Genomic DNA, 57,671 nt, shown 5'->3' on the forward strand with positions numbered 1-57,671 from the left:
CTCGCCCCAGTACTGTTCGGGATCGAACGCGGGCTGTTTCTCCAGACGACCGTGATACAGCCCACAGCGGCGCGCGCTGTCGATTTTGCTCAGCGGCGCATACTCCGCCAGCATCTGCTCGGCGCTGCGTACGCCGCTGCGGTTCTCGCCAACCACGAAAATATCAACACCGGTCGGCAGCAGCGAAAGCAGGTTCATCAGCTGAAACTGCGCTTCCGGTTTATTCTTTGGCCAGTAGTAGATCAGCGTATCGCAATCGGCGACATCGCCAGCCTCTGCGACCAGGCTATAGCGGGCATTTTCGCCCATCTGGCGGCTCAGTACCTGCCAGTGGTGGAACTGCTGGGTATGGGCGCGGCTGGCAGCCGTGTCCAGACGTGCGGGCAGGTCATCCTGCAGGTCACCGGCAAACAGAACGCGGGCGGACTCGAAATCATCACTGTGGCGCAGCAAGACTTCACTTGCCGGGGTAAAAGCGGACATGAAACACTCCTTCATTGAGACTGGCGCCGATTATACACGTTATCTTTCAGGCTGCCTCTTTGTTGGCGGTGGGACGCGCTTCGAGCGCCGCGTAGTTTGTTGGCGCAGATACGACGGATTTGCTATATTGCGCGCTTGATTAACAGGAGTGTTTCGCTATGACATCCCGACGAGACTGGCAATTACAGCAGCTGGGTATTACCCAGTGGTCGCTGCGTCGTCCTGGGGCGTTACAGGGTGAAATCGCTATCTCGCTTCCTGGACACATTCGCCTGGTGATGGTAGCGGAAGAACCGCCATCGCTGAGCGAACCGCTTATCAGCGATATTCTGCGCGCGCTGGCCCTGACGCCGGGGCAGGTGATGCAGCTGACGCCTGAGCGCGTTGCGATGCTGCCTCAGGACGCACGCTGTAATAGCTGGCGGCTGGGCACCGACGCGGCGCTACCGCTGGCGGGCGCACAGATCGCCACGCCTGCTTTCGATGAACTTCAGACCAGCACGCCTGCTCGCATGGCGCTCTGGCAACAGATTTGCGCACATGAACACGATTTCTACCCTCAACCCGGCTGATTTGCCCCGCGCCTGGCAAATTGAAACGCGCGCCCACGCTTTTCCGTGGAGCGAACAGACGTTTGCCAGTAATCAGGGCGAGCGCTATCTGAATCTTCAACTGTCCGTGGACGGCGTGATGGCGGCTTTTGCCATTACGCAAATCATCCTCGACGAGGCGACGCTGTTCAATATTGCCGTCGACCCTGCCTTTCAGCGTCGTGGTCTGGGCAGGGAACTGCTGGAACAGGTGATTGATGAGGTCGAAAAACGCGGCGTCGTCACGCTGTGGCTGGAGGTGCGCGCGTCTAACGTCGCCGCCATCGCGCTCTATGAAAGCTTAGGCTTTAACGAGGCGACGATTCGCCGCAACTATTACCCCACGGTCGACGGACGTGAGGACGCAATCATTATGGCACTGCCAATCAGTATGTAAGACAAGGTGATACGATGAAGTGGGACTGGATTTTCTTTGATGCCGATGAAACGTTATTTACGTTTGACTCATTTAGCGGCCTACAGCGGATGTTTCTCGACTATAGCGTGACGTTCTCCGCAGAGGATTTTCAGGACTACCAGGCCGTGAATAAGCCGCTGTGGGTGGATTATCAAAACGGCGCCATTACTTCGCTTCAGCTGCAGCATCAGCGCTTTGACGGTTGGGCGGAGCGCCTGAACGTCCCTCCCGGCGAGCTGAACGCCGCATTTATGAACGCGATGGCGGAGATCTGTTCGCCGCTGCCGGGGGCCGTATCGCTGCTCGATTCGCTGCAGGGGAAGGTGAAAATGGGCATTATCACCAACGGTTTTACCTCGCTACAGCAGACGCGTCTTGAACGTACAGGTTTACGCGATCACTTTGATTTGTTGATTATCTCCGAAGAGGTTGGGGTGGCTAAGCCGGATGCGCGTATTTTTGACTATGCGCTGGCGCAGGCGGGCAACCCCGATCGTTCGCGGGTGCTGATGGTTGGCGATACCGCTGAGTCTGATATTCGCGGTGGCGTAAATGCCGGCCTGGCGACCTGCTGGTTCAACCCCCATCAGCGCGAGCTGCCCGCGGACCTCCGCCCGGACTGGACGGTCACCTCTTTAAGCGAACTGGAGCAACTCCTGTGTAAACACTGATTGCCTCCCCCCCATTGATGGGTAAAATAGCCGCAATTTTTTCGTATTCAACATGCGCGGCGCGTTGCCGCGTTTACTAAGAAGATTGAATTATGACGTTGTCTCCTTATTTGCAGGAGGTGGCTAAGCGCCGCACTTTTGCCATTATTTCTCACCCGGATGCCGGTAAAACGACCATTACTGAAAAGGTTCTGTTATTCGGACAGGCTATTCAGACTGCCGGTACGGTAAAAGGTCGCGGCTCCAGCCAGCATGCGAAATCTGACTGGATGGAGATGGAAAAGCAGCGCGGTATCTCCATCACCACGTCCGTGATGCAGTTCCCCTATCACGACTGCCTGGTTAACCTGTTGGATACCCCGGGGCACGAAGACTTCTCCGAAGATACCTACCGTACCCTGACGGCGGTTGACTGCTGCCTGATGGTTATCGATGCCGCGAAAGGCGTCGAGGATCGTACCCGTAAGCTGATGGAAGTCACCCGTCTGCGCGATACGCCGATCCTGACCTTTATGAACAAACTTGACCGCGACATCCGTGACCCGATGGAGCTGCTGGATGAAGTGGAAAACGAGCTGAAAATCGGCTGCGCGCCGATCACCTGGCCGATTGGCTGCGGCAAACTGTTCAAGGGCGTTTACCATCTTTATAAAGATGAAACCTACCTGTATCAGACCGGTAAAGGCCACACCATCCAGGAAGTACGCATCGTGAAAGGGTTGGATAACCCGGAGCTTGATGCCGCGGTGGGTGAAGATCTGGCGCAGCAGCTGCGCGATGAGCTGGAGCTGGTGCAGGGCGCGTCTAACGAATTCGATAAAGAGCTGTTCCTGGCGGGCGAAATTACGCCGGTATTCTTCGGTACCGCGCTGGGCAACTTTGGCGTTGACCATATGCTGGACGGTTTAGTGGAGTGGGCGCCTGCGCCGATGCCGCGTAAAACCGACACCCGCACGGTGGAAGCCTCGGAAGATAAGTTCACCGGCTTCGTGTTTAAAATTCAGGCCAACATGGACCCGAAACACCGCGACCGCGTGGCTTTTATGCGCGTGGTTTCCGGTAAATACGAGAAAGGCATGAAGATGCGCCAGGTGCGTATCGGCAAGGACGTGGTGATCTCCGACGCGCTGACCTTTATGGCCGGCGACCGTTCGCACGTGGAAGAAGCGTATCCGGGCGATATCCTGGGTCTGCATAACCACGGCACCATTCAGATTGGCGATACCTTCACCCAGGGTGAAATGATGAAGTTCACCGGTATCCCGAACTTCGCCCCGGAACTGTTCCGCCGCATTCGCCTGAAAGATCCGCTCAAGCAGAAACAGCTGCTGAAAGGGCTGGTTCAGCTCTCTGAAGAGGGGGCGGTGCAGGTGTTCCGTCCGATCGCCAATAACGATCTGATCGTTGGCGCGGTGGGTGTGCTGCAGTTTGATGTGGTTGTTGCTCGCCTGAAGAGCGAATACAACGTTGAGGCGATTTACGAGTCCGTCAACGTCGCGACCGCACGCTGGGTGGAATGTAGCGACGCGAAGAAATTCGAAGAGTTTAAGCGTAAGAACGAAATTCAGCTGGCGCTGGATGGTGGCGATAACCTGACTTATATCGCCCCGACCATGGTTAACCTGAACCTGACGCAGGAACGGTACCCTGACGTCCAGTTCCGTAAAACCCGCGAGCACTAATCCTCTCCGGAGCGCGGTTTTCGCCGCGCTCCACGTCATTTTCCCCTCGGTTTGCCCTTTCTGGAAAGTTCTTAATTCTTACCGTTTTGCGCGCTTTTTTACCCGATCATGCCGCACTCTTCTGCGTATCTACTACATTTAATAAGTAATTTTTGGAATCCTGGCTTAATAGTCTACTTATTTTGCTTTACCTGCTTAGATATAACGAGGAACAACGATGACAAGACTTAAGAGCGGCAAGACACTCCTGGCCCTCTTCCTGGGCTCAGCAATAATCAGCGCTTCGGCGTATGCGGAAAACTCGACCGTAGACAGCGCGAAATCCGCAGCAAGCAATGCCGGGCAAGCCGTTGATAATTCGATGAACAAAGTCGGGAATTTTATGGACGACAGCACCATCACCGCCAGGGTGAAAGCGGCGCTGATCGATCATAAAGATATTCGCAGCACCGATATCTCTGTGAAAACTGAAAATAAAGTCGTCACCTTAAGCGGTACGGTTGACAGTTCAGAGCAGCATAAGCAGGCGCTTAGCGTTGCGAAAGCGGTTGAAGGCGTGACCTCCGTTAACGACAAGCTTAGCGTACAGAACGAAAAATCTGCTTCGCTGAAGGGCTATGCCGGCGACACGGCGGTGACCAGCGAGATCAAAGCGAAATTGCTGGCTGACGATATCGTTCCGTCGCGTAACGTGAAGGTTGAGACCACCGATGGCGTTGTACATTTATCCGGTACGGTCGAGTCCAGTAAGCAGTCGGAGCGGGCGGAAGGTATTGCGAAAGCCGTTTCCGGCGTCAAAAGCGTGAAGAATGACCTTAGCGTCAAATAAATCTATTCACTAAAAAATTTATTCTGCGGTCTTTCCGCAGGATGTGTAGCACCACAGGGTTGTGTATGCGCGGCCTGAGTGCGCAGAAAATCGACCGTCATTAACTATGGTAAGGAGAGACGTATGTTTAGATGGGGCATTATTTTTCTGGTGATCGCGTTAATTGCCGCCGCTCTGGGCTTTGGTGGCCTGGCGGGTACCGCTGCCTGGGCTGCGAAAATTGTCTTCGTTGTCGGTATTATCCTGTTCCTGGTCAGCCTGTTTACCGGCCGTCGGCGTCCCTAGACGTTAACGCGTGAAATACCGTCTTACATAAAGCCAGTCAATGTGACTGGCTTTCTCAGTTTCAGGGCGTTAAAAATTGCGTTACCTTTGTTTTTATAATAAGCCAGACAGGAAAGCAGGGTGGGGCAGCGAATTCCCGTTACGTTGGGCAACATTACGCCGTTATCTGTTAAACCCTTCCAGCCGGGCAGGCTCGCACTGGTGTGCGAAGGCGGGGGGCAGAGAGGGATTTTTACCGCCGGGGTGCTGGACGAATTTATGCGCGCGGGATTCAACCCGTTCGACATGATGTTCGGTACCTCTGCCGGGGCGCAAAATCTCTCGGCCTATCTGTGCAACCAGCCCGGCTATGCCCGCAAAGTGATCACCCGCTACACCACCGCCCGCGAGTTTTTCGACCCGATGCGTTTTGTGCGCGGCGGAAATCTTATCGATCTTGACTGGCTGGTCGACACCACCTCGAAAAAGATGCCGCTGGCGATGGCCTATGCTGAAGATTGTTTTGCCCAAGGCAAAGAGTTCTGGATGTGCGCCTGTCGCGGCGATGATTACACGCCAAACTACTTTTCCCCCACTCAGCAGACCTGGCTTGACCTGATTCGCGCCTCCAGCGCCATTCCCGGTTTTTACCGCAGCGGCGTGCTGCTGGATGGCGTGAGCTATCTTGACGGCGGCGTCAGCGATGCGATCCCCGTCCAGGAGGCAGCCCGTCGAGGGGCGCAAACCATCGTGGTGATCCGTACCGTTCCGTCCCAGATGTACTACACCCCGCAGTGGTTTAAACGGATGGAGCGCTGGCTTGGCGAAAGTAGTCTGCAGCCGTTTGTGAATCTGGTGCAGCATCACGAAACTACCTATCGCTCCACGCAAGAGTTCATTGAAAAACCGCCGGGTAAGCTGAGAATTCTGGAAATTTATCCGCAGAAGCCGTTGAAGAGTATGGCGTTAGGCAGCCGTCTTCCGGCGTTGCTGGAGGACTACAAGACCGGGCGCCAGTGCGGGCGCTACTTTCTCGCTACCGTCGGTAAACTGCTGGCCGACAGACCGCCGCTGCTGCGCCACGCGCCGCGTATTGCGGTACCGAAAACGGTCGTTATTCCGCCAGCGCCGGTGGCCAATGAGATCCCTCAGGCGCCGGTCATCGCGGCGGTGCAGGCCAATGATGCCAGCTTTGAAAATGAGGACCTGGCGTGACCCTACGATTTATTGATACTCACTGCCATTTCGATTTTCCCCCTTTCACCGGCGACGAAAGCGCCAGCATTGCCCGGGCGGCGGAGGCTGGCGTGACGCAGATCGTGGTACCTGCGACAGAAGCGGATAACTTTGCCCGCGTGTTAGCGCTGGCGGGGAAATATGATGAGCTCTACGCCGCCTTAGGCCTCCACCCGATAGCGATTGAACGGCATAGCGCAGAGAGTCTTGAACGGCTTGAAGCCTGCCTGGCGAAACGCGATGCTAAGCTGGTCGCGGTTGGGGAAATCGGTCTCGATCTCTATCGCGAAGATCCGCAGTTTGAGCGTCAGGTTTCTGTATTTGAGGCGCAGATGCGGCTGGCGAAACGCTACGATTTGCCGGCGATCCTCCACTCCAGACGCACTCACGACAAGCTGGCGATGCTGCTGAAAAAGCACGCTTTACCGCGAACCGGCGTAGTGCACGGTTTTGCCGGTAGCCTTCAGCAGGCGGAGCGGTTTGTGCAACTGGGCTACAAGATTGGCGTTGGTGGCACAATTACCTATCCGCGCGCCAGTAAGACCCGCGCTGTGATGGCGCAGCTGCCGCTTTCGGCGCTGCTGCTGGAGACCGATGCGCCGGATATGCCATTGAACGGTTTTCAGGGGCAGCCGAACAGGCCAGAACGGGCGGCTCGCGTCTTCTCCACCTTATGTGAGCTACGCCCGGAGCCCGCGGAAGAGATAGCTAATACCCTGATTGATAATACAAATGCGATTTTTGCGCTCCCATAACGCTTTGTTGAGTGACCTGTGTCTCATTCCTGCCTTTTTATCTCATTGTTTTGCTTAAAATGTGTGAGCTGAAATGAGCATGATGGTTTCATGCCGTTATAATCGCGGGGTTTTAGGCTGAACTCTCAATACACAGGGACTCTGTATGCAAATTATCATGGGACTTATCGGCATGGTGGTGTTGTTAGCCATCGCTGTGCTCCTCTCCAGTAATCGAAAAGCCATCAACCTGCGTACCGTCCTCGGCGCCTGGATTATCCAGGTGGGGATCGGCGCGTTAATTCTCTACGTGCCGGCCGGGCGCACGGCGCTGCTGGCCATGTCGAATGGCGTTGCTAACGTGATTGCTTACGGCAATGAAGGGATCGGCTTTATCTTTGGTGGGCTAGTTTCCGACAAGATGTTTGAAGTCTTCGGCGGTGGCGGGTTTGTTTTTGCCCTGCGCGTCCTGCCAGTCATTGTCTTCTTCTCGTCGCTGATCGCCGTGCTTTATTACCTCGGCATCATGCAATTTGTTATCCGCATTCTCGGCGGGGCGCTGCGGGCGGTACTGAAAACCTCGCGCACGGAATCGCTCTCTGCCACGGCGAACATCTTTGTTGGCCAGACCGAAGCGCCGCTGGTGGTGCGTCCATATATCGCCACCATGACCCGTTCCGAGCTCTTTGCGGTGATGTGCGGGGGCCTGGCCTCGGTTGCGGGCTCCGTTCTGGCCGGTTACGCGCAGATGGGCGTACCGCTGGAATACCTGATTGCCGCTTCGTTTATGGCGGCCCCGGGCGGCCTGCTGTTTGCGAAGATTATCGTGCCGGAAACCGAGCAGCCCCGGGACAACCCGGCGATGGATAAAAATGACGCCGATCCGCAGGCACCGGCGAACGTGTTGGATGCCGCTGCATCTGGCGCGGCTTCCGGGATGCAGCTGGCGCTGAACGTCGGGGCGATGCTGCTGGCGTTTATCGCGCTGATTGCCCTGGTTAACGGTATTCTCTCCGGCGTGGGCGGCTGGTTTAACCATCCGGACCTGTCGCTGCAAATGATCCTCGGCTGGGTCTTCTCGCCGCTGGCGTGGGTGATTGGCGTGCCGTGGAATGAAGCCACCGTTGCCGGCTCGTTTATCGGCCAGAAGCTGATCATCAACGAGTTTGTGGCCTATATGAATTTCGGTGAATACCTGAAAGCCGACGCCGAGGTCGCTGCCGCCGGTTTGCAGGTGATTTCAACTCACACCAAGGCCATCATCTCGTTTGCCCTGTGCGGTTTTGCCAATCTGTCATCCATTGCGATCCTGATTGGCGGACTGGGCGGCATGGCGCCTAATCGCCGTCAGGAAATTGCCCAGCTGGGTATGCGGGCCGTGGCGGCGGGGACGCTGTCTAACCTGATGAGCGCCACGATAGCGGGCGTATTCCTCGCGCTGTAACGCCCTCTTGCACGCTAAGAACCCCGCGGCATTGCCGTCGTGGGGTTCTCACTTCAGAATGTTAAAATCCTATCATTATATAATTCTTTATTTATCAAAATGTAATGATCTTTATGGCCTTTTTTCGCACAAAATGCCCGTGTCGGTATCGTGGCTTGTTGCCTGATGGTGTTATAATAATAACATTGATTCGGAGTGGCGATTCCTGATTATGCTTAAAGAGAGTCTGGCATTGGAAGAGCACGGATTAGGCTTTGTTATGTGATTTGTATCACTATACAGTAATGCAAATTAGTAATTAGTTTTCATTAACTGTGATGTGTATCGAAGTGTAGCGGCGAGGGAATGTTACAATAGTAACAGACTCGCAAGGTGAACAAACTTTAAAACGGCACTACGCCGTCGGAGTATGAAATGACTGATTTAACGGCAAGCAGCCTGCGCGCGTTGAAACTGATGGACCTGACCACCCTGAATGATGACGACACCAATGAAAAAGTGATCGCGCTGTGTCACCAGGCCAAAACACCGGTAGGGAATACTGCTGCAGTATGCATCTACCCGCGCTTTATCCCGATCGCGCGTAAAACGCTGAACGAGCAAGGTACCCCGGATATTCGTATCGCGACGGTGACCAACTTCCCGCACGGTAACGATGATATTGATATCGCGCTGGCGGAAACCCGCGCGGCGATCGCTTACGGCGCTGACGAAGTTGACGTCGTGTTCCCTTACCGTGCGCTAATTGCGGGCAATGAACAGGTCGGTTTTGACCTGGTGAAAGCCTGTAAAGAAGCCTGCGTGGCAGCAAACGTGCTGCTGAAAGTGATTATCGAAACCGGCGAATTGAAAGAAGAAGCGCTGATTCGTAAAGCGTCTGAAATCGCCATCAAAGCCGGCGCCGACTTCATCAAAACCTCTACCGGTAAAGTTCCGGTGAACGCGACCCCGGAAAGCGCGCGCATCATGCTGGAGGTCATCCGCGATATGGGCGTTCAGCAGAGCGTCGGCTTCAAGCCAGCAGGCGGCGTGCGTAGCGCAGAAGACGCGCAAAAATTCCTCGCGATTGCTGATGAGCTGTTCGGTGCCGACTGGGCCGACTCTCGCCACTACCGTTTTGGCGCCTCCAGCCTGCTGGCAAGCCTGCTGAAAGCGCTGGGTCACGGCGATGGTAAGAGCGCCAGCAGCTACTAAAACGTAATTTGCCGACCTCAAGGCCGGATGCTGTCCGGCCTGCGGTTGGTCTTTGACTCTTTCCCCGGGAGGTTATCTTGTTTCTCGCACAAGAAATTATTCGTAAAAAACGTGATGGTCATGCGCTGAGCGATGAAGAAATTCGCTTTTTCATCAACGGTATCCGCGATAACAGCGTCTCAGAAGGGCAGATCGCCGCGCTGGCGATGACCATTTTTTTCCACGATATGTCTATGCCGGAACGCGTTTCGCTGACCATGGCGATGCGGGATTCAGGAACCGTTCTGAACTGGAAGCATCTTAACCTTAATGGCCCCATCGTCGATAAACACTCCACCGGCGGCGTAGGCGATGTGACCTCGCTGATGCTGGGGCCGATGGTTGCGGCCTGCGGCGGCTATGTGCCGATGATCTCCGGGCGCGGCCTCGGGCACACCGGCGGTACGCTCGATAAGCTGGAGGCGATTCCGGGGTTCGATATTTTCCCGGACGATAGCCGCTTCCGCGAAATCATTAAAGATGTCGGCGTCGCGATTATCGGGCAGACCAGCTCTCTGGCGCCGGCTGACAAACGTTTTTACGCCACGCGCGATATCACCGCGACGGTGGACTCTATCCCGCTGATTACCGCCTCGATTCTCGCCAAGAAGCTGGCGGAAGGCCTGGACGCCCTAGTGATGGATGTCAAAGTCGGCAGCGGCGCCTTTATGCCTACTTATGAACTTTCCGCCGCGCTGGCTGAAGCTATCGTCGGGGTATCCAACGGCGCCGGCGTGCGAACGACCGCGCTGTTAACCGATATGAATCAGGTGCTGGCTTCCAGCGCCGGTAATGCGGTGGAAGTGCGTGAAGCCGTGCAGTTCCTCACCGGCGAGTACCGCAATCCGAGGCTGCTTGAAGTGACGATGGCGCTATGCGTCGAGATGCTGATTTCCGGCAAGCTGGCGGAGAACGACGCCGACGCGCGGGCGAAGCTACAGGCGGTGCTGGATAACGGTAAAGCCGCAGAAGTCTTCGGCCGGATGGTGGCGGCGCAAAAAGGGCCGAACGACTTCGTGGAAAACTACGATAAGTATCTGCCGTCCGCGATGCTGAGCAAAGCGGTCTATGCCGAAGGCGAAGGGTTTGTCGCCGAAATGGACACCCGCGCGCTGGGCATGGCGGTGGTGTCAATGGGCGGCGGTCGCCGTCAGGCATCGGATCTGATTGATTACAGCGTCGGTTTCACCGATATGGTTCGCCTCGGCGCGCGTATCGACGCACAGCAGCCGCTGGCGGTTATCCATGCTAAAGACGAAAACAGCTGGCAGGAAGCGGCCAAAGCCGTGAAAGCGGCCATTAAACTTGACGATAAAGCGCCTGAAATGACGCCGACGGTCTATCGTCGTATCACCGAATAGTTATATACTGATCTGATCGCTTTTTTGCAGCGCAAAAGGTACGGAGAATAATATGAAACGTGCATTTATTATGGTGCTGGACTCATTCGGCATCGGTGCGACTGAAGACGCCGATCGCTTTGGCGACGTCGGTTCAGACACCATGGGCCATATTGCAGAAGCCTGCGCCAAAGGCGAGGCTGACAACGGCCGCAAAGGCCCGCTCAATCTACCGAATCTGACCCGTCTGGGGCTGGTTAAAGCCCATGAGGGTTCTACCGGTAAAATTGCCGCCGGTATGGACGGCAACGCGGACGTTATCGGCGCTTACGCATGGGCGCATGAGCTCTCTTCAGGTAAAGACACCCCGTCAGGCCACTGGGAAATCGCCGGCGTACCGGTTCTCTTTGACTGGGGCTATTTCCCCGAGCATGAAAACAGCTTCCCGCAGGAGCTTCTGGATAAACTGGTTAAGCGCGCCAACCTGCCGGGCTACCTCGGCAACTGTCACTCTTCCGGTACCGTTATCCTCGACCAGCTGGGCGAAGAGCATATGAAAACCGGCAAGCCGATTTTCTATACCTCCGCTGACTCGGTATTCCAGATTGCCTGCCATGAAGAGACCTATGGTCTCGATAAGCTGTACGAGCTGTGTGAAATCGCGCGTGAAGAGCTGACCGAAGGCGGCTACAACATTGGTCGCGTGATCGCGCGTCCGTTTATCGGAGACAAAGCCGGCAACTTCCAGCGCACCGGTAACCGCCACGATTTGGCCGTTGAGCCGCCGGCGCCGACGGTACTGCAGAAGCTGGTCGACGAGAAAAAGGGCCAGGTCGTATCGGTGGGTAAAATCGCCGATATCTACGCCAACTGCGGTATCACTAAAAAAGTGAAAGCGACGGGCCTGGATGCGCTGTTTGACGCCACCATCAAAGAGATGAAAGAAGCGGGGGACGAAACCATCGTCTTCACCAACTTCGTAGACTTCGACTCTTCCTGGGGCCACCGCCGCGACGTTGCAGGCTATGCCGCAGGGCTGGAGCTGTTCGATCGCCGTCTGCCGGAGCTGATGGCGCTGGTCGGGGAAGATGACATTCTGATCCTGACCGCCGACCACGGCTGCGACCCGACCTGGACCGGTACCGACCATACTCGTGAACACATTCCGGTGCTGATCTATGGCCCGAAAGTGAAGCCGGGCTCGCTGGGGCACCGTGAAACCTTCGCTGATATTGGCCAGACCCTGGCGACGTACTTCGGTACCTCTGCGATGGACTACGGCAAAAACATGCTGTGATTATTTTCCCGGTGAGCGACGCTCCCCGGGCCTTTTTTGTAGGCCTGATAAGGCGCTGCCGCCAGCAGGCAACAACATTCAGAAGGATTTAACGATGGCTACTCCACACATTAATGCAGAAATGGGCGATTTCGCTGACGTTGTGCTGATGCCGGGCGACCCGCTGCGCGCGAAGCACATTGCAGAAACGTTCCTTGAAGATGTTCGTGAAGTGAACAACGTGCGCGGTATGCTGGGCTTCACCGGTACCTATAAAGGCCGCAAAATTTCCGTTATGGGTCACGGTATGGGGATCCCGTCCTGCTCCATTTACGCAAAAGAGCTGATCACCGACTTCGGCGTAAAAAAAATCATTCGCGTAGGCTCCTGCGGCGCGGTGCGTATGGACGTTAAGCTGCGCGACGTGGTTATCGGCATGGGTGCCTGCACCGACTCTAAAGTTAACCGTATGCGTTTTAAGGACCACGACTTTGCGGCGATTGCCGACTTTGGCATGGTGCGTAACGCGGTTGACGCGGCAAAAGCGCTGGGCGTTGACGCTCGCGTGGGCAACATTTTTTCCGCTGACCTGTTCTATGCGCCGGACGGCGGTGAAATGTTCGACGTGATGGAAAAATACGGCATCCTGGGCGTGGAAATGGAAGCGGCCGGGATCTACGGCGTCGCGGCGGAATTTGGCGCTAAAGCGCTGACCATCTGCACGGTCTCCGACCACATCCGTACCCACGAGCAGACCAGCTCCGCTGAACGTCAGACGACCTTCAACGACATGATTAAAATCGCGCTGGAATCCGTTCTGCTGGGCGATAAAGAGTAATCATCTCTTCCTCCCTCTCCCTATGGGAGAGGGCCGGGATGAGAGGCTTTGACCGCGCTAGCGCACCGCGCCGGCAATCCATGCCGACAGCTCCCGCAGCGCTTTCTCCTGCTCCGGGAAATCCGCCAATAACGCCTCGCACTCCTGTTGCAGTATATCCGCGCGGTAGAGGCAGCCCTGCAATCTGGTAGCCAGCGCCTCCAGCGGCGCCGGGTTGAGGCTGTCGGTAAAAATCTGCGTGCGCGTGATATGGCCTTTTTCAACATCGAAATGGAGCTCTACGCCGCCCCAGGTAAAACGTTCATCCAGCAGATGGCTAAAGGCGGGCGCCTGGCCAAAGTTCCACTCCCAACTGCTCTGTCGTGCAAAGGTTGCGGGAAAATTCGGCAGGTCCGGCATTTTCTCCGGAGAGATAACTTCGGCCTCTACGCGCTCGCCGTAATGGGCGAAGAACGCCTCCTGAATCGCCTCGCAAACCTGCTGATGGGTAATGCCCGGCAGCAGCTCGACCAGATTGGCTACCCGTCCGCGCACGGAGGTAATGCCTTTGGCCTGCAGCTTCTTCTTATCGGGATTGAGGTAGTTGGCCAGGCGGCTTAAATCGGCGTTCAGCAGCAGCGTACCGTGGTGAAAGCCGCGATCCATCGTTTCGCGATAGGCGGAACCGGAGACCTTGCGCTCGCCGTCGGCGGTTTTGACCACCAGATCGTTACGGCCCGAGGCTTCCGCCGTGACGCCCAGCGCATTCAGCGCCGACAGGACGATATTCGTGGAAACGGTTTTATCGTACTCCGGTTTGCCAGCCATAAAGGTAAAGCAGGTATTGCCCAGATCGTGGAATACCGCGCCGCCGCCGCTGCTGCGACGCGCCAGGCGCACGTTATCTTCTTCCATGCGTCGGGTATTGCACTCTTTCCACGGGTTTTGCGCCCGGCCAATGACCACCGTATCGGCATTGCGCCACAGGAACAGCACCCGCTGAGTGGCGGGCATCTGGCGAAAAATAGACTCCTCAACCGCCAGGTTGAACCAGGGGTCGTAAGAGTCAGAGAGCAGCAGGCGCAGCGTAGACATAGTGATTTCCTTATTCTGATTCATCTTTATCTTCATCCTGCACCGGCTTATTGGCGGTGAGCAGGAAAGGCGATTGCTGCCAGCGGGTACGTTTCCCCTGCAGCAGGGTGCGCGTCAGGACGACGCCGATGGCCAACGATAGCAGCAGCATCAGACGCAGGATATTGGTGGTATTATCGACCTGCTGCGCTTCGGTGGCTAAGGTATGGGTATCCAGCGTCAGGCGCAGGTAGCCGAGCGGGCCGTTTTTACCCTGGATAGGCTCGACGATTTGCTGGTTGAAGTAACCGCCCGCTTTTTTACCGTCCAGCGCCAGCCGATCGCGTACCTCGACGCTTTCGCCGGAACGCGCCACCAGGTCGCCCTGTTCGTCATAAACGCCGGCGTCGAGGATGCGACTTTTGTGGGTAAGCTGTTCCAGCAGCTGGCTAATCCGCTTTTCATCAGGCGTTTCGCTACGCAACAGCGGCGCCAGGTTTAGCGTGACCTGCTGGGCGAGCGTGCGTGCCAGTTCTTCCAGCTGCGGATTGCGCTGCTTCTGACTGTTCTGGCTGAACCAGGAGGCCCCCTGCATCAGGGCGACGAGGAGTGCGAGACAGATCAGAACAATTACCGCGCGATGCAGTCGGAATTTAAGTTTTGCGCGTACCATATTCCACCTTTGAAAATTTGCAGCTTAATGTTGCCAGAAGCGCTGGTTACAAGGTAGCCTCATGCGTTATTTTCCTCGCCTGAATGAAGTTATGTGGAGCCGTGATGCCAAACAGTTTGACCTGGTGCGACCTGCCTGAAGATGTTTCCCTGTGGCCTGGATTGCCGCTTTCCCTGAGCGGTGATGAGGTCATGCCGTTGGACTATCATGCCGGACGCAGCGGTTGGCTGCTGTATGGTCGCGGCATTAACAAGCATCGTCTGACCGAGTGGCAGCGCGAGCTGGGCGCGGCGCTGGTTATCGTCGCCTCCTGGGCGGTTGACGACTACCAGGTGATGCGGCTGGCGGGCTCCCTTACGCTTCGTGCCACCCGTCTGGCCCATGAGGCCGGGTTTGACGTGGCGCCGCTGGGCAAAATCCCGCATTTACGTACGCCGGGCTTACTGGTCATGGATATGGACTCGACGGCGATTCAAATTGAGTGTATCGATGAAATCGCCAAACTGGCCGGGACCGGCGAGCTGGTCTCGGAAGTGACCGAGCGCGCGATGCGCGGCGAACTTGATTTCACCGCCAGCCTGCGCCAGCGCGTGGCGACCCTGAAAGATGCCGATGCCAGCATTCTGCTGCAGGTGCGCGAAACGCTACCGCTGATGCCGGGGTTGACCCAGTTGGTGCTGAAGTTGGAAACGCTTGGCTGGAAGGTGGCGATCGCCTCCGGCGGCTTCACCTTCTTTGCCGAATATCTGCGCGACAAGCTGCATCTCGACGCGGTGTTCGCCAACGAACTGGAGATCATGGACGGTAAGCTGACCGGCAACGTCATCGGCGATATTGTCGATGCGAAATATAAAGCCAATACGCTGCGTAAACTGGCGGAAAAGTATGAGATCCCGCCGGCGCAAACCGTCGCCATTGGCGATGGCGCAAACGATCTGCCGATGATTAAAGCGGCAGGGCTCGGCATTGCCTATCATGCTAAGCCAAAAGTTAATGAACTGGCGGAAGTGACAATCCGCCACGCTGACCTGATGGGGGTATTCTGTATTCTCTCCGGCAGCATGAATCAAAAGTAAGAGGTTAACGTGGCGAAAGCTCCAAAACGCGCATTTGTCTGTAATGAATGCGGTGCGGATTATCCGCGCTGGCAGGGGCAGTGCAGCGCCTGTCATGCCTGGAATACCATAACCGAGATGCGCATTGCCGCTTCGCCGCAGGTGGCAAGAAACGAACGCTTGTCAGGGTATGCCGGTAATGCCGGCGTGTCGAAAGTGCAGAAGCTCTCCGATATCAGCCTGGAAGCACTGCCGCGTTTTTCTACCGGATTTAAAGAGTTTGACCGCGTGCTCGGCGGCGGCGTGGTGCCGGGGAGCGCGATTCTGATCGGCGGCAATCCCGGCGCGGGTAAGTCGACGCTGCTGCTGCAAACCCTGTGTAAGCTCGCCGAAGGCATGAAAACGCTCTACGTCACCGGGGAAGAGTCGCTTCAGCAGGTGGCGATGCGCGCTCACCGTTTAGGCCTGCCGACGGCCAATCTGAATATGCTGTCAGAAACCAGCATTGAGCAGATTTGCCAGATTGCCGATGAAGAAAAGCCGCAGCTGATGGTTATCGACTCCATCCAGGTAATGCATATGGCCGACGTGCAGTCGTCGCCGGGCAGTGTGGCCCAGGTGCGCGAAACGGCGGCCTATTTAACGCGCTTTGCCAAGACGCGCGGCGTGGCTATCGTCATGGTCGGCCACGTTACCAAAGACGGCTCGCTGGCCGGGCCGAAAGTGCTGGAGCATTGTATCGACTGCTCCGTGCTGCTCGACGGCGACGCCGACTCTCGTTTCCGCACCCTGCGCAGCCATAAAAACCGCTTCGGCGCGGTCAACGAGCTGGGCGTATTCGCCATGACCGAGCAGGGTCTACGTGAAGTGAGCAACCCCTCGGCCATCTTTTTGAGCCGCGGGGACGAAGTGACTTCCGGTAGTTCGGTGATGGTGGTCTGGGAAGGCACGCGACCGCTGCTGGTGGAGATCCAGGCGCTGGTCGATCACTCGATGATGTCCAACCCGCGCCGCGTGGCGGTGGGGCTTGAGCAGAACCGTCTGGCGATCCTGCTGGCGGTTCTGCATCGTCACGGCGGTCTGCAGATGGCCGACCAGGACGTCTTCGTCAACGTGGTTGGTGGGGTGAAGGTCACCGAAACCAGCGCCGATCTGGCGCTGCTGCTGGCGATGGTTTCCAGCCTGCGCGACCGTCCGCTGCCCCAGGACCTGGTGGTTTTTGGCGAAGTGGGTCTCGCAGGCGAAATTCGCCCGGTGCCGAGCGGCCAGGAGCGTATCTCTGAAGCGGCTAAGCATGGCTTTCGTCGGGCGATTGTTCCGGCAGCGAATGTGCCGAAAAAAGCGCCGGAAGGGATGCAAATCTTTGGCGTGAAAAAGCTTGCGGACGCACTTAGCGTCTTTGACGACTTATAATAAGTGAAAAGGAGACTCGCTATGTCGTCATTTGACTATTTAAAAAGCGCCATTAAGCAGAAGGGTTGTACGCTACAGCAGGTAGCTGACGCCAGCGGGATGACAAAAGGCTATCTGAGCCAGCTGCTGAACGCGAAAATTAAAAGCCCCAGCGCGCAGAAGCTGGAAGCGCTGCACCGGTTTCTCGGGCTGGAGTTTCCGCGTCGGCAAAAAAGCGTTGGCGTGGTATTTGGTAAGTTTTACCCGCTGCATACCGGGCACATCTACTTGATTCAGCGCGCCTGTAGCCAAGTCGATGAGCTGCATATCATTATGGGCTACGACGATCCCCGTGACCGTGAGCTGTTTGAAAAGAGCGCGATGTCGCAGCAGCCGACCGTACCTGACCGCCTGCGCTGGCTGCTGCAAACCTTCAAATACCAGAAGAACATCCGCATCCACGCCTTCAATGAAGAGGGAATGGAACCCTATCCGCACGGCTGGGACGTCTGGAGCCGCGGGATCCGCGCCTTTATGAGCGAGAAGGGCATCGAGCCTAACTGGATCTACACCTCGGAAGAGGGCGATGCGCCGCAGTATCTGGAGCATCTGGGTATTGAAACCGTTCTGATCGATCCTAAACGCACCTTTATGAACATCAGCGGCGGACAGATTCGTGAAAACCCGTTCCGCTACTGGGAATATATTCCTACCGAAGTGAAGCCGTTTTTCGTGCGCACGGTGGCGATTCTCGGCGGTGAGTCGAGCGGTAAGTCGACGCTGGTGAATAAGCTATCCAATATCTTTAATACTACCAGCGCCTGGGAATATGGCCGCGACTACGTCTTTTCGCACCTCGGCGGCGATGAGATGGCGCTGCAATACTCCGACTATGACAAAATTGCCCTCGGTCACGCGCAATATATTGATTTCGCGGTGAAATATGCCAACAAGGTGGCGTTCATCGACACGGACTTTGTCAGCACCCAGGCGTTCTGTCTCAAGTACGAGGGGCGGGAACATCCCTTTGTTCAGGCGCTGATCGACGAATATCGTTTTGACCTGGTCATCCTGCTGGAAAACAACACGCCGTGGGTGGCCGACGGTTTACGTAGTCTTGGCAGCTCGGTAGACCGCAAGGAGTTTCAGACGATGCTGGTGTCGTTGCTCAAAGAGAATGAGATAGATTTTGTGCATGTGAAAGAGGCCGATTACGATGCCCGCTTCCTGCGCTGCGTTGAGCTGGTAAAAGAGATGATGGGCGAGCAGGGATAGCTAAGCTCCTCTGCGTCACCCACAGGGTGAGGAGCAACCACCAAAAAGGGCAACCTGCGTTGCCCTTTTGCTTTTATTTCGCGATACGTTTGTACTTGATACGCTTCGGCTCCAGCGCATCGGCGCCGAGGGTGCGTTTCTTATACTCTTCGTATTCGGTAAAGTTACCTTCGAAGAACTCCACCTTACCTTCATCTTGGTAGTCCAGAATATGGGTCGCGATACGGTCGAGGAACCAACGGTCGTGCGAGATGACCATCGCGCAGCCCGGGAACTCCAGCAGGGCGTTTTCCAGCGCGCGCAGGGTTTCGATATCCAGGTCGTTGGTCGGTTCATCGAGCAGCAGGACGTTACCGCCCACCTGCAGCAGCTTCGCCAGATGCAGACGGCCGCGCTCACCGCCGGACAGCTCGCCAACGCGCTTGCCCTGGTCAACGCCTTTGAAGTTAAAGCGGCCCACGTAGGCGCGGCTTGGCATCTCGGTGTTGCCAATTTTCATGATATCCAGCCCGCCGGAAACTTCTTCCCATACGGTTTTGCTGTTGTCCATGGCGTCGCGGAACTGATCGACGGAGGCCAGCTTGACGGTTTCACCCAGGGTGATTGAACCGGCATCAGGCTGTTCCTGACCGGACATCATGCGGAACAGGGTCGATTTACCCGCGCCGTTAGGACCGATGATGCCGACGATAGCGCCTTTCGGTACCGAGAAGCTCAGGTCGTCAATCAGCAGGCGGTCGCCATAGGACTTACGCAGGTTGCTAACTTCAACCACTTTATCTCCCAGACGTGCGCCTGGTGGAATAAACAGTTCGTTGGTCTCGTTACGCTTCTGGTACTCGACGTTGTTAAGCTCTTCAAAGCGCGCCAGACGGGCTTTGCCCTTAGACTGACGGCCTTTCGCGCCCTGACGGACCCACTCCAGCTCTTTCTCGATTGACTTACGGCGCGCCGCTTCCTGAGATGCTTCCTGCGCCAGACGCTGATCTTTCTGCTCCAGCCAGGAGGAGTAGTTACCTTCCCACGGAATACCTTCGCCGCGGTCCAGCTCAAGGATCCAGCCGGCGACGTTATCGAGGAAGTAACGGTCGTGGGTGATCGCCACCACGGTGCCTTCGAAGTCGTGCAGGAAGCGTTCCAGCCAGGCCACGGACTCTGCGTCCAGGTGGTTGGTTGGTTCGTCGAGCAGCAGCATGTCTGGCTTTTCCAGCAGCAGGCGGCACAGCGCGACGCGGCGGCGCTCACCACCGGACAGATTGGCGATTTTCGCGTCCCAGTCCGGCAGACGCAGGGCATCCGCCGCGCGCTCAAGCTGGACGTTCAGGTTATGGCCATCGTGCGCCTGGATAATCTCTTCGAACTTGCCCTGCTGAGCGGCGAGCTTATCAAAGTCGGCATCCGGCTCCGCGTATTTGGCGTACACCTCGTCCAGGCCTTTCAGCGCATTGACCACTTCGGCCACTGCTTCTTCAACCGACTCACGTACGGTCTGCTCCGGATTGAGCTGCGGCTCCTGTGGCAGATAGCCGATTTTCAGACCTGGCTGCGGACGCGCTTCGCCTTCGATATCGGTATCGATGCCGGCCATAATACGCAGCAGGGTCGACTTACCAGCGCCGTTCAGGCCGAGAACGCCGATTTTTGCGCCCGGGAAAAAGCTCAGGGAGATATTTTTCAGAATATGACGTTTCGGCGGAACCACTTTGCCGACACGATGCATGGTATAAACGAATTGAGCCACGTTGGACTTCGCCTCTTTTATATACTCTTCATCCCTCAGGCTAGCTTGATGCAGCCAGAATGATTTTGAGTAGGGTAGTGAATAGTTTTCAAAGGCGAAGTGTAGCCTTTTTCGCGCTTTAATCCCAGTGAGGCGATGGGATTCACAAAAGCGTAAAAAAATGTCCGGGACGTGGCGCGATTCGCGTTGTCTGATTAGCATATCTACGTAATACCTGAAATTTTTGCCCGCGGCATGATGCTGTTGTGGTGTATCTGAATAGAGGAAGAGCTTGTGGAAAAAGCCAAAACTGTGACGTGGCGTCTTCTGGCCGCCGGCGTAAGTCTGCTGACGTTAAGCCAACTGGCGCATGCGGATTCACTGGATGAACAGCGCAGCCGCTATGCTCAAGTTAAACAGGCGTGGGACAGTCGACAAATGGATGTCGTCAATCAGCTGATGCCCACGCTAACGACCTATCCGCTCTATCCTTATCTCCAGTACCGGCAGATTACCGATGATCTGATGAACCAACCGGCGCTGGTGGTGACCAATTTTATCGCCGCCAACCCTACGCTGCCTCCCGCGCGTTCACTGAAATCACGGTTCGTCAACGAACTGGCGCGCCGCAGCGACTGGCGCGGCCTGCTGGCCTTCAGCCCGGATAAGCCGACCGGCACCGAGGCGCAGTGCAATTACTACTATGCGAAGTGGAACGTCGGCCAGGCTCAGGAGGCCTGGGACGGGGCGAAAGCGCTGTGGCTGAGCGGCAAAAGCCAGCCAAACGCCTGTGACCAGCTATTTGGCGCCTGGCGCGCCTCCGGCCAGCAGGATCCGCTGGCCTACCTTGAACGCATTCGCCTGGCGATGAAAGCGGGAAATACCAGTCTGGTACGGGTCCTGGCCCAGCAGATGCCTGCCGATTATCAAACCATTTCGACGGCGGTCATCGCGTTGGCTAACGATCCCAATAGCGTGATGACCTTCGCCCGCACAACCGGTGCGACGGATTTCACCCGCCAGATGGCGGCAGTCGCGTTTGCCAGCGTTGCCCGGCAGGATGTGGAAAACGCGCGCCTGATGATCCCCTCATTAGCGCAGGCGCAGCAGCTCAATGAAGATCAGATTCAGGAGCTGCGGGATATCGTCGCCTGGCGCCTGATGGGCAGCGACGTGACCGAAGAGCAGGCCATCTGGCGCGACGACGCCATTATGCGTTCGCAATCCACCTCGCTGGTGGAGCGCCGGGTACGTATGGCGCTGGGGCTTGGGGATCGGCGTGGCCTGAACACCTGGCTGGCGCGTTTGCCGATGGAGGCGAAAGAGAAGGACGAATGGCGCTATTGGCAGGCCGATCTGCTGCTGGAGCGCGGACGCGATGACGAAGCGAAAGATATTCTCCGTTCGTTGATGCAGCAGCGCGGCTTCTATCCGATGGTCGCTGCCCAGCGCCTGGGCGAGGAGTACACTTTCCGCATCGACAAAGCGCCGGCGAACCTCGATCCGGCGTTGACCTCGGGGCCGGAAATGGCGCGGGTCCGCGAGCTGATGTACTGGAATATGGATAATACCGCCCGCAGCGAGTGGGCAAATCTGGTGACCAGCAAATCCAAAGATCAGCAGGCGCAGCTGGCTCGTTACGCGTTTAATCAGGACTGGTGGGATCTGAGCGTCCAGGCCACCATCGCCGGAAAACTGTGGGATCAGCTGGAAGAGCGTTTCCCGCTGGCCTATAACGACCTCTTTACCCGCTACATCAGCGGTAAAGATATTCCGCAGAGCTACGCGATGGCCATCGCGCGCCAGGAGAGCGCCTGGAACCCGAAAGCCGGTTCACCGGTTGGCGCCCGCGGTCTGATGCAGATTATGCCGGGTACGGCAACGCATACGGTGAGCATGTTCAGTATTCCCGGCTATAACGGTCCATCGCAGCTGCTGGATCCGGAAATGAACATCAACATTGGTACCAGCTATCTGCAATATGTTTATCAGCAGTTTGGCAATAACCGAATCTTCGCCTCTGCGGCCTATAACGCTGGTCCTGGGCGAGTGCGCACCTGGCGGGGCAACAGCGGCGGACGCATTGACGCGGTGGCGTTTATCGAGAGCATTCCGTTCTCTGAAACGCGCGGCTATGTGAAAAACGTTCTGTCCTATGATGCCTACTATCGCTATTTTATGGGCCAAAAAGACACGCTGCTGAGCGATGCGGAATGGAAGCTGCGTTATTAATACAGCCTCCTTCGGGCAACATCGTATTTCGCGATGTTGCCCGAAACCCGTAGAGTCCGGACAGAAGTATGTTATGCTTTGTACTCGTTAGTGAGTACATTTGACAGGTGGCGTAACATGACCCAACAATCCCCCTATTCAGCGGCCGTGGCCGAACAGCGTCATCAGGAGTGGCTGCGTTTTGTCGCCCTCCTGCAGCAAGCGTACGCCGACGACCTCCATCTGCCGCTTTTACAGCTCATGCTGACGCCCGACGAGCGCGAGGCGCTCGGCACGCGGGTGCGCATCATTGAAGAGTTGCTGCGCGGCGAGATGAGCCAGCGCGAGCTGAAAAACGAACTCGGCGCCGGGATCGCCACCATTACCCGCGGTTCGAACAGCCTCAAATCGGCCCCGGCGGAGCTGCGTCTGTGGCTGGAACAGGCGTTGATTAACGCTAGCGGTAAATAGCGTTATGGAACGGGCTTAGCGCCAGCACGACGGCCTGATGATAAACGCTGCTGCGCGTCAGTTTTCCGGCCGTGAATACGCCGATAGCGCCCTCTTTGCGGCCAATTTCATCGATGCCGGTATGCTGAGACATCACCGGCCCCAGGGCTTCTCCTGCCTGGACTTTTTCAAGAATGACCCGCGGTAGCGGCAGGGTCGCCGAGCGCGCTTCGCCGCGCAGGTTGCCGTCGTCGATCGTCACCCAGCTAAAGGTGCTGCCTTCGTCGATTCCGGCTTCAATGGCGACCCAGAAGTCCGCGTTTGGCCGTGCGCGACGCGCGTTAGCCACGCGATTTCGTGCGCCAGCGCGCGTTTCGTCGCTGCCAAAAGGCTGTTCCGGCACGCCGCTCTCGACGGAGATGGACTCAATGTGGCAGGATCCTTCGCCGAAGATCTCGTTAAAAGCCTGCAGAATTGCCTGAATTTTGGCGGGATTAGTGGTAGCTGAGACAACATGGTGCATAATCAAAACAACTCAGAATTACTAAACATCATCGCAGTATACTCCAAATCATTCTTGCTGCAGGCGGCTATGCTTGTAGCTCGAGGGTTAAGAGCTCAGAACGGATAATAAAGCATGTTACAGGTATACCTTGTTCGCCACGGTGAAACGCAGTGGAACGCCGAGCGACGTATTCAGGGCCAGTCCGACAGCCCGCTTACCGCCCACGGTGAGCGTCAGGCCTGGCAGGTGGGCGAGCGCGCCAGAACGTTGGGGATTACGCATATTATCGCCAGCGATTTAGGCCGGACGCGCCGTACCGCAGAAATCATCGCTGAAGCCTGCGGATGCAGCGTCGTGGCCGATTCGCGCTTGCGTGAGCTGGATATGGGCGTGCTTGAAAAGCGCCATATCGACTCGCTGAGCGAAGAAGAGGAGGGTTGGCGTCGACAGCTGGTTAACGGCACGCCCGACGGGCGTATCCCGCAGGGGGAGTCAATGCAGGAGCTGAGCGAGCGTATGCACGCGGCGCTGACGTCTTGTCTGGAATTGCCCGCGGGTAGCCGACCGCTGCTAGTGAGCCATGGGATGGCGCTGGGATGTCTGGTGAGTACGATTCTTGGTCTGCCCGCTTACGCGGAGCGTCGCCTGCGTCTACGCAACTGCTCTATTTCCCGCGTTGACTACCAGCAAAGTCCCTGGCTGGCGTCGGGATGGGTGGTGGAAACTGCGGGGGATGTGTCGCATCTCGATGCCCCCGCGATGGATGAGCTACAGCGTTAACGACGAATCGGGATCAGGTATTCGCAGCGCAGCTGAATAGGCGGTTCCTGATTCCGGCTTTCATCTTCCGGGAAGAAACGTTCGATATCCAGGCCCTTACGACGGGTGAGGTTAAGCATCGGCATGCAGGTGCCGTAAACCGTCAGAATAAACTCCTGCAACCCGGTGCCCAATCCTTCGTAGGTAAACATCACGTATTCGCCGCCTTCCAGTATCACCGGATGGGCGTTATGCAGGTGGCCGTTTGCCAGCTCCGGCGTCAGCGCGGTGGTGTAAAACACCTCCTGCTCATCGTCTTTATCGAGGCTAGGACGCGGCTCATGCAGACCGTATAGCGTCGGGGGAATCGATGGCGTATTGGCGAGGAATTCACGCCAGAACTGGACGCGCATCTGATTACGGAAATCGGAGATCTCCTCGAGCTTACAGGTGTAGCTCTGGGTGACGCCGACCAGCTGAGTGGTATTCAGCGTGACGAATTCATAGTGCGGCATGGTGAACTCGCCCAGACGCAGCGGAGGGCGCATACCGTAGGAGCTCCAGTCTGGAGAGCGTCGGTAGAGGGCTGGCGTCAACGAAAACTGCTTTTTAAAGGCGCGAGTAAAAGTCTGCTGCGAGTCAAAGCGATACTGTAGCGCAATATCAAGAATCGGACGCGCGGTCAGGCGTAGGGCAACCGCCGACTTAGATAAGCGACGGGCGCGAATATAGGCACCGATAGCATGGCCGGTCACGTCCTTGAACATTCTTTGCAGATGCCACTTGGAATAGCCCGCCTTCGCTGCCACATTGTCCAGTGAGAGAGGCTGATCCAGGTGACCTTCCAGCCAGCTAAGGAGATCGCGAATAATCCCTGCTTGATCCATAAAATATCCCCATCCTTAAACTCAGGTGCCTGATACTAAAGGTAGCGGATAATAGCATTTTTTGATGTTTTAGCATTCAGTGTTTTTTTTGCTTTTAAATGCGATTATTCCAGAAGTTCTGGTGGTAATTTTGTAAAGCTGTGATCTATAAAACTTTTCTTCTTAATATGTGATAATCACTCAGCTAAATTTTTAAGAATGGTAACAATATGAAATACAAGAAGTTAGTGGCAGGAATGCTTTTGCTGGCGGGCTGCCAGGTGGCGCAGGCGGAACAAATCGGCTCTGTGGATACCGTATTTAAGTTCCTTGGGCCGGATCATAAAATCGTCGTCGAGGCCTTTGACGACCCGGATGTCCAGAACGTCACGTGCTACATCAGCCGGGCGAAAACCGGAGGAATTAAAGGCGGGTTAGGACTGGCGGAGGATACCTCCGATGCCGCAATTTCCTGTCAGCAGGTGGGGCCGATTGAGCTGACGGATAAAATCAAAAACGGTAAAACTCAGGGCGATGTGGTGTTCCAGAAACGCACCTCGCTGGTATTTAAAAAGCTGCAGGTCGTGCGTTTTTACGATGCCAAACGCAATGCGCTGATCTATTTGACCTATTCGGATAAAATCGTCGATGGCTCGCCGAAAAATGCGCTTAGCGCCGTGCCGATTATGCCATGGAATAAATAACAGGGAACGCCGATGCAACAACCGCGGATCTGGTTGGTGGAAGATGAGATGAGTATCGCGGATACGCTCGTCTACATGCTGCAACAAGAAGGATTTATCGTTACGGCGTTCGAGCGCGGACTCCCTGCGCTGGACGCGGCGCATCATCACCAACCCGACCTCGCGATTCTTGATGTCGGCCTGCCTGATATCAGCGGGTTTGAGCTATGTCGCCGACTGCTGGCCCGCTATCCTGCGCTGCCGGTGCTGTTCCTGACGGCCCGCAGCGAAGAGGTGGATAAGCTGCTCGGCCTGGAAATCGGCGCTGATGATTATATCGCCAAGCCATTTTCTCCCCGTGAAGTTTGCGCCAGGGTTCGCACTGTCCTGCGGCGGCTGCAGAAATTCGCCGCCCCTTCACCGCTTTTGCGCGTGGGGGAGTTCACATTGAATGACGCCGCGGCTCAGGTCACGTGGTGCGGCCAGGGTCTGAATCTGACCCGCTATGAGTTTTTATTATTAAAAACGCTACTTCATTCTCCTGGGCGCATTTTTTCCCGCCAGCTGCTGCTGGAGCAAGTATGGGGCGACGCGAACGAGAGCTTCGACCGTACCGTTGATACCCATATCAAAACGCTGCGCGCTAAGCTGCGAGAAGTGAATCCCGATCTCTCTCCGATCAATACGCACCGCGGTATGGGATACAGCCTTGGAGGCTTCTGATGCGCATCGGTATGCGGCTGCTGATGGGCTACTTTTTGATAGTGGCGATTGCTGCCTGGTTTGTGCTTTCTATCTTCGTTCAGGAGATTAAACCCGGTGTTCGGCGCGCAACGGAAGGGACGCTGATTGATACGGCGACCCTGCTTGCCGGGCTGGCCCGTGAGGATTTACTTTCCGCCAATCCCCAGCATGGGCGCCTGGCCCAGGCTTTTCAAACGCTGCATCGCCAGCCGATCAATGCCAACATTGCCGGCATTAATAAAGTTCGCAATGAATATCACGTCTATATGACCGATGCGCAGGGCAAGGTAGTATTTGATTCTGCGGGCAATGCGCTGGGGCAAGACTATTCGCGCTGGAACGATGTCTGGCTCACTTTACGCGGACAATACGGGGCGCGCAGCACGCGCAGCGATCCAGACGATGATAGTAGCTCGGTGATGTATATTGCCGCGCCGGTGATGGATAATGGTCGAATCATTGGCGTGCTCAGCGTCGGAAAACCCAATCTGGCCATGGCGCCGGTCATCAAACGCAGCGAGCGGCGTATTCTGTGGGCCGGAGGGGCGCTGCTGGGGATCGCGCTACTGATCGGCGTTGCGATGGTATGGTGGATTAACTTTTCCATCGGCAAGCTGGTTCGCTACGCCGACTCCGTGACCGCTGACCGTCCGCTTCCGTTGCCGGACACGGGCAGCAGCGAACTGCGCAAGCTGGCGCAGGCGCTGGAAAGTATGCGCCTTAAACTTGAAGGTAAGAACGCAATTGAGAACTACGTTTATGCGCTGACCCATGAACTGAAGAGCCCGCTAGCGGCGATTCGCGGCGCGGCAGAAATTCTCCGGGAGGCGCCTCCGCCTGAGGTCGCCGCGCGTTTTACCCGCAATATCCTGGCGCAGAATGCGCGAATGCAGTCGCTGGTGGAAAATTTACTTCAGCAGGCCCGGCTGGAGAATCGGCTGGAGATCGCCCAGCGTCCCGTCTCCGTCGCTGCGCTTTTTCGTCGTCTGGCCGAGGAGCGCGACATCGCGCTGGTGGCGAAAAACCTCACACTACGCTGGCAGGAAACGCCCCTGACGGTAGAGGGTGATGGTGAGCTCCTGGCGCAGGCATTGGGCAATCTACTTGATAATGCTATCGATTTTACTCCTGCTGAAGGGGTGATTGTCCTTGGCGCGGAAGAACGTGATGGCGGCGTGCGATTAACCGTATGCGATACGGGAAGCGGTATTCCCGACTACGCGCTGGGGCGTGTTTTCGAACGTTTCTATTCTCTGCCTCGTGATAATGGCCAAAAAAGCAGCGGCCTGGGGCTGGCGTTTGTTCGTGAAGTTGCGCGCCTGCATCAGGGCGATATCGAGCTGGTTAATCGCCAGGAGGGCGGCGTGTGCGCTTTGCTGAGACTTCACGCTCACTTCACATAGCTTCAAATTCTCCCCACATAGCCCCTTTAAGGTAAGCGCATCACTAAGGAGAGGGCTATGTTGAAATCACCACTATTCTGGAAAATGAGCACCCTGCTGGGGTGTATTTTACTGTTATCGATCCCGCTGATGATCGTCCGGCAACTGATCGTTGAACGCGCGGATTATCGCAGCGAAGTCATTGAGGCTCTGGAGAGCAGTACCAGCGGATCGCAGAAATTGGTCGGGCCGCTGATCGCCATTCCCGTGACCGAGGTATTGACCCGCATTGAGGATAAAAAAGAGGTGACATATCAACGTCACTGGCTGCATTACTGGTTACCTGAGTCGCTGGCGATAGCCGGAAAACAGAACGTTGAATCCAGAAAAATAGGGATTTATGAAGGCCAAATCTGGCACAACGATCTGGGTATTAAGGCGCAATTTGATGTTTCCCGTCTGGCTGAACTCAGAAAAGATAATATTACGTTAGGTAAACCGGTTATGGTGGTCGGCGTTAGCGATGCACGCGGGATTGGCACCATTATTGCCCCGAAAATTAATGGAGAGGCGCTGCCGGTGGAACCCGGAATCGGTATCAGCGGCAGCGGAGAGGGAATTCATATGCCAATGCCGCTGTTAACTCCCCAACAAAAAACGCTGGATGTTGAATTCACACTCAATCTGAACGGAACCGGAAGCTTCTCAGTCGCGCCGCTCGGACGCAATAGCCAATTACAGCTGACCAGTAACTGGGCGCATCCTGGTTTCCTGGGCGATTTTCTCCCGGTTAGTCGTGAGGTATCCCCATCAGGTTATAGCGCCCGCTGGCAGAGTAGCTGGTTTGCGAACAATATGGCCCGGTTTTTTATGGACGATCGCGAGATTGAGTGGCGTCAACTGCCCGCTTTCAACGTTAACGTTACGACGCCAGCCGATCGGTACCAGCTGACCGATAGGGCGACAAAGTATGCCATTCTATTAATCTCACTTACGTTTATGGCGTTTTTCGTTTTTGAGAGCCTGACTCAGTGCCGTTTACACCCGATGCAGTATCTGCTGGTGGGTTTGTCACTGGTGATGTTCTATCTGATATTACTGGCCCTGTCCGAGCATATTGGCTTTACGCCGTCCTGGATCGTTGCCAGCCTGATAGGGGCGCTGATCAATGGGGTTTATCTGCACGCGGTGCTGAAGGGATGGCGTAGCAGCTTTCTTTTTGTCTGCGCATTACTGCTGCTGGATGGCGTTATGTGGATGCTATTGCGTTCAGAAGATAGCGCGCTGCTATTGGGGACGGGAGTACTACTGCTGGCGCTCAGCGCGCTGATGTTCCTGACGCGTCGCGTTGACTGGTACACGCTATCTCTCCCGAAGCCAAAAGAGAGACTGCCCGAAGACGGTGATGATGGCGATAAGCTGAGGATCTGGAAATAAAAAAAAACGGCGCGAATTGCGCCGTTTTTACGTTATGACAGCAAGAAAAACGGTGTTATTCCTGCAGATCTCCACAGAAGCGGTACCCCTCGCCATGGATGGTGGCGATAATTTCCGGGGTATCCGGAGTGGATTCAAAATGCTTACGAATGCGACGGATGGTTACGTCCACGGTGCGGTCGTGCGGCTTCAGCTCACGGCCGGTCATTTTCTTCAGCAGTTCCGCACGCGACTGGATTTTGCCCGGATTTTCGCAGAAGTGCAGCATGGCGCGGAATTCACTGCGCGGCAGCTTGTACTGCTCACCATTAGGGCTAACCAGCGAACGGCTATTGATATCCAGCTCCCAACCGTTGAACTTATAGCTTTCTACGCTACGGCGTTCTTCGCTCACGGTACCAAGGTTCATGGTACGGGAGAGCAGGTTGCGCGCGCGAATCGTCAGTTCACGTGGGTTGAAAGGTTTAGTGATATAATCATCGGCACCGATTTCGAGGCCAAGGATTTTATCCACTTCGTTATCGCGGCCGGTGAGGAACATCAGCGCGACGTCCGCCTGCTCACGCAGCTCGCGTGCTAACAGGAGACCATTTTTGCCTGGCAGGTTGATATCCATGATCACCAGGTTGATATCATTTTCAGACAGGATCTGATGCATTTCCGCGCCATCGGTCGCTTCGAATACATCATAACCTTCTGCTTCGAAAATACTTTTTAACGTGTTGCGTGTTACCAACTCGTCTTCAACGATAAGAATGTGCGGGGTCTGCATGTTTGCTACCTAAATTGCCAACTAAATCGAAACAGGAAGTACCAAAGTCCCTGACCTGCCTGGTGCATGTCGCAAATTAACATGCCCGGCGTAACATGACTAAAGTACGTAATTGCGTTCTTGATGCACTTTCCATCAACGTCAACAACATCATTAGCTTGGTCGTGGGTACTTTCCCTCTGGACCCGACGGTGTCAAAAACGGCTGTCATCCTAACCATTTTAACAGCAACATAACAGGCTAAGTGAGGCATGACACCCAATAAAACTACGCTTCGTTGACATATATCAAGTTCAATTGTAGCACGTTAACAGTCTTGTGAAATCATTGCATCTAAACGGGATTCATCGTCACAATTCATATCATGCGCAATTAGTTACGCTAAGAAAATAATAAACGTGATGAATCCAAAGCCTAAAAACGTATTCGGACATAAATTTCATTGCCAAACATACGGATAAAGCTGTTCTGTTAACATACTCTGTGACACGGTGCCTTGGGAATAGTTTAGTTTTTTTTATGGGTGATAAAGCTCAAATTTAGTGATTTTTGTTGCAAATTTGTAAATTCACGGCGCGTAATATGAAGGGAAAAATCGTCATTCCCGCCGCCTAAAAAGTAAAAGAGAAACCAAATGCGTTTATCAATTGTATTAGTCTCCCCGGCGCGGGCAGAAAACGTGGGCGCGGCAGCCAGAGCGATGAAAACCATGGGGTTTAGCGATATGCGTATCGTCGATAGCGATGCTCATTTGCAGCCTGCGGCGCGCTGGGTCGCGCACGGTTCTGGCGAGATCCTCGACAATGTTAAAACTTATGCCACGCTTGAGCAGGCGCTGCACGATGTCGATTTTACCGTCGCCACTACCGCCCGTAGCCGGGCGCGTTTTCACTACTACGCGACGCCGCAGCAGCTCTTGCCGCTGCTGGAAGAAAAAGCGCAATGGATGCATCATGCCGCGCTGGTGTTTGGCCGGGAAGATTCCGGATTAACCAACGAAGAGCTGGCCCTTGCCGATGTGCTGAGCGGCGTGCAGATGGTGGCTGACTATCCCTCGCTCAATCTGGGGCAGTCGGTGATGGTCTATTGTTATCAGCTGACCTCGTTGTTGCAGAATACCCCGCCAACATCCGCTAGCGTGGATGACAATCAGCTGCAGGCGCTACGCCTTCGCACTCGCGATCTGCTCGAGCGCCTCGGCGTGGGTGACGATATAAAACTGACCGACTGGCTCCAGCAGCGAATGGGTCTTTTGCAGCAGCGGGATACTGCCATGCTGCATCGTTTACTGCACGATATTGAAAAAAACCTTCCAGGTTAAAGTTCTGTCATACCATTTTCATATGGTCTTATGTGCTAATTATTGGCCTCCTGATGCGCAAATGCGGATGAATTATCAGGCGGCCATGGCGTATTGGCCAGGTGTGAAAAAATGGGCCAAAAGTAGAAATTCGTTGACTTAAGTCGACAGATACTTTAACCAATATAGGCACAGGACACAGACAGATAAAAATTACAGAGTACACAACATCCATGAATCGCATCGGCATGATCACCACGATTATCACCACCACTATTACCACAGGTAACGGTGCGGGCTGACGCGTACAGGAAACACAGAAAAAAGCCCGCACCTGAACAGTGCGGGCTTTTTTTTCGATAAAAAATCAAGGGGTCATAACCATGCGTGTGTTGAAGTTCGGTGGTACATCAGTGGCAAATGCAGAACGTTTTCTGCGTGTTGCCGATATTCTGGAGAGTAATGCCAGGCAGGGGCAGGTAGCGACCGTACTATCTGCCCCGGCGAAGATCACTAACCATCTGGTTGCGATGATCGAAAAAACCATTGGCGGGCAGGATGCGCTGACCAATATCGCCGATGCCGAACGCATTTTCACCGAACTTCTGCAAGGTCTCGCCGATGCACAACCGGGCTTTCCGCTTGCGCCGCTGAAAGCTTTTGTTGAGCAGGAATTCGCGCAAATCAAACACGTCCTGCACGGCATTAGTCTGCTTGGGCAGTGCCCGGATAGCGTTAATGCGTCCCTTATTTGCCGGGGAGAAAAGCTCTCTATCGCCATTATGGCAGGCTTGCTGGAAGCGCGCGGTCATGACGTCACGGTGATCAACCCGGTTGAAAAACTGCTTGCCGTTGGCCATTACCTCGAATCCACCGTTGATATCGCCGAGTCGACTCGGCGTATTGCCGCCAGCCAGATCCCGGCTGACCATATGGTGCTGATGGCGGGCTTCACCGCGGGTAACGAAAAAGGTGAGCTGGTGGTGCTGGGGCGTAACGGTTCTGACTACTCAGCAGCAGTGCTGGCCGCCTGCCTGCGCGCCGACTGCTGCGAGATCTGGACCGACGTTGACGGTGTTTATACCTGCGACCCGCGTCAGGTTCCGGATGCGCGTTTGCTGAAGTCGATGTCCTATCAGGAAGCGATGGAGCTCTCCTACTTCGGCGCTAAAGTTTTGCACCCGCGTACTATTGCCCCTATCGCCCAGTTCCAGATCCCCTGTTTAATCAAAAACACCGGCAATCCGCAGGCGCCGGGTACGCTTATCGGCGCCAGCAGCGATGAAGACGATCTGCCGGTGAAGGGGATCTCCAACCTCAATAATATGGCGATGTTCAACGTCTCCGGTCCGGGGATGAAGGGCATGGTTGGCATGGCGGCGCGCGTGTTCGCCACCATGTCCCGCGCGGGAATCTCCGTTGTTCTTATTACCCAGTCCTCTTCTGAATACAGCATCAGCTTCTGCGTGCCGCAGAGCGATTGCGTTCGGGCGAAGCGGGTGATGGAAGATGAATTTTATCTGGAGCTGAAGGAGGGGCTGCTTGAGCCACTGTCGATAATGGAGCGCCTGGCGATTATATCCGTTGTTGGTGACGGTATGCGCACGCTGCGCGGAATTTCTGCGAAGTTCTTCGCTGCGCTGGCCCGCGCCAATATCAACATTGTCGCTATTGCTCAGGGCTCTTCCGAGCGCTCTATCTCCGTTGTCGTCAGCAACGATGACGCCACCACCGGCGTGCGCGTGACTCACCAGATGCTGTTCAATACCGATCAGGTTATTGAAGTGTTTGTCATTGGCATCGGCGGCGTCGGCGGTGCGTTGATCGAACAGATCAAACGCCAGCAGAGCTGGCTGAAGAGTAAGCATATCGACCTGCGCGTTTGCGGCGTGGCCAACTCTCGCGCCTTGCTGACTAACGTACACGGCCTGAACCTTGAACACTGGCGCGACGAGCTGGCGGAAGCCAAAGAGTCGTTCAATCTGGGCCGACTCATTCGTCTGGTGAAAGAGTATCATCTGTTGAATCCGGTGATTGTCGACTGTACCTCCAGCCAGGCCGTGGCCGATCAGTACGCCGATTTCCTGCGCGAAGGGTTCCACGTGGTCACGCCGAACAAAAAGGCCAATACCTCATCGCTGGATTACTATCATCAGCTGCGCCACGCCGCAAGCAGCTCACGGCGTAAGTTTTTATACGACACCAACGTCGGCGCGGGGCTGCCGGTTATCGAAAACCTGCAAAATTTGCTGAACGCGGGCGATGAGCTGCTGCACTTTTCCGGTATTCTGTCTGGCTCGCTGTCGTTTATCTTCGGCAAACTCGATGAGGGCGTGAGCTTTTCTGAGGCGACCAGGCTGGCGCGTGAGATGGGCTATACCGAACCGGATCCGCGCGACGATCTTTCTGGCGTTGATGTCGCGCGTAAGTTGCTGATCCTCGCGCGTGAAACCGGGCGTGAGCTTGAACTGTCTGACATTATCGTGGAACCGGTGCTTCCGGCGGAGTTTGATGCCAGCGGCGATGTTGACAGCTTTATGGCGCGGTTGCCTTCTCTGGATGATGAGTTTGCCTCGCGGGTCGCCAAAGCGCGCGATGAAGGTAAGGTCTTGCGCTATGTCGGTAATATCGAAGAGGATGGCACCTGTCGCGTCAAAATCGCCGCGGTTGATGGCAACGATCCGCTGTTTAAAGTGAAAAACGGCGAGAATGCTCTGGCGTTCTACAGCCACTATTACCAGCCGCTGCCGCTGGTGCTGCGCGGTTATGGCGCGGGGAACGATGTGACGGCGGCTGGCGTATTCGCCGACCTGCTGCGTACCCTGTCATGGAAGTTAGGAGTTTAAGATGGTCAAAGTATATGCCCCGGCTTCCAGTGCCAATATGAGCGTCGGCTTTGACGTGCTGGGCGCGGCGGTCACGCCGGTTGATGGCACTCTGCTAGGGGACAACGTCTCGGTTGAGGCGGCGACGAGCTTCAGCCTGCAAAACGTGGGTCGGTTCGCCAGCAAACTGCCGACGGCGCCGCAGGAAAACATCGTCTATCAATGCTGGGAGCGTTTTTGCCAGGAGATTGGCAAAAAGGTTCCGGTGGCGATGACGCTGGAAAAAAACATGCCGATCGGTTCCGGGCTGGGCTCCAGCGCCTGTTCCGTGGTCGCCGCGCTGGTGGCGATGAATGAATTTTGCGGCAAGCCGCTCAATGAGAGCCGGATGCTGGCGCTGATGGGGGAGATGGAAGGGCGGATTTCCGGCAGTATCCATTACGATAACGTCGCGCCGTGCTATCTGGGCGGGATACAATTGATGCTTGAGGAAAACGGCATCATCAGTCAGCAGATTCCGGCCTTCGACGAGTGGCTGTGGGTGCTGGCCTATCCGGGGATTAAGGTCTCAACGGCGGAAGCGCGGGCAATTCTGCCGGCGCAGTATCGCCGTCAGGACTGTATTGCCCACGGTCGTCATCTGGCGGGCTTTATTCACGCCTGCTATTCCCGCCAGCCTCAGCTGGCGGCGAAATTGATGAAAGACGTGATTGCCGAACCATATCGTACCAAACTACTGCCGGGCTTCAGCGAAGCGCGTCAGGCAGCAATGGAAATTGGCGCGCAGGCATGCGGCATTTCCGGTTCCGGTCCAACCTTGTTCGCATTATGCGATAAACCGGAAACCGCGCAGCGCGTCGCCGACTGGCTGGCTACGCACTATCTGCAAAATCAGGAAGGCTTCGTTCATATTTGCCGGCTGGACACGGCGGGCGCTCGAGTAGTGGGATAACCAATGAAACTCTATAACTTAAAAGATCATAACGAACAGGTCAGCTTTGCGCAGGCCGTCACTCAGGGGCTTGGCAAGCATCAGGGGCTGTTCTTTCCGCACGATCTGCCGGAATTCAGCCTGAGTGAAATCGACGAAATGCTGCAGCAGGACTTCGTGTCGCGTAGCGCGAAAATCCTGTCGGCATTTATCGGCGACGAGATCCCGCATGATGTTCTGCAAGAACGCATCGGCAACGCGTTCACCTTCCCGGCGCCGGTCAGCAAAGTGCAGGATGATGTCGGCTGCCTCGAGCTGTTCCACGGCCCGACTCTGGCGTTTAAGGACTTCGGCGGCCGCTTTATGGCGCAGATGCTGACCCATATCGCCGGCGACAAACCGGTCACTATTCTGACGGCCACCTCCGGCGACACCGGCGCGGCGGTTGCGCACGCGTTTTATGGCCTGCCAAACGTCAAAGTGGTCATTCTCTATCCGCGCGGCAAAATCAGCCCGCTGCAGGAAAAGCTGTTCTGTACCCTCGGTGGCAACATTGAAACTGTGGCAATCGACGGTGATTTTGATGCCTGCCAGGCGCTGGTTAAGCAGGCCTTTGATGATGAAGAGCTGAAGGCTGCTCTGGGTCTGAACTCGGCTAACTCAATCAATATCAGCCGTCTGCTGGCGCAGATTTGTTACTATTTTGAAGCCGTTGCTCAGCTGCCTCAGGAAGCCCGTAATCAGCTGGTTATCTCTGTACCCAGCGGTAACTTTGGCGATCTTACTGCCGGTCTGCTGGCCAAATCCCTGGGTCTGCCAATCAAACGCTTTATCGCGGCGACTAACGCCAATGACACCGTGCCGCGCTTCCTGCAGGACGGTAACTGGTCGCCGAAAGCGACTCAGGCCACGCTGTCCAACGCCATGGACGTCAGCCAGCCGAACAACTGGCCGCGCGTGGAAGAGCTATTCCGTCGTAAAATCTGGCGTCTGAATGAGCTGGGCTACGCGGCAGTGGATGATGAAACCACCAAAGAGACCATGCGTGAGCTGAAGGCCATCGGCTATACCTCAGAACCGCATGCGGCAATTGCCTATCGCGCGCTGCGCGACCAGCTGCAGCCGGGCGAGTACGGCCTGTTCCTCGGCACGGCGCATCCGGCGAAATTTAAAGAGAGCGTGGAAGAGATTCTGCAAGAGACGCTGCCGCCGCCAAAAGAGCTGGCCGATCGCGCAGACCTGCCGCTGCTGTCGCATAACCTGCCGGCCGATTTTGCCGCGCTGCGTAAGCTGATGATGAGTTAAATCCGAACTCACGCTCCCCTGCTGCGTTATCCGCGGCAGGGGAGTTTTCTTTTACTGCTCGTGGCGTTTAAAGACCAACTCCCCTTTGCCCGACGCGTCGGCGTCAAAGAAATAACCTTCGCTATCAAAGCGGGTCAGCTGCTCCGGCTTCGTTAAGCGATTCTCAATGATGTAACGACTCATCAAGCCGCGCGCTTTTTTAGCGTAGAAGCTGATCACTTTAAACTTGCCGTTTTTTTCATCGAGGAATACCGGCTTAATCAACTGGCCCTCAAGCCGTTTGGGTTTTACCGACCTGAAGTACTCATCAGAGGCCAGATTTACTACAATATCGTCGCCCTGGGCTTTCAGCGCCTGATTCAGCTTATCGGTAATCACGTCTCCCCAATAGTGATACAGATCTTTGCCTTTCGCGTTCTCAAGCTTAATCCCCATTTCCAGGCGGTAAGGTTGCATCAGATCCAGCGGGCGCAGAACGCCATACAGCCCGGAAAGCATTCGCAGATGCTGCTGGGCGAAATCGAAATCAGCCTCGCTAAAGGTTTCTGCCTGCAGGCCGGTATAGACATCCCCCTTAAACGCCAGAATCGCCTGTCGGGCGTTGTCCGGGGTGAAGTCTGGCTGCCAGTCGTGAAAACGGGTCGCGTTCAGGTCAGCCAGCTTGTCGCTGATGCCCATCAGTTTGCCAATCTGTGGCGCCGACAGCTGGCGGGCAATGCCGATAAGCTCCTGAGAGTGTTCCAGCAGTTCAGGTTGGGTATAACGCGTCGTTGCCAGCGGGCTTTGATAATCGAGCGTTTTTGCAGGTGAAATCAGTATGAGCATATCCAGTCCTTGCGGGAAATTTTTGACGACTTTAGCAAAAAAACGTCATGAGAGGATCGATAGCTGCGATTGCCGCGCTATTCGCGCGGCAGGTTGTCCCATGTTCCCGGTACCAGCTGCTGATGAATCTCAGGGTAGCGGGTAACGTCAAATTCCGGCCGCTGGCCCAGCTTCCGCTGCCGCAGATAATCGCTGGCAATAATGCGCACCGTTGGCGAGAGCAGCAGGATAGCCGTCAGGTTGGTTATCGCCATCAACGCCATGATGGTATCCGCCATCTGCCACACCACCGGTAGGCCGATCATCGCACCGGTAGCAACCATGCACAGCGTAAGCAGACGCAGCAGCCAGATATTACGGTCACTATCCATGCGGAGAAAAATGAGATTATTTTCGGCATAGATATAGTTTGCGACGATCGAGCTGAAGGCAAACAGTAGCACCATGATAGCGACAAAGCTGGAACCCCAGTCGCCGATGAGGTTGTTCATCGAGTGCTGAATAGCCTGAATGCCGTTCACCGCTTCTGCATTGCCGTCTCGCGGCGCCAGCATGATGATCACGGCGCTGGCGGTACAGATCACGATGGTGTCAATGAAAACGCCAATCATCTGTACGATCCCCTGCGCCGCTGGGTGAGGGGGCCAGGAGGCAGCGGCGGCGGCGGAATTAGGCGTTGACCCCATCCCCGCTTCATTGGAAAACATCCCGCGCTGAAAGCCGCTGGTTAGCGCCTGGCTGATGGTATAGCCGACTGCGCCCGCAGCGGCCTCTTGCCAGCCGAAAGCGCAGCGGAAGATAGTTTCAAAAATCGTTGGCAGGGAGGTGATATGCCACAGACCAATGACCAGACTGGTCGCCACCCATAGCAGGGCCATCACTGGCACGAGCCACTGCATCATTCGCGCTACGCCGCGAATACCGCGAATGATGATCAGCAGGGTCAGAACCGCCAGGACGCCGCCGGTAATCGCCTCAGGTAAATGAAACGCATACGCCATGGCATGGGCAACGGAGTTGGCCTGTACGGTATTAAAGATGACCCCGTAAGCCAGCAGTAGAAAAATGGAAAACAGCACGCCCATCCAGCGCATACCTAGTCCCCGGGCCATATACCAGGCGGGGCCGCCGCGAAACTGCCCGCGGGAGTCGCGCTCTTTATAAAGCTGGGCGAGAGAGCATTCGGCGAAGCTGCTGGCCATACCGAGCAGCGCCGAGATCCACATCCAAAATACGGCGCCGGGGCCGCCTGCGGCAATGGCCAGCGCAACGCCTGCCATATTGCCGCTGCCCACGCGCGCCGCCAGGCTCATACACAGCGCCTGAAAAGACGTTAAGCCGCCGGGCTGCGGCTGAAGGCTCTTTTTCAGACTTTTGCTGAACTGGCGGATATAACGGAACTGAATGAATTTTGTTCGCCAGGTAAACCAGACGCCGGCGCCCAGTAACAGATAAATCATTACCGAGCCCCAGAGTATTTCATTGATAAACGACAGAAAATCAGGCATCAAGCATCCTCTTGCCCATATCGGTGCGCAAGTGTAAGCGCTACCAATCCAGTGACAATCCTTTAGTGTTCAGGTAATTAATTGGCCCAGTTTATCACACTCTGCGCTCATGCATTGTAGGCGGTTGCGCTGCCCCGGCAGCGTGTTATCATCTTGGCAGACCGGTTACATCCCCTTAACTGCTGTTTAAGAGAAACACTATCATGACGGATAAATTGACCTCTCTGCGTCAGTACACCACTGTCGTAGCTGATACCGGAGATATCGCGGCAATGAAGCTGTATCAGCCTCAGGACGCCACGACTAACCCTTCTTTGATTCTCGGCGCGGCTCAGATCCCTGAGTACCGTAAGCTGATCGATGACGCTGTTGCCTGGGCTCGCGGCCAGAGCAGCGACCGCGCGCAGCAGATTATCGATGCTTCCGATAAGCTGGCGGTGAACATTGGTCTTGAAATCCTTAAGCTGATCCCTGGCCGTATTTCCACCGAAGTCGATGCTCGCCTGTCCTATGACACCGAGGCATCTATCGCCAAAGCTAAGCGCCTTATCAAGCTGTACAACGATGCCGGCATCGGCAACGATCGCATTCTGATCAAACTGGCTTCGACCTGGCAGGGCATCCGCGCCGCTGAGCAGCTGGAAAAAGAAGGCATCAACTGCAACCTGACGCTGCTGTTCTCCTTCGCTCAGGCACGTGCCTGTGCCGAAGCGGGCGTATTCCTGATTTCTCCGTTCGTTGGCCGTATCCTCGACTGGTACAAAGCCAATACCGATAAGAAAGAGTACGCGCCGGCAGAAGATCCGGGCGTGGTTTCGGTAAGCGAAATCTACGAATACTACAAACAGCACGGCTACGAGACGGTGGTTATGGGCGCAAGCTTCCGTAACCTCGGCGAGATCCTGGAGCTGGCTGGCTGTGACCGCCTGACTATCGCTCCGGCCCTGCTGAAAGAGCTGGCGGAAAGCGAAGGCGCTATCGAGCGTAAACTGGCCTTTAGCGGCGAAGTTAAAGCGCGTCCGGCTCGTATCACCGAATCCGAGTTCCTGTGGCAGCACAACCAGGATCCGATGGCGGTAGACAAACTGGCGGAAGGTATCCGCAAGTTTGCGATCGACCAGGAAAAACTGGAAAAAATGATCGGCGATCTGCTGTAATTCCGCATGTGGCCGACGCCCGTCGGCCACATTAAACTGTCTGCCTTGCTCCCCTCGGTGTATTATTCTGTTTATTAATACTGTTTGAACGGAATAATCATGAACACCTTACGAATCGGCTTAGTTTCCATTTCCGATCGCGCCTCCAGCGGCGTCTATCAGGATAAAGGCATCCCCGCGCTTGAAGCGTGGCTGGCCCGTGCGCTCTCCACGCCTTTCGAATTGCAGACCCGCTTGATCCCGGATGAACAGGTTATTATTGAGCAAACGCTGTGCGAACTGGTTGATGAAATGGGCTGCCATTTGGTGTTGACTACCGGCGGCACGGGCCCGGCCCGTCGTGACGTCACTCCAGATGCGACGTTGGCGATTGCCGATCGGGTTATGCCCGGCTTTGGCGAGCAAATGCGCCAGGTTAGCCTTCACTTCGTACCAACGGCCATTCTTTCTCGTCAGGTTGGCGTCATCCGCAAGCAGGCGCTAATCCTTAATCTGCCCGGGCAGCCAAAAGCTATCGAGGAAACGCTGGAAGGCGTGAAAGATGCGGAAGGCAACGTGCTGGTGCACGGGGTATTTGCAAGTGTACCGTATTGTGTACAGTTGCTTGAGGGGCCCTATGTCGAAACGAACTGCGATGTAGTAGCAGCTTTTCGCCCTAAAAGCGCCAGGCGTGAAACATTATCCTGAATTTCCCACATTCCTGATATAACCTGCATCTCCAGTGGTGTGTTGTTTTATTTACGATATAGTGTTTTTAACTTTACACATTGCGTAGAACATCTTCATACCTCTGGATGATTGCCCGTTATGCCACACTATACCCGACCTCTGAACCGACAGGATTATAAAACACTGACGCTGGCCGCCCTTGGCGGCGCGCTGGAGTTTTATGATTTCATCATCTTTGTCTTCTTCGCCGTCGTTGTCGGCGAGCTATTTTTCCCGGCGGATATCCCGGAGTGGCTGCGCCAGGTGCAGACCTTCGGCATATTTGCGGCGGGCTATTTAGCGCGTCCTCTTGGCGGCATCATTATGGCCCACTTTGGCGATCTGGTCGGGCGTAAGAAAATGTTTACCTTGAGCATTTTACTGATGGCGCTGCCTACGTTGGCGATTGGCCTGCTGCCCACCTACGCGTCGGTGGGCATCGTGGCGCCGCTTTTGCTGCTATTTATGCGTATTCTTCAGGGGGCGGCGATTGGCGGTGAAGTCCCCGGCGCCTGGGTTTTTGTGGCTGAGCATGTGCCGGAAAAAAGAATCGGTATCGCCTGCGGGACGCTGACTGCCGGCCTGACGGTTGGGATCCTGCTGGGATCGGTGGTGGCGACGCTGATTAATACCAACCTAACGCCGCAGGGTATCCATGATGGCGGCTGGCGTATTCCATTCCTGCTGGGCGGCGCGTTTGGGCTCGTTGCCATGTATCTGCGCCGTTGGCTCCAGGAGACGCCTGTTTTCCTCGAAATGCAGCAGCGCAAGGCGTTAGCGCAGGAGCTGCCGGTTAAGGCCGTCGCGCTGAAGCATCAGAAAGCGGTGGCGGTCTCAATGCTGCTAACCTGGCTTTTATCCGCTGGCGTGGTGGTGGTGATCCTGATGTCGCCGGTCTGGCTGCAAAAACACTACGGCTTTGCCCCCGCCATTACCCTGCAGGCGAACAGCATAGCCACCATCATGCTGTGCATTGGCTGCCTGCTGGCAGGCCTGGCCGCCGACCGTTTTGGCGCCAGCCGCACGTTTATTGTCGGCAGCGTATTCCTCGCGGCGGCAAGCTGGGCTTTCTACCATCTTTCCGGCGCTAGCCCGCAGCGTCTGTTTCTGCTCTACGGTACGGTGGGCCTGTGCGTCGGCGTGGTAGGGGCGGTTCCGTATGTGATGGTACGCGCGTTCCCGGCTGAAGTCCGTTTTACCGGTATTTCATTCTCTTATAACGTCTCTTACGCCATCTTTGGCGGCCTGACGCCGATTGCGGTGACCATGCTGATGGGCGTTTCGCCGATGGCGCCCGCGTGGTACGTGCTGGCGCTGTCGTTTATGGGGTTGGGGCTGGGGATTTGGCTACGCCAGGGACTGGATGAGCAGGTCGCTGCGCCGAAAGCTGAACTGCAGCGCCTGCCGTAAATCGATAGGGCTTACTTCGCCGCTCGCGGACGGGCGGCGAAGTTAATTAATGCTTTTCGCCAATTGGCAGAACGGTGCGGCCAAACTGCTCGTTCAGCACTTCACCCATCGCCAGATAGATGGCGCTGCCGCCGCAGACCAGACCGACCCAGCCTGCAATCTTTACAATGCCTTCGTTATCAGCCAGGTGGCCAATCGCCAGCAGCGCGAACAGCACGGTCAGACTGAGAAATACAAACTGCAGCATACGCGCGGCTTTCAGGGTGCCAAAGAACATAAACAAGGTAAAAACGCCCCACAATCCTAGGTACATTCCAAGGAAATGCGCGTTAGGCGCTTCTGCAAGCCCCATTTTCGGCATCAAAAGAATGGCAACCAGCGTCAGCCAAAAAGCGCCGTAAGACGTGAATGCGGTTAAACCAAAAGTGTTGCCTTTTTTAAATTCCAACAGGCCGGCAAAAATCTGCGCAATGCCGCCGTAAAAAATGCCCATCGCCAGGATAGCTACATCAAACGCGAACAGGCCGCTATTTGCCAGGTTAAGCAGAATAGTGGTCATGCCGAAGCCCATAAGGCCCAGCGGTGCCGGATTAGCCAACTTAGTGTTGCCCATAATTCCTCAAAATAATGATTAGAAAGGGAAGCATTCCCCGCCACTCAGCGGCGGGGCGCGGCATAATAATTAGGCGCTGCGTTACTGTCTATGATCTGGCGGGGTATTTTTCACCAATTTCATTTTTCACCTGATGAAGTCTGGTCATTTGCCTCAAACAGGCAATATGCAGTACGGCCGGAATGGTTACGCGATAAGCGCTGCCGCTCACGGCTTTGACGCCATTAAACGCGGCGCCGAGAGGGCCGCCAAGTCCGGCACCGCGCACCAAACCGTGGCCGATTACGCTAACGGCAGCGTGGGTGCGGAGGATCTTCGTCAGACGGGCTTCGAGAAGATGCGAGACGCCCTGCGCCAGCTTATTCGTCTGTAGCAGATAGGGAAGTATCTCTTTATGCTCGTTGACCCGACACTCAACGGCAATGAAAAAGTCAGCCTTCTGCCGATCGTCCATCTTCTTCCAGCTATGTTCCAGAAAGTGCTCCAGAAGATGCTGCTCGATTTCCGGCGTAGACATCTGTTTCTCTACTTTGATTTTTAGCCTCTTGCAGACGTCCAGCAAAATTTCCCGGTAGAACTTTCCGTGACGACGCAGCGTGTTGGCGATGCTGTCGCCGCCAAAGTGCTGGAGCTCGCCGGCAATAAGCTGCCAGTTGCGACGATAGCGTTCAGGGTGCCCGGCCATCGCCTGAAAATTTTCATTACGCAATAGCGAGCTTGAAAGGCGCGGCTTACCATTCTCATTGTGGGTCAGAATTCGGGTGAATGTTTCCAGATGCTCTTCGCTGCAGCGATGAAGAAAAGAGAGGTCTTCATCATCCAGATAATTAATTTTCATAAATCTCAGATAATGTGAACAGTGATATTAATCGTCGCCAATGATTTTTAGCGAAGCCATGTCAGAAGAGTTAATGGTGTGGCCGGAAAAAGCGATTTTTTTAACGCAGCGCTTGTTATCGTTATCGCTATTAATGTTAATCCAGTCGGTGGTTGCCCCTTCTTGGATGGTTGACGGCACGCTGATGTTCTGACTGGCGCTATTGCTGGCTTTAAAGTACAGCGTCGCGCCGGAAAGCTGGATATCGCCGCGATCGGCGGTGAGCTGGATACGCTTAATCACCCGGCAAACCGGCAGCTTCAGGGTGAGATCGTTAGTCTCATTTCGCGGCATGGCGACAACGCCTAAGATTTTATGATCGTTAGCGGATGCGGATGTTATTAACGCAGCGCTAAACAATAATCCTACTGGTATATGAATGAGTGATTTCATGAGGATTTCCTTATTATTTGTTCTGTTATCAGTGGAAAATATTTTATCACCAGAACTTTATTGTCTTTAGCTCGTAATCATTGCGGATTATGTCAATTATTATATGAATGAGTTTTAATTTAATTATTATTATTTATTATGTGTTGTGCGTTTTTAAACCCGCTTTTCGGCCTTCTTCTGATGCCCAGCCCCCCGCGACGGCAGGGGCAAGACAAAAAATTTTTGTCTTGCCCCTTGATGAAGTGGCGGGTGACCCCATCTTGTAGTCAACCGCAGTGAATGAACCTGAAAAAAAATGATGTCTGGGCAGTTGAAACCGCACGTTTCGCCCTTATTACAGGTTCACAACCACATGTTGACTGAATTTTTAGTGGAGACGTTTAGATGGGTAAAATTATTGGTATCGACCTGGGTACTACCAACTCTTGTGTAGCGATTATGGATGGCACTACTGCACGCGTGCTGGAGAACGCCGAAGGCGATCGCACCACGCCTTCTATCATTGCCTATACCCAGGATGGTGAAACTCTGGTTGGTCAGCCGGCTAAACGTCAGGCAGTGACAAACCCGCAAAACACCCTGTTTGCGATTAAACGCCTGATTGGCCGCCGCTTCCAGGACGAAGAAGTCCAGCGTGACGTTTCTATCATGCCGTACAAAATCGTTGCCGCAGACAATGGCGACGCATGGCTTGATGTGAAGGGCACCAAAACCGCACCGCCGCAGATCTCTGCTGAAGTGCTGAAGAAAATGAAGAAAACGGCTGAAGATTACCTGGGTGAGCCGGTAACTGAAGCGGTTATCACCGTACCTGCTTATTTTAACGATGCTCAGCGTCAGGCTACTAAAGACGCCGGCCGTATCGCAGGTCTGGAAGTCAAACGTATCATCAACGAACCGACCGCCGCCGCGCTGGCTTACGGTCTGGATAAAGAAGTCGGCAACCGCACCATCGCGGTATACGACCTCGGTGGTGGTACCTTCGATATCTCCATTATCGAAATCGACGAAGTTGACGGCGAAAAAACCTTTGAAGTTCTGGCGACCAACGGTGATACCCACCTGGGCGGTGAAGACTTCGATACTCGTCTGATCAACTACCTCGTTGACGAGTTTAAGAAAGATCAGGGCATTGACCTGCGTAACGACCCGCTGGCTATGCAGCGCCTGAAAGAAGCCGCTGAAAAAGCCAAAATTGAGCTGTCTTCCGCTCAGCAGACCGACGTGAACCTGCCGTATATCACCGCAGATGCCACCGGTCCTAAACACATGAACATCAAAGTGACCCGTGCGAAACTGGAAAGCCTGGTTGAAGATCTGGTTAACCGTTCTATCGAGCCGCTGAAAGTTGCTCTGCAGGATGCTGGCCTGTCCGTATCCGATATCCAGGACGTTATCCTGGTCGGTGGTCAGACTCGTATGCCTATGGTGCAGAAAAAAGTCGCTGAGTTCTTCGGTAAAGAACCGCGTAAAGACGTTAACCCGGACGAAGCCGTTGCCATTGGCGCAGCCGTACAGGGCGGTGTTCTGACCGGCGAAGTGAAAGACGTACTGCTGCTGGACGTTACCCCACTGTCTCTGGGTATCGAAACCATGGGCGGCGTGATGACTGCGTTGATCAATAAGAACACCACGATCCCGACCAAGCACAGCCAGGTGTTCTCTACCGCCGAAGATAACCAGTCCGCGGTAACCATCCATGTTATTCAGGGTGAGCGTAAACGCGCCTCTGATAACAAATCACTGGGTCAGTTTAACCTGGATGGTATCAACCCGGCACCGCGCGGTATGCCGCAGATCGAAGTGACCTTCGATATCGATGCTGACGGTATCCTGCACGTTTCCGCGAAAGACAAAAACAGCGGTAAAGAGCAGAAGATCACCATCAAAGCCTCTTCTGGTCTGAATGAAGAAGAGATTCAGAAAATGGTTCGCGATGCTGAAGCGAACGCAGAAGCTGACCGTAAGTTCGAAGAACTGGTGCAGACCCGCAACCAGGGTGACCACCTGCTGCACAGCACGCGTAAGCAGGTTGAAGAAGCAGGCGACAAGCTGCCGGCTGACGATAAAACCGCTATCGAGTCTGCGTTGACCGCGCTGGAAACTTCGCTGAAAGGTGAAGATAAAGCCGATATTGAAGCGAAAATGCAGGCGCTGGCTCAGGCTTCCCAGAAGCTAATGGAAATCGCGCAGCAGCAACACGCCCAGCAGCAGGCTGGCGGCGCTGACGCTTCCGAGAGCAACGCGAAGGACGACGATGTTGTTGACGCTGAGTTCGAAGAAGTGAAAGACAAAAAATAATCGCCCTTTGAACGGGTAAAACACTGGCACGGGCGAAGAGGTTTCCTCTCCGCCCGTGCACGCATGTTAAGGGGCTGAAAAACACCAATGGCAAAGCAAGACTATTACGAGATTTTAGGCGTTTCCAGATCGGCGGAAGAGCGTGAAATCAAAAAGGCGTATAAGCGCCTGGCCATGAAGTATCACCCGGACCGTAACCAGGGTGATAAAGAGGCTGAAGCTAAATTCAAAGAAATCAAAGAAGCGTATGAAGTCCTGACCGATGCCCAGAAGCGCGCCGCCTACGATCAGTACGGCCACGCCGCATTTGAGCAAGGCGGCATGGGCGGCGGCGGCGGTTTTGGCGGCGGCGCGGATTTCAGCGATATCTTTGGCGATGTTTTCGGCGATATCTTTGGCGGCGGTCGTGGTCGCCAGCGCGCAGCGCGCGGGGCAGACCTGCGCTACAACATGGAACTGACCTTAGAAGAGGCGGTTCGCGGAGTCACCAAAGAGATCCGTATCCCAACGCTCGAAGAGTGCGACGTTTGTCACGGCAGCGGCGCCAAAGCGGGGAGTCAGCCGCAGACTTGTCCTACCTGCCACGGTGCGGGTCAGGTACAGATGCGCCAGGGCTTCTTCGCCGTGCAGCAGACCTGTCCGCATTGTCAGGGGCGCGGTACGCTGATCAAAGATCCATGTAATAAATGTCATGGTCATGGTCGCGTAGAGAAAACCAAAACGCTGTCGGTTAAGATTCCGGCGGGCGTCGATACCGGTGACCGTATTCGTCTGGCTGGAGAAGGTGAAGCCGGCGAGCATGGCGCGCCAGCAGGCGATCTGTATGTTCAGGTTCAGGTTAAGCAGCACGCCATTTTCGAGCGTGAAGGCAACAACCTGTACTGTGAAGTACCGATTAACTTTACTATGGCCGCCCTTGGCGGCGAGATTGAGGTCCCGACGCTGGACGGTCGTGTGAACCTTAAGGTGCCTGGCGAGACGCAGACAGGGAAGCTGTTCCGGATGCGTGGCAAAGGCGTGAAGTCCGTGCGCGGTGGTGCGCAGGGCGATCTGCTGTGCCGCGTGGTCGTCGAAACACCGGTTGGTCTTAACGATAAACAAAAGCAGCTGCTGAAAGATCTTCAGGAAAGCTTTGGTGGGCCGACGGGTGAGAAGAATAGTCCACGCTCCAAAAGTTTCTTCGATGGTGTGAAGAAATTTTTCGATGATTTGACGCGTTAATCATCACTTTATATAAAAAAACCCGAAATTTATTTCGGGTTTTTTTATATCTTGCGCATTGGCAATAAAAAAGTGTCTCCTCTGTAATAAATATTCACCTTTGCGGTAATAATATTATTATTTGTTTATTATGGTAATATTATTTGTCTGAAACATAGTTAATTTTATTGTGCCTGCATAAATACCCATCTAAAGATGTATGAAAAATGAGCAGTGCAGTGCGCAAAAATATCATTTTTACATATGATTTTTTTTGATACTAATAATGTACATTTTGAATGAATATGATATGCATGGCTTAAATAATTATTTATATTGTATTTATTTATTCCAGGGTGGTGGCACGTGAACGCAAGAAATCTTAAAAAAGATTTTGATTATAATCTGGTGAAAGTACTGGATGCCGTTATATCGGCAGGAAATGTGACAAAAGCATCAAAAAGATTATCCGTAACACCGGCGGCTGTTTCCATTGCGCTAACCAGACTGCAGCTTTTTTATAATGAGGAACTTTTTGTCAGGGGCAAAAACGGGCTGATCCCGACGGTGAAAGCGCTGGAAGTGCACCAGAGTTTTCGTCAGGTCATCGACCTCGTCAGGATGGCATTAACCCCAGAGCGTAAGCATCAGGAGGAGAACCGAATCACTATTCTTGGCGGTGACATTACCGAAAACTATTATCTTTCACAGCTTTACGATGAAAAAGTATTCGATCGCTATCTGTTCGGGCATTTTTCTAACCGAAACAGAGATAATGAGGAGATGAAAAGCTTACTCATCTCCGGCGATTGCGATCTCGCGATAAGTACTGAAGCGATCAACAATGAGGCGTTTGAGAGTCGCTTTATTGATAGCTTTAAAGATTTTTGTTGTATCTGTAGTGAAGATAGTTTGTTGAGCGAACTGTCACAGCTATCCTTGCATAATTTTTTTTCTTCCCGTCATGCCGTCTATCAAACCAGCTTATTCTCCCCAATGATGATTAATGACGAAAACTTATATGACAGCGAGATCGCTTATCAGGGCCACAGGCTGAAAGGGTATAAGAGTGATTCGATCACCGGTATCATCAGTATTGTGGAGCGCACCTCGCTGATAGCGTTAATGCCAGTTAAGCTTGCAATATTTTATAAAAATAACCGCAATTATAATATTAATATTATCCAACCGCCTGGCGAGATGACGTTTAAACCCATTAATATCTATGCTTACTGGCATAAAAAGAATCGTAAGAGTCAGAATATTGAAGAAGTGGTGACAATGCTGCATACGCTCTCGGCATTTCGCCGTTGAAAAGGGCAGTAGTGGCCGTCAAAGGACGCTTAATGATTATTTTTGATTCTGTACTTTGTTTAAACAGAGGTAGATTCAGAGTGTGTCATAATCATAAGGAGTCGTATATGTCAGTTCCCGCTCAGATTGAAACGCCGAAGGCGATGCTGCTTGAAATGGAAATTCTTTTTACCGTCATCGCAACCGGTGCATGGGGTGGTTTCGTCAGCTATTTGATGAAATCAAATGCCCGTAAAGCCAACCATTTGCACAAAGGTATTATCAGTTGCCTGGCGCAAATTGTTATTTCCTGTTTTACCAGCTTTCTGGTTAGCGCTGTCGCCATTGAAAAAGGCTTAAGCCTTAATATGATTTTACTTTTTTCCGGTATCGGAGGGGTATTCGCTGTACCTATATTAAAAATCGTGGGGACAAAAGTCCGGCAGATATTAAATAGTAATGATTTATTTAAATAATATCGTACAAATGAACAAGGCTCATATGAGCCTTGTTCGTTTACTGGTGGCTGCAACGTTTTGTTAGCTGCCAGTAGGACGAAGTTATGTAACTCGATTTTTTAGCCAGCCATAGATAAACTCTTCATTTGCAGGTCGGCTCTCCGTAATACTGAGATAATAAGCGCCCTGGCTACAGTTAAGGGCCTTCAGAAGAACCTCTTCACCCTCTTTGCCTCGTATATCGAGGAAAGTGCTCAGCATCTCCAGGGTCCTTTTCCCAATAATCCCATCGGCTTTAATATCCTGATAAAAACGCTGTTCTCGGTTTAATGCGTTCAGCCAGCGCTGTAGCCAGGTGCAGGGAAAATGCGGGCCGATATTTACCGCGGCATCGCATAATTCAAACGACACGGCCCATGAGATCCGGGAAATTTTCTCAAATCCGGGTTTGATCCAGTACATATTTTCAAGAATGCCATACGCCTCAACTCGCGTTAGCTCTTTCATATCGCCTACGTAATCGTTTGCGCGGGCGGCCGCTTCAGTGATCCCCCAGTGGGTTTCCCCGCCAAGGTCTTTTGGATGATTAACGTAGTCACCCTCGAGGTTGAGAATGCCGTCAAGAATAGGGTTCATCTGTATCTCCTTAATAAGTCAGAAAAAGGGGCGTTTTTGTCCGCGAGGGAACAAGAGGGCCAGGATTTTTTTGCAAAAGAGCATGATGGTCAATGCTGGTTTTGTGCTGGTCTCTGAATCTGCCGCTGCAATGGAGATTTGATCGTTAACCTGGATGCCCTTGCGAGGGATGGTAATCAACAGATCATTGATACCGAAAGTTTTGAGGTCTTTGCGAATGAGATAGAGGATCTGCGTCAGGTTGGCATCATTAACATAATTTCCCCGGCTTCCCCACAGCGCCGTAGTCAGTTCCTGTCTGCCTATTACCTCCTCCTGTGCATGTTCAATAATGAAGCTTAAACATCTGGCACGCATTGCGGTCATTCTGATGACTAATGAGTTAGAGACATTTCTTAATTCATATTTCCGTTCATTGAAAATGCAATCGTCATTGATGATGTATGTTTTCACAATCATGTCCTTTTATCCGAGTGTGCGAGAGCGGTTAGAATATTAATAATCAGTTTTTTCTTATTCCATATTTCATTTTTAATATTCGTCTTTTTCCTTGCAGCTTTATTGGTTGCATCACAGCTTTTAAGCATTTTTAAATTCTATTTAACTGCCTTTTTAATATTCTTTAAGAAAAAATGGTATGTTTAAGATATTCATGTTTTTTTAACCTAATGCGCGATATGTTTATTTTGATGTGAGTGATTGTTACCAGGTAGGCATAATTTAAAAATCAATTTCTCATGTGAGGTTTAGTGATTAGCTATGCCATCGATGAAAATGGATTATCTGTCTCGCAGAACGAACTGCTAATTTATTTACATTGAAAAGGAATATATCATGGCTACCAGCAAATTAATTAAGGGTGATACTCTGACTGAAACCAGTAATGCAGCAGATAGTTTTTATCCTGCTACTGAAGACAGCAAGTATAGCTATACGTCTGCCCGCGTGGCGCAACCGGTATATAACGTCTATAAAGCCGAAGCCGCTAAACCGAAAGTGTTTGGTTACTATACAGACTGGTCACAATATGATGGTCGCCTCCAGGGACAGGACACCCCGAATAACCGCGGTCGGGGTTACGACCTGGCGAGCGTTGATCCGCTGGCTTACGACAAAATTATTTTTGGCTTTATTGGTATTGTTGGTGATAAAGGTGAGAAGCAATACACCATCGAAACCGCGGCGGCGCAGACCGGTAAAACCACTCATGAGCCGACTTTCCTCGATCCGTGGGGCGATTTCCAGTCTTATGTGAACTGCAACCAGTCTACCAGCGGCTGGGATGTCGACCCAATGACCGTCACCGAACAAACTACTCACGGTATTTTAGGCGGTTTGCGCGATCTGCAGGCGAAAGCAAAACAACTGGGGCATACGCTGGCGCTGTCTATGAGCATCGGCGGCTGGTCCATGAGTAACGCTTTCCATGAAATGGCGAAAACCGATGCGGCGCGTAAAACGTTTGCTGCTGGGGTGGTAAAACTGTTCAAACAGTTCCCGATGTTCAGCGAAGTGGATATTGACTGGGAATACCCGAACAATGCGGGCAATAACAACCCATTCGGTCCGGAAGATGGCGATAACTATGCGCTGCTTATCAAAGAGCTGAAAAAACAGCTGGATGCAGCTGGCCGCAGCGACGTTAAAATTTCTATCGCCAGCTCCGCCGTCGTTCAGACGCTGGGTTATTCCAACGTGAAAGCGCTGCTGGAAGCTGGTCTATATGGCATCAATGTGATGACCTATGACTTCTTCGGCACCCCATGGGCGGAAACGGTGACTCATCACACCAACCTCTCTCCGCTGACCGCGGGCGGGTGGAGCGTTGAAACGGTTGTTGATTATCTGATCGGCGAAGGCTTCCCGGCTGACCGCATCAACGTAGGCTACGCTGGCTATACCCGCAACGGCCGTAACGTCGAGATTGAGAGCTTCTCTCCGCTGAAAGGCACCTACAAACCAGGCGAAGGTACCACTACCGGCTCGTTTGAATCCGGTTGCACCGAATGGTACGACACCATTTATAACTATCTGGATCTGGAAAATCAGAAAGGACGCAACGGCTTCAACGTCTATACCGATAAAGTCGCGAATGCTGATTATCTCTATAACCCGCAGTCAAAACTGTTCATGTCGCTGGATACGCCGCGTACCGTGAAAGCTAAAGGGGAATATGCAGCGAAACGGGGGTTGGGCGGCCTGTTTACCTGGACTATCGACCAGGATAACGGCGTGCTAGTAAATGCGGCGCGTGAAGGTCTGGGTTACCAGATGAGTAAAGAAGTCATCGATATGGAGCCGTTCTACTTTGAAGGTATCAACGTCGATCCGGCTGATAACGATGACGATAGCGATAAGGTCAACCATGCGCCAAAAGCAGCGATTGAACTGCTCGTTGTTGGCGGCTCCCGCGTGCAGCTGTCAGGCGCAGGCTCCACGGATGAAGACCATGATGCGCTGAGCTTCAGCTGGGGCGTACCGGTAGCGATTGACGTCGCTGATAAAACGGCACAAGTGATTGAGTTTGTGACGCCTGTAGTGACAGTAGCCACCGACTTCCAGTTCACCCTGTTTGTCCGTGACGTTCACAATGAGCCGTCCACTCAGCAGCGCTTTGTACTGATGGTCGTACCTGCGGCAAGCAGCGTTGATCCGGAACCGACTCCTGAGCCGACTCCGGAACCGACTCCTGAGCCGACCCCGGAACCGACTCCTGAGCCAACCCCGGAACCGACTCCTGAGCCAACCCCGGAACCTGATGACTCCACGACGCCGTACCCGCTGTGGGATGCGAATACCGTCTATGGCGCAAACTGGGGCACTTTCGAGATCGTGAGCTGGAAAGGCCACAACTACCAGGTGAACTGGTGGTCCCAGGGCAATCAGCCGGATCTGAACTGCGGCGCGGGTAAGACCTGGACCGACCTCGGCGCGTATTAATCTCTTTAACGTCAATATCAGCAGACCCCGGATTTTCCGGGGTCTTTATTAGTTTCCGGGTGTACAAAATGGAACTCTATCCATAATTAAGTTTTTCCAGGACGCGATGACAGCAGGTAAGCCCGATATGTCTCGGGTTTTTTTGATTCGTAAAAACCGATCTATTTATCATGTATAATCTAATTTTAACGATGATTCAGGCGGAGTAGGATAGTAATTACGAAGTATTACCCATAAAGAGATTATAAAAAGTGAAACATCTGCATCGTTTTTTTACTAGTGATGCCTCCGGAGGCATCATTCTTATCATCGCCGCGGCGCTGGCTATGCTAATGGCCAACGTCGGCCTGACTAGCGGTTGGTATCGCGCTTTTCTTGAGACGCCGGTTCAGCTGAAGGTCGGCGCGCTTGAGATCAACAAGAACATGCTGTTGTGGATTAACGACGCGCTGATGGCGGTATTTTTCCTGCTTATCGGCCTTGAAGTGAAGCGTGAAATGAATCAGGGAGCATTAGCCAGCCGTCGCCAGGCGGTATTTCCGGTCGTCGCAGCGTTGGGCGGAATGGTGGTTCCGGCGCTGGTCTACCTGGCGTTTAACGGCCAGGATTCGATTGCCAGAGAAGGGTGGGCGATTCCGGCAGCCACCGATATTGCCTTCGCGCTGGGCGTACTGGCGTTGCTGGGGAATAGGGTTCCCGCTGCGCTGAAGATTTTCCTGATGGCGCTGGCCATTATTGACGATCTGGGCGCAATTATTATTATTGCGTTGTTCTATACACACGACCTTTCTGTCGTGTCATTGGTTGTCGCCGCTGGAGCCATTGTTGTGCTGACGGCATTAAATCTGTGCGGCGTACGGCGTACCGGGATCTATATCCTGGTGGGCGCCATACTCTGGACCGCGGTTCTTAAGTCGGGGGTGCACGCCACGCTGGCTGGGGTTATTGTCGGCTTTATGATCCCACTAAAAGAGCAGAACGGTAAATCGCCGGCGAAGCAGCTTGAGCACGTGCTGCATCCGTGGGTGGCATTCCTGATCCTGCCGCTGTTCGCCTTCGCTAACGCGGGCGTTTCTTTGCAAGGGGTCACGGTAGAAGGGCTGACCTCACTGCTGCCGTTGGGTATCATTGCCGGGCTGTTTATCGGTAAGCCGTTGGGTATTAGCGTATTCTGCTGGCTGGCGCTGAAGCTGAAATGGGCCTCGTTACCCGAAGGGACCACCTGTAGGCAAATTATGGCGGTGGGCATCCTGTGTGGGATTGGCTTCACAATGTCGATTTTTATTGCCACCCTGGCCTTCGGCAGCGTCGACCCCGGATTGATCAACTGGGCCAAGCTTGGCATCCTGATTGGATCGATACTATCGGCCGTCACGGGATACATCATATTGCGTAAGCGCGTAACGGATTCGGGCTACGCGGCTTAACATCTCACGGGGAGCCGGCTACGGCTCTCCTGACATTATCAGGGAGAGAAGCATGTCGCACATCAACTACAATCACCTGTACTACTTCTGGCACGTCTACAAAGAAGGCTCCGTTGTCGGTGCCGCTGAAGCGCTGTTCCTGACGCCGCAGACCATTACCGGGCAAATTAAGGCCCTGGAAGAACGCCTGCAAGGGAAATTGTTTAAGCGCAAAGGAAGAGGGCTGGAGCCTAGCGAATTAGGTGAACTGGTATTCCGCTATGCGGATCGCATGTTTACGCTAAGCCAGGAAATGCTCGATATCGTTAACTATCGTAAAGAGTCGAATCTGCTGTTTGATGTTGGCGTCGCGGACGCGCTGTCGAAACGGTTGGTTAGCGGCGTACTGGATGCCGCCGTCGTCGATAACGAACAGATCCATTTACGCTGTTTCGAGTCGACCCATGAAATGCTGCTTGAGCAGCTAAGCCAGCATAAGCTCGATATGATCATCTCCGACTGTCCCATCGATTCCACCCAGCAGGAAGGGCTATTTTCGGTAAAAATTGGCGAGTGTAGTGTGAGCTTCTGGTGCATGAATCCGCCGCCGGAAAGACCGTTCCCCGGCTGTCTGGAAGAACGTCGGCTGCTGATCCCCGGCCGTCGTTCCATGCTAGGGCGCAAGCTGCTCAACTGGTTTAATTCGCAGGGGCTACAGGTGGAAATTCTGGGCGAGTTCGACGATGCGGCGTTGATGAAGGCCTTCGGCGCGGCGCACAATGCGATATTCGTTGCGCCGACGCTGTATGCGCATGATTTTTATAGCGATGAATCGATAGTTGAGATCGGGCGCATGGACAACGTTATGGAGGAGTATCACGCCATCTTTGCGGAACGAATGATCCAGCATCCGGCGGTGCAGCGGATTTGTAACCGTGACTATTCGGCGCTTTTTACGCCGCCTCAGGCATAGGGCTGCATGAGGAAAATGCCGAGGCCGGGTTCAGGCTCCAGCGTAATAAATGGCAGACATAAAAAAACCCGCTTTCGCGGGTTTTTTTCAAAGCGACAACGCGCGGGCGATTAAGCCAGTTTGTTGATCTGAGCGGTCAGGTTTGCTTTATGACGCGCAGCTTTGTTTTTGTGGATCAGACCTTTAGCAGCCTGACGGTCCACGATTGGTTGCATTTCGTTAAATGCTTTCAGTGCAGTAGCTTTGTCGCCAGCTTCGATAGCTGCGTATACTTTCTTGATGAAAGTACGCATCATAGAGCGACGGCTAGCGTTGTGCTTGCGGGCCTTTTCAGACTGAACGGCGCGCTTCTTAGCTGATTTGATATTAGCCAAGGTCCAACTCCCAAATGTGTTCTATATGGACAATTCAAAGGCCGAGGAGAATGCCCGTTTAGCCTTCTTTTGTCAATGGATTTGTGCAAATAAGCGTCGTTCAAACTAACAACGCTTCATTACGTAGTGATGGCGCAAGATTCTACCAGCTTGTTGCTGGCGAATACAGCCTTTCGACCATAAAAATCGACGACGCCGGAGAGATTTTCCCGCAATCTCGCGCTGAGTGAATGAATTACCGGGATCTTTCAGTGAAGAGGTGCAATCGCTGGTTAACGTCGCCAGTTGTACAAGGTATACTCGGACGATTTTCACTGTTTTGAGCCAGACATGAAGCTGATACGCGGCATACATAATCTCAGTCAGGCCCCGCACGGGTGCGTGCTGACCATTGGAAATTTTGACGGCGTGCATCGCGGGCACCAGGCATTATTGCAGCGTTTGCGCGCAGAAGGCCGCCAGCGTGGCTTACCGGTGGTGGTGATGATTTTTGAACCGCAGCCGCTTGAGCTTTTTGCCGCCGATAAAGCGCCAGCGCGATTAACGCGCCTGCGTGAGAAGCTGAACTATCTGGCCGAAAGCGGCGTCGATTACGTCCTGTGCGTGCGCTTCGATCGGCGCTTTGCCGCATTGACCGCCCAGGACTTTATCAGCGAACTGCTGGTCCGCCAACTGGGTGTCCAGTTCCTCGCCGTTGGCGATGATTTCCGCTTTGGCGCGGGTCGCCAGGGGGATTTTTTGTTATTACAAAAAGCCGGCGTGGAGTATGGCTTTGACGTCACCAGCACCCAAACCTTCTGTGAAGGCGGTGTGCGCATCAGCAGCACGGCGGTGCGCCAGGCGCTGGCTGACGACGATCTGCCTCTCGCGGAGACGCTGCTGGGGCATCCGTTTACCATCTCCGGGCGCGTAGTGCACGGCGATGAGCTCGGGCGCACAATAGGCTTCCCGACGGCGAATTTACCGCTGCGCCGTCAGGTTTCCCCGGTAAAAGGGGTCTATGCGGTAGAAGTGACAGGGCTTGGCGACAAACCGTTTATGGGGGTCGCCAACATTGGTACTCGTCCAACGGTATCCGGCGTGCGTCAGCAGCTGGAAGTTCATCTCCTGGATGTTGTAATGGACCTCTACGGTCGCCATATAGATGTAATACTGCGTAAAAAAATACGTAACGAGCAGCGATTTGCGTCGCTTGATGAACTAAAAACGCAAATCGCACGTGATGAGTTAACGGCCCGCGACATCTTTGGGCTAACCGGACAGGCATAACCCTGACGGTGTTTATCAAACCGAAATACGGAACCGAGAATCTGATGAGTGACTATAAATCGACCCTGAATTTGCCGGAAACAGGGTTCCCGATGCGCGGCGACCTCGCCAAGCGTGAACCGGGAATGCTGGCGCGTTGGACCGATGATGACCTGTACGGCATCATTCGTGCAGCCAAAAAAGGCAAAAAAACCTTCATTCTGCATGATGGCCCTCCTTATGCGAATGGCAGCATTCATATTGGTCACTCGGTTAACAAGATTCTGAAAGACATTATCGTTAAGTCCAAAGGGCTGGCGGGCTATGACTCTCCGTACGTACCGGGCTGGGACTGTCATGGTCTGCCGATCGAGCTGAAAGTGGAGCAGGAGTACGGCAAGCCGGGCGAGAAATTCACCGCTGCCGAGTTCCGCGCCAAGTGCCGCGAATACGCCGCCACCCAGGTTGATGGACAGCGTAAAGACTTTATCCGTCTGGGCGTGCTCGGCGACTGGTCGCACCCGTACCTGACCATGGATTTCAAAACCGAAGCCAACATCATCCGCGCGCTGGGTAAAATCATCGGCAACGGCCACCTGCACAAAGGCGCTAAGCCGGTGCACTGGTGTGTAGACTGCCGCTCAGCGCTGGCGGAAGCGGAAGTTGAGTATTACGACAAAACCTCCCCGTCCATCGACGTGGCGTTCCACGCGACCGATAAAGCGGCGGTGCTGGCAAAATTCGGTGTGGCGGACGTCAACGGCCCGGTTTCTCTGGTTATCTGGACCACCACCCCGTGGACCCTGCCGGCGAACCGCGCCATCTCCCTCTCCCCGGCGTTTGACTATGCGCTGGTGCAGGTTGACGGTCAGGCGCTGATCCTGGCGAAAGACCTGGTCGAAAGCGTGATGAAGCGCGCCAGCATTGCTGATTACACCATCCTGGCGGTGGTGAACGGTGCCGAGCTGGAGCTGA

General features: G+C 54.4%; 56 protein-coding genes and 1 other annotated feature (2 of these 57 cut by a window edge). Of the genes, 41 read left to right on the forward strand and 15 right to left on the reverse strand.

The window, feature by feature from the left end; all coding sequences use genetic code 11:
* Positions 1–483 carry the beginning of a 16S rRNA (guanine(1207)-N(2))-methyltransferase RsmC gene (gene rsmC, locus IYV58_RS03770; RefSeq protein ID WP_049114002.1) on the reverse strand. The gene continues 546 nt to the left of window position 1, outside the view, so the window shows 483 of its 1,029 coding nt (coding positions 1–483); its start codon is at positions 481–483; the stop codon falls past the left edge of the window.
* Positions 484–641: 158 nt separating this feature from the next.
* Between rsmC and IYV58_RS03775 the strand changes: the two genes are divergently transcribed.
* The 13 genes from IYV58_RS03775 (at position 642) to deoD (ending at position 13,038) form a co-directional block, all read left to right on the forward strand.
* Positions 642–1,055 carry a DNA polymerase III subunit psi gene (locus IYV58_RS03775; protein ID WP_004128684.1) on the forward strand — a complete coding sequence of 138 codons (414 nt, stop codon included), beginning with the start codon at positions 642–644 and terminating at the stop codon, positions 1,053–1,055.
* A complete protein-coding gene (rimI, locus tag IYV58_RS03780) occupies positions 1,024–1,470 on the forward strand; it encodes a ribosomal protein S18-alanine N-acetyltransferase (protein WP_004128686.1) in 447 nt (148 codons plus the stop codon). Before IYV58_RS03775 ends, rimI begins: the two co-directional genes overlap by 32 nt.
* Before the next feature lie 14 nt (positions 1,471–1,484).
* Positions 1,485–2,162, forward strand: coding sequence for a pyrimidine 5'-nucleotidase (yjjG, locus tag IYV58_RS03785; RefSeq protein WP_004128688.1), 678 nt, complete (start codon positions 1,485–1,487; stop codon positions 2,160–2,162).
* A gap of 92 nt (positions 2,163–2,254) precedes the next feature.
* Positions 2,255–3,844 carry a peptide chain release factor 3 gene (gene prfC / locus IYV58_RS03790; RefSeq protein ID WP_004128689.1) on the forward strand — a complete coding sequence of 530 codons (1,590 nt, stop codon included), beginning with the start codon at positions 2,255–2,257 and terminating at the stop codon, positions 3,842–3,844.
* A 217-nt stretch (positions 3,845–4,061) separates the two neighbouring features.
* A complete protein-coding gene (gene osmY / locus IYV58_RS03795; RefSeq protein ID WP_004128691.1) occupies positions 4,062–4,673 on the forward strand; it encodes a molecular chaperone OsmY in 612 nt (203 codons plus the stop codon).
* A 123-nt stretch (positions 4,674–4,796) separates the two neighbouring features.
* Complete coding sequence (locus IYV58_RS03800) at positions 4,797–4,958, forward strand: DUF1328 domain-containing protein (RefSeq protein ID WP_003856556.1); 162 nt, start codon at positions 4,797–4,799, stop codon at positions 4,956–4,958.
* 120 nt (positions 4,959–5,078) lie between these two features.
* A complete protein-coding gene (locus tag IYV58_RS03805) occupies positions 5,079–6,152 on the forward strand; it encodes a patatin-like phospholipase family protein (RefSeq protein ID WP_004128693.1) in 1,074 nt (357 codons plus the stop codon).
* Positions 6,149–6,928 carry a metal-dependent hydrolase gene (locus tag IYV58_RS03810; protein WP_004128696.1) on the forward strand — a complete coding sequence of 260 codons (780 nt, stop codon included), beginning with the start codon at positions 6,149–6,151 and terminating at the stop codon, positions 6,926–6,928. The genes IYV58_RS03805 and IYV58_RS03810 overlap by 4 nt, the downstream gene beginning before the upstream one ends.
* A 145-nt stretch (positions 6,929–7,073) precedes the next feature.
* Positions 7,074–8,351, forward strand: coding sequence for a NupC/NupG family nucleoside CNT transporter (locus tag IYV58_RS03815; RefSeq protein ID WP_014837350.1), 1,278 nt, complete (start codon positions 7,074–7,076; stop codon positions 8,349–8,351).
* Between the two features lie 414 nt (positions 8,352–8,765).
* Positions 8,766–9,545, forward strand: coding sequence for a deoxyribose-phosphate aldolase (gene deoC / locus IYV58_RS03820; RefSeq protein WP_195322310.1), 780 nt, complete (start codon positions 8,766–8,768; stop codon positions 9,543–9,545).
* A 77-nt stretch (positions 9,546–9,622) separates the two neighbouring features.
* Positions 9,623–10,945, forward strand: coding sequence for a thymidine phosphorylase (gene deoA / locus IYV58_RS03825; RefSeq protein ID WP_049123169.1), 1,323 nt, complete (start codon positions 9,623–9,625; stop codon positions 10,943–10,945).
* A gap of 52 nt (positions 10,946–10,997) precedes the next feature.
* On the forward strand, positions 10,998–12,221 hold the full coding sequence (gene deoB, locus IYV58_RS03830; RefSeq protein WP_049115920.1) for a phosphopentomutase: 1,224 nt from the start codon (positions 10,998–11,000) through the stop codon (positions 12,219–12,221).
* Between the two features lie 94 nt (positions 12,222–12,315).
* Complete coding sequence (gene deoD / locus IYV58_RS03835) at positions 12,316–13,038, forward strand: purine-nucleoside phosphorylase (protein WP_004098401.1); 723 nt, start codon at positions 12,316–12,318, stop codon at positions 13,036–13,038.
* Positions 13,039–13,095: 57 nt separating this feature from the next.
* Here the strand turns inward: deoD and lplA are convergent, their stop codons facing one another.
* Entirely contained in the window at positions 13,096–14,112 is a 1,017-nt protein-coding gene (gene lplA / locus IYV58_RS03840) for a lipoate--protein ligase LplA (RefSeq protein ID WP_004128708.1), read from the reverse strand.
* Positions 14,113–14,122: 10 nt separating this feature from the next.
* On the reverse strand, positions 14,123–14,764 hold the full coding sequence (locus IYV58_RS03845) for a YtjB family periplasmic protein (protein WP_004128710.1): 642 nt from the start codon (positions 14,762–14,764) through the stop codon (positions 14,123–14,125).
* Between the two features lie 104 nt (positions 14,765–14,868).
* On the opposite strand from IYV58_RS03845, the gene serB reads away from it, so the two are divergent.
* Genes serB through nadR form a run of 3 tightly spaced genes read left to right on the forward strand, consistent with a single transcriptional unit; the run spans position 14,869 to position 18,486 of the window.
* Positions 14,869–15,840 (forward strand): phosphoserine phosphatase, encoded by a 972-nt coding sequence (serB, locus tag IYV58_RS03850; protein ID WP_195729433.1) that lies wholly within the window; start codon positions 14,869–14,871, stop codon positions 15,838–15,840.
* A 9-nt stretch (positions 15,841–15,849) separates the two neighbouring features.
* Complete coding sequence (gene radA, locus IYV58_RS03855) at positions 15,850–17,232, forward strand: DNA repair protein RadA (protein WP_004128714.1); 1,383 nt, start codon at positions 15,850–15,852, stop codon at positions 17,230–17,232.
* Between the two features lie 21 nt (positions 17,233–17,253).
* Positions 17,254–18,486 (forward strand): multifunctional transcriptional regulator/nicotinamide-nucleotide adenylyltransferase/ribosylnicotinamide kinase NadR, encoded by a 1,233-nt coding sequence (nadR, locus tag IYV58_RS03860; protein WP_004128716.1) that lies wholly within the window; start codon positions 17,254–17,256, stop codon positions 18,484–18,486.
* Between the two features lie 73 nt (positions 18,487–18,559).
* On the opposite strand, the gene ettA is transcribed toward nadR, so the two are convergent.
* Positions 18,560–20,227, reverse strand: a complete 1,668-nt coding sequence (gene ettA / locus IYV58_RS03865) for an energy-dependent translational throttle protein EttA (protein ID WP_014227837.1) — start codon at positions 20,225–20,227, stop codon at positions 18,560–18,562.
* A 273-nt stretch (positions 20,228–20,500) separates the two neighbouring features.
* Between ettA and sltY the strand changes: the two genes are divergently transcribed.
* Positions 20,501–22,438, forward strand: coding sequence for a murein transglycosylase (gene sltY, locus IYV58_RS03870; protein ID WP_142471691.1), 1,938 nt, complete (start codon positions 20,501–20,503; stop codon positions 22,436–22,438).
* A gap of 117 nt (positions 22,439–22,555) precedes the next feature.
* A complete protein-coding gene (gene trpR / locus IYV58_RS03875; protein ID WP_004128720.1) occupies positions 22,556–22,888 on the forward strand; it encodes a trp operon repressor in 333 nt (110 codons plus the stop codon).
* On the opposite strand, the gene yjjX is transcribed toward trpR, so the two are convergent.
* Complete coding sequence (gene yjjX, locus IYV58_RS03880; RefSeq protein WP_142471692.1) at positions 22,875–23,390, reverse strand: inosine/xanthosine triphosphatase; 516 nt, start codon at positions 23,388–23,390, stop codon at positions 22,875–22,877. The two genes, trpR and yjjX, sit on opposite strands and share 14 nt — an antisense overlap.
* 114 nt (positions 23,391–23,504) lie before the next feature.
* Here yjjX and gpmB point away from each other — a divergent pair, with 114 nt between their 5' ends.
* Complete coding sequence (gpmB, locus tag IYV58_RS03885) at positions 23,505–24,152, forward strand: 2,3-diphosphoglycerate-dependent phosphoglycerate mutase GpmB (protein ID WP_087828603.1); 648 nt, start codon at positions 23,505–23,507, stop codon at positions 24,150–24,152.
* Here the strand turns inward: gpmB and robA are convergent.
* Entirely contained in the window at positions 24,149–25,018 is an 870-nt protein-coding gene (gene robA, locus IYV58_RS03890) for an MDR efflux pump AcrAB transcriptional activator RobA (RefSeq protein WP_004128726.1), read from the reverse strand. The two genes, gpmB and robA, sit on opposite strands and share 4 nt — an antisense overlap.
* A 209-nt stretch (positions 25,019–25,227) precedes the next feature.
* On the opposite strand from robA, the gene creA reads away from it, so the two are divergent.
* From creA to creD, 4 genes are read left to right on the forward strand one after another with little or no spacing between them, the layout of a single operon-like run.
* Positions 25,228–25,701, forward strand: coding sequence for a protein CreA (gene creA / locus IYV58_RS03895; RefSeq protein ID WP_004128728.1), 474 nt, complete (start codon positions 25,228–25,230; stop codon positions 25,699–25,701).
* A gap of 12 nt (positions 25,702–25,713) precedes the next feature.
* On the forward strand, positions 25,714–26,403 hold the full coding sequence (gene creB, locus IYV58_RS03900; RefSeq protein WP_004128730.1) for a two-component system response regulator CreB: 690 nt from the start codon (positions 25,714–25,716) through the stop codon (positions 26,401–26,403).
* A complete protein-coding gene (gene creC, locus IYV58_RS03905) occupies positions 26,403–27,827 on the forward strand; it encodes a two-component system sensor histidine kinase CreC (protein WP_087828604.1) in 1,425 nt (474 codons plus the stop codon). The genes creB and creC overlap by 1 nt, the downstream gene beginning before the upstream one ends.
* A gap of 57 nt (positions 27,828–27,884) precedes the next feature.
* Complete coding sequence (gene creD, locus IYV58_RS03910) at positions 27,885–29,243, forward strand: cell envelope integrity protein CreD (RefSeq protein WP_004128733.1); 1,359 nt, start codon at positions 27,885–27,887, stop codon at positions 29,241–29,243.
* 55 nt (positions 29,244–29,298) lie between these two features.
* On the opposite strand, the gene arcA is transcribed toward creD, so the two are convergent.
* Entirely contained in the window at positions 29,299–30,015 is a 717-nt protein-coding gene (arcA, locus tag IYV58_RS03915; RefSeq protein ID WP_002887843.1) for a two-component system response regulator ArcA, read from the reverse strand.
* Between the two features lie 95 nt (positions 30,016–30,110).
* Between arcA and yjjY the strand changes: the two genes are divergently transcribed.
* The 6 genes from yjjY (at position 30,111) to thrC (ending at position 36,376) form a co-directional block, all read left to right on the forward strand.
* Positions 30,111–30,251: a YjjY family protein gene (yjjY, locus tag IYV58_RS03920; protein ID WP_001541509.1), complete on the forward strand. Its 141-nt coding sequence runs from the start codon at positions 30,111–30,113 to the stop codon at positions 30,249–30,251.
* Positions 30,252–30,649: 398 nt separating this feature from the next.
* Positions 30,650–31,336 carry a tRNA/rRNA methyltransferase gene (locus IYV58_RS03925; protein WP_049115930.1) on the forward strand — a complete coding sequence of 229 codons (687 nt, stop codon included), beginning with the start codon at positions 30,650–30,652 and terminating at the stop codon, positions 31,334–31,336.
* Between the two features lie 212 nt (positions 31,337–31,548).
* Positions 31,549–31,617 (forward strand): thr operon leader peptide, encoded by a 69-nt coding sequence (gene thrL / locus IYV58_RS03930; RefSeq protein WP_004222578.1) that lies wholly within the window; start codon positions 31,549–31,551, stop codon positions 31,615–31,617.
* Positions 31,556–31,673, forward strand: a sequence feature (Thr leader region). (Overlaps the previous gene by 62 nt.)
* A gap of 25 nt (positions 31,674–31,698) precedes the next feature.
* Entirely contained in the window at positions 31,699–34,161 is a 2,463-nt protein-coding gene (gene thrA, locus IYV58_RS03935) for a bifunctional aspartate kinase/homoserine dehydrogenase I (protein WP_004128737.1), read from the forward strand.
* A 1-nt stretch (position 34,162) separates the two neighbouring features.
* Positions 34,163–35,092: a homoserine kinase gene (gene thrB / locus IYV58_RS03940; RefSeq protein WP_004128739.1), complete on the forward strand. Its 930-nt coding sequence runs from the start codon at positions 34,163–34,165 to the stop codon at positions 35,090–35,092.
* A 3-nt stretch (positions 35,093–35,095) separates the two neighbouring features.
* Positions 35,096–36,376: a threonine synthase gene (gene thrC / locus IYV58_RS03945; RefSeq protein ID WP_195729434.1), complete on the forward strand. Its 1,281-nt coding sequence runs from the start codon at positions 35,096–35,098 to the stop codon at positions 36,374–36,376.
* A gap of 51 nt (positions 36,377–36,427) precedes the next feature.
* Here the strand turns inward: thrC and yaaA are convergent, their stop codons facing one another.
* Both yaaA and IYV58_RS03955 read right to left on the reverse strand, forming a co-directional pair.
* Positions 36,428–37,201 carry a peroxide stress protein YaaA gene (gene yaaA, locus IYV58_RS03950; RefSeq protein ID WP_004128743.1) on the reverse strand — a complete coding sequence of 258 codons (774 nt, stop codon included), beginning with the start codon at positions 37,199–37,201 and terminating at the stop codon, positions 36,428–36,430.
* 77 nt (positions 37,202–37,278) lie between these two features.
* Positions 37,279–38,709 carry an alanine/glycine:cation symporter family protein gene (locus tag IYV58_RS03955; protein ID WP_004128745.1) on the reverse strand — a complete coding sequence of 477 codons (1,431 nt, stop codon included), beginning with the start codon at positions 38,707–38,709 and terminating at the stop codon, positions 37,279–37,281.
* 203 nt (positions 38,710–38,912) lie between these two features.
* On the opposite strand from IYV58_RS03955, the gene tal reads away from it, so the two are divergent.
* From tal to IYV58_RS03970, 3 genes are all read left to right on the forward strand, one after another.
* Entirely contained in the window at positions 38,913–39,866 is a 954-nt protein-coding gene (tal, locus tag IYV58_RS03960; RefSeq protein WP_004098458.1) for a transaldolase, read from the forward strand.
* A 99-nt stretch (positions 39,867–39,965) separates the two neighbouring features.
* Positions 39,966–40,553 (forward strand): molybdopterin adenylyltransferase, encoded by a 588-nt coding sequence (mog, locus tag IYV58_RS03965; protein ID WP_004128747.1) that lies wholly within the window; start codon positions 39,966–39,968, stop codon positions 40,551–40,553.
* 120 nt (positions 40,554–40,673) lie between these two features.
* Positions 40,674–41,984 (forward strand): MFS transporter, encoded by a 1,311-nt coding sequence (locus IYV58_RS03970; RefSeq protein ID WP_195729435.1) that lies wholly within the window; start codon positions 40,674–40,676, stop codon positions 41,982–41,984.
* Between the two features lie 46 nt (positions 41,985–42,030).
* Here the strand turns inward: IYV58_RS03970 and satP are convergent, their stop codons facing one another.
* The 3 genes from satP to IYV58_RS03985 form a co-directional block, all read right to left on the reverse strand.
* Positions 42,031–42,597, reverse strand: coding sequence for an acetate uptake transporter (gene satP, locus IYV58_RS03975; RefSeq protein WP_004128752.1), 567 nt, complete (start codon positions 42,595–42,597; stop codon positions 42,031–42,033).
* Positions 42,598–42,685: 88 nt separating this feature from the next.
* Positions 42,686–43,435, reverse strand: coding sequence for an acidic protein MsyB (gene msyB, locus IYV58_RS03980; protein ID WP_049115934.1), 750 nt, complete (start codon positions 43,433–43,435; stop codon positions 42,686–42,688).
* A gap of 27 nt (positions 43,436–43,462) precedes the next feature.
* Positions 43,463–43,867: a DUF2541 family protein gene (locus IYV58_RS03985; protein WP_004128755.1), complete on the reverse strand. Its 405-nt coding sequence runs from the start codon at positions 43,865–43,867 to the stop codon at positions 43,463–43,465.
* A gap of 384 nt (positions 43,868–44,251) precedes the next feature.
* On the opposite strand from IYV58_RS03985, the gene dnaK reads away from it, so the two are divergent.
* The 4 genes from dnaK to IYV58_RS04005 all read left to right on the forward strand — a co-directional run bounded on the left by dnaK (position 44,252) and on the right by IYV58_RS04005 (position 49,137).
* Positions 44,252–46,168, forward strand: coding sequence for a molecular chaperone DnaK (gene dnaK / locus IYV58_RS03990; protein WP_004128758.1), 1,917 nt, complete (start codon positions 44,252–44,254; stop codon positions 46,166–46,168).
* 87 nt (positions 46,169–46,255) lie between these two features.
* Positions 46,256–47,389, forward strand: a complete 1,134-nt coding sequence (gene dnaJ / locus IYV58_RS03995) for a molecular chaperone DnaJ (RefSeq protein ID WP_004128760.1) — start codon at positions 46,256–46,258, stop codon at positions 47,387–47,389.
* A 345-nt stretch (positions 47,390–47,734) separates the two neighbouring features.
* Positions 47,735–48,682, forward strand: a complete 948-nt coding sequence (locus IYV58_RS04000) for a LysR family transcriptional regulator (RefSeq protein ID WP_004128762.1) — start codon at positions 47,735–47,737, stop codon at positions 48,680–48,682.
* A gap of 107 nt (positions 48,683–48,789) precedes the next feature.
* The gene (locus IYV58_RS04005) at positions 48,790–49,137 is read left to right on the forward strand and encodes a phage holin family protein (RefSeq protein WP_004128764.1); all 348 of its coding nucleotides are present in this window, start codon (positions 48,790–48,792) and stop codon (positions 49,135–49,137) included.
* 84 nt (positions 49,138–49,221) lie between these two features.
* Here the strand turns inward: IYV58_RS04005 and IYV58_RS04010 are convergent, their stop codons facing one another.
* Together IYV58_RS04010 and IYV58_RS04015 are read right to left on the reverse strand one after the other, a co-directional pair.
* A complete protein-coding gene (locus IYV58_RS04010; protein ID WP_049115936.1) occupies positions 49,222–49,755 on the reverse strand; it encodes a glycoside hydrolase family 108 protein in 534 nt (177 codons plus the stop codon).
* An 18-nt stretch (positions 49,756–49,773) separates the two neighbouring features.
* Positions 49,774–50,208, reverse strand: a complete 435-nt coding sequence (locus IYV58_RS04015; RefSeq protein ID WP_032742243.1) for a winged helix-turn-helix domain-containing protein — start codon at positions 50,206–50,208, stop codon at positions 49,774–49,776.
* A gap of 381 nt (positions 50,209–50,589) precedes the next feature.
* On the opposite strand from IYV58_RS04015, the gene IYV58_RS04020 reads away from it, so the two are divergent.
* The 3 genes from IYV58_RS04020 (at position 50,590) to nhaR (ending at position 55,074) form a co-directional block, all read left to right on the forward strand.
* Complete coding sequence (locus IYV58_RS04020) at positions 50,590–52,695, forward strand: glycoside hydrolase family 18 protein (RefSeq protein ID WP_195729436.1); 2,106 nt, start codon at positions 50,590–50,592, stop codon at positions 52,693–52,695.
* A 251-nt stretch (positions 52,696–52,946) separates the two neighbouring features.
* On the forward strand, positions 52,947–54,122 hold the full coding sequence (nhaA, locus tag IYV58_RS04025; protein ID WP_112167043.1) for a Na+/H+ antiporter NhaA: 1,176 nt from the start codon (positions 52,947–52,949) through the stop codon (positions 54,120–54,122).
* A gap of 52 nt (positions 54,123–54,174) precedes the next feature.
* On the forward strand, positions 54,175–55,074 hold the full coding sequence (gene nhaR / locus IYV58_RS04030) for a transcriptional activator NhaR (RefSeq protein ID WP_004128775.1): 900 nt from the start codon (positions 54,175–54,177) through the stop codon (positions 55,072–55,074).
* A gap of 110 nt (positions 55,075–55,184) precedes the next feature.
* Here the strand turns inward: nhaR and rpsT are convergent, their stop codons facing one another.
* Positions 55,185–55,448, reverse strand: coding sequence for a 30S ribosomal protein S20 (rpsT, locus tag IYV58_RS04035; RefSeq protein ID WP_003018940.1), 264 nt, complete (start codon positions 55,446–55,448; stop codon positions 55,185–55,187).
* 330 nt (positions 55,449–55,778) lie between these two features.
* Between rpsT and ribF the strand changes: the two genes are divergently transcribed.
* Both ribF and ileS read left to right on the forward strand, forming a co-directional pair.
* Positions 55,779–56,717 (forward strand): bifunctional riboflavin kinase/FAD synthetase, encoded by a 939-nt coding sequence (gene ribF, locus IYV58_RS04040; RefSeq protein WP_195729437.1) that lies wholly within the window; start codon positions 55,779–55,781, stop codon positions 56,715–56,717.
* A gap of 44 nt (positions 56,718–56,761) precedes the next feature.
* Positions 56,762–57,671: the 5' end (the start) of an isoleucine--tRNA ligase gene (ileS, locus tag IYV58_RS04045; protein ID WP_195729438.1), read on the forward strand. The gene runs 1,907 nt beyond the window's last position; the window shows 910 of its 2,817 coding nt (coding positions 1–910); it begins with the start codon at positions 56,762–56,764; the stop codon falls past the right edge of the window.

The organism is Klebsiella sp. BDA134-6, assembly GCF_015601345.1.
Lineage (GTDB): Bacteria > Pseudomonadota > Gammaproteobacteria > Enterobacterales > Enterobacteriaceae > Klebsiella > Klebsiella grimontii.

Excerpts from the sequence above, each read along its gene's own strand:
- IYV58_RS04020 (WP_195729436.1), top strand. The coding sequence starts at position 50,590 with ATGGCTACCAGCAAATTAATTAAGGGTGATACTCTGACTGAAACCAGT.
- mog (WP_004128747.1), top strand. The coding sequence starts at position 39,966 with ATGAACACCTTACGAATCGGCTTAGTTTCCATTTCCGATCGCGCCTCC.
- gpmB (WP_087828603.1), top strand. The coding sequence starts at position 23,505 with ATGTTACAGGTATACCTTGTTCGCCACGGTGAAACGCAGTGGAACGCC.
- deoD (WP_004098401.1), top strand. The coding sequence starts at position 12,316 with ATGGCTACTCCACACATTAATGCAGAAATGGGCGATTTCGCTGACGTT.
- IYV58_RS03815 (WP_014837350.1), top strand. The coding sequence starts at position 7,074 with ATGCAAATTATCATGGGACTTATCGGCATGGTGGTGTTGTTAGCCATC.
- deoB (WP_049115920.1), top strand. The coding sequence starts at position 10,998 with ATGAAACGTGCATTTATTATGGTGCTGGACTCATTCGGCATCGGTGCG.
- thrA (WP_004128737.1), top strand. The coding sequence starts at position 31,699 with ATGCGTGTGTTGAAGTTCGGTGGTACATCAGTGGCAAATGCAGAACGT.
- IYV58_RS03775 (WP_004128684.1), top strand. The coding sequence starts at position 642 with ATGACATCCCGACGAGACTGGCAATTACAGCAGCTGGGTATTACCCAG.
- creD (WP_004128733.1), top strand. The coding sequence starts at position 27,885 with ATGTTGAAATCACCACTATTCTGGAAAATGAGCACCCTGCTGGGGTGT.
- rimI (WP_004128686.1), top strand. The coding sequence starts at position 1,024 with ATGAACACGATTTCTACCCTCAACCCGGCTGATTTGCCCCGCGCCTGG.
- IYV58_RS03845 (WP_004128710.1), bottom strand. The coding sequence starts at position 14,764 with ATGGTACGCGCAAAACTTAAATTCCGACTGCATCGCGCGGTAATTGTT.
- thrC (WP_195729434.1), top strand. The coding sequence starts at position 35,096 with ATGAAACTCTATAACTTAAAAGATCATAACGAACAGGTCAGCTTTGCG.
- tal (WP_004098458.1), top strand. The coding sequence starts at position 38,913 with ATGACGGATAAATTGACCTCTCTGCGTCAGTACACCACTGTCGTAGCT.
- msyB (WP_049115934.1), bottom strand. The coding sequence starts at position 43,435 with ATGAAAATTAATTATCTGGATGATGAAGACCTCTCTTTTCTTCATCGC.
- IYV58_RS04005 (WP_004128764.1), top strand. The coding sequence starts at position 48,790 with ATGTCAGTTCCCGCTCAGATTGAAACGCCGAAGGCGATGCTGCTTGAA.
- yjjY (WP_001541509.1), top strand. The coding sequence starts at position 30,111 with ATGACTAAAGTACGTAATTGCGTTCTTGATGCACTTTCCATCAACGTC.
- arcA (WP_002887843.1), bottom strand. The coding sequence starts at position 30,015 with ATGCAGACCCCGCACATTCTTATCGTTGAAGACGAGTTGGTAACACGC.
- IYV58_RS03985 (WP_004128755.1), bottom strand. The coding sequence starts at position 43,867 with ATGAAATCACTCATTCATATACCAGTAGGATTATTGTTTAGCGCTGCG.
- nadR (WP_004128716.1), top strand. The coding sequence starts at position 17,254 with ATGTCGTCATTTGACTATTTAAAAAGCGCCATTAAGCAGAAGGGTTGT.
- IYV58_RS03970 (WP_195729435.1), top strand. The coding sequence starts at position 40,674 with ATGCCACACTATACCCGACCTCTGAACCGACAGGATTATAAAACACTG.
- IYV58_RS03925 (WP_049115930.1), top strand. The coding sequence starts at position 30,650 with ATGCGTTTATCAATTGTATTAGTCTCCCCGGCGCGGGCAGAAAACGTG.
- yjjX (WP_142471692.1), bottom strand. The coding sequence starts at position 23,390 with ATGCACCATGTTGTCTCAGCTACCACTAATCCCGCCAAAATTCAGGCA.
- lplA (WP_004128708.1), bottom strand. The coding sequence starts at position 14,112 with ATGTCTACGCTGCGCCTGCTGCTCTCTGACTCTTACGACCCCTGGTTC.
- creB (WP_004128730.1), top strand. The coding sequence starts at position 25,714 with ATGCAACAACCGCGGATCTGGTTGGTGGAAGATGAGATGAGTATCGCG.
- creA (WP_004128728.1), top strand. The coding sequence starts at position 25,228 with ATGAAATACAAGAAGTTAGTGGCAGGAATGCTTTTGCTGGCGGGCTGC.
- satP (WP_004128752.1), bottom strand. The coding sequence starts at position 42,597 with ATGGGCAACACTAAGTTGGCTAATCCGGCACCGCTGGGCCTTATGGGC.
- creC (WP_087828604.1), top strand. The coding sequence starts at position 26,403 with ATGCGCATCGGTATGCGGCTGCTGATGGGCTACTTTTTGATAGTGGCG.
- robA (WP_004128726.1), bottom strand. The coding sequence starts at position 25,018 with ATGGATCAAGCAGGGATTATTCGCGATCTCCTTAGCTGGCTGGAAGGT.
- yaaA (WP_004128743.1), bottom strand. The coding sequence starts at position 37,201 with ATGCTCATACTGATTTCACCTGCAAAAACGCTCGATTATCAAAGCCCG.
- prfC (WP_004128689.1), top strand. The coding sequence starts at position 2,255 with ATGACGTTGTCTCCTTATTTGCAGGAGGTGGCTAAGCGCCGCACTTTT.
- IYV58_RS03800 (WP_003856556.1), top strand. The coding sequence starts at position 4,797 with ATGTTTAGATGGGGCATTATTTTTCTGGTGATCGCGTTAATTGCCGCC.
- IYV58_RS04010 (WP_049115936.1), bottom strand. The coding sequence starts at position 49,755 with ATGAACCCTATTCTTGACGGCATTCTCAACCTCGAGGGTGACTACGTT.
- deoC (WP_195322310.1), top strand. The coding sequence starts at position 8,766 with ATGACTGATTTAACGGCAAGCAGCCTGCGCGCGTTGAAACTGATGGAC.
- nhaR (WP_004128775.1), top strand. The coding sequence starts at position 54,175 with ATGTCGCACATCAACTACAATCACCTGTACTACTTCTGGCACGTCTAC.
- serB (WP_195729433.1), top strand. The coding sequence starts at position 14,869 with ATGCCAAACAGTTTGACCTGGTGCGACCTGCCTGAAGATGTTTCCCTG.
- dnaK (WP_004128758.1), top strand. The coding sequence starts at position 44,252 with ATGGGTAAAATTATTGGTATCGACCTGGGTACTACCAACTCTTGTGTA.
- yjjG (WP_004128688.1), top strand. The coding sequence starts at position 1,485 with ATGAAGTGGGACTGGATTTTCTTTGATGCCGATGAAACGTTATTTACG.
- IYV58_RS03955 (WP_004128745.1), bottom strand. The coding sequence starts at position 38,709 with ATGCCTGATTTTCTGTCGTTTATCAATGAAATACTCTGGGGCTCGGTA.
- trpR (WP_004128720.1), top strand. The coding sequence starts at position 22,556 with ATGACCCAACAATCCCCCTATTCAGCGGCCGTGGCCGAACAGCGTCAT.
- thrB (WP_004128739.1), top strand. The coding sequence starts at position 34,163 with ATGGTCAAAGTATATGCCCCGGCTTCCAGTGCCAATATGAGCGTCGGC.
- dnaJ (WP_004128760.1), top strand. The coding sequence starts at position 46,256 with ATGGCAAAGCAAGACTATTACGAGATTTTAGGCGTTTCCAGATCGGCG.
- ribF (WP_195729437.1), top strand. The coding sequence starts at position 55,779 with ATGAAGCTGATACGCGGCATACATAATCTCAGTCAGGCCCCGCACGGG.
- osmY (WP_004128691.1), top strand. The coding sequence starts at position 4,062 with ATGACAAGACTTAAGAGCGGCAAGACACTCCTGGCCCTCTTCCTGGGC.